The following is a 57671-nucleotide window of genomic DNA, read 5'->3' on the forward strand; positions in this document are numbered from 1 at the left end:
ATCACAGTTGTAAATGGCCTTGAGGTGTCCACTCTTCGCGATTCTTCAAACAGATCGGGCGTTGATTTTCTGATGCGCTCCGGTGAAAGCCATCAAGTGCCAGGCAGGAATTTTAGTATTGCTGACGGTATCGACGCCGCACAACCGGGCGAAAAAGCCGTCCACACAAGGCTTTGCCCTCGGATTGACAATCGAGTGAGGTGAATAGGACTGCTCCCAAGTCGTTCCGGGAGGTCTGGTTTTTCGTGTTTTTCCTTTAAAAAACATGAGGTGATTGTCCGGTGCGGTCTGCTGTGATCCGGGCAATGACGCCGCAATGGCGTACTTCAACTGGATCGAGGACATCTCGGACGACGAATGGTGGGACCGCAATCGTCGCGAAGAGGTTGATCTGGTGTAGGCAGGCAAGTCCGTGCTGCCCGAACATCGTTGTTGTCCGTCGTGTCCCGCGCTGCACAGGGCGCTGATCGCGAACGCCCGGCAAAGGCCCCGATTACTGGCCGGAGGAAACCGATTGCTGCCCGTTCTCCGATTGTTGCGCACCCGACTGCGTTGCAACTGCGTTCACGCCGCCGTAGGCATTGGCGCCTGCATTGGCGCGCTCGGAAGCGACCGTTTGAGCGCTTTGGCCTCGTTGCGAAGCCGGTGCACCGATCTCCGGACGATAATGCGGCGCCGGGCCGTAGCCGCTAGCGAAAGCGGGCGCGCCAAGCGTGGAAGCGGCGGCAATCAACAGAGTGGCAAGAAGCTTGGTATTCAAGAGAACTCCAGGGAACGTGGCGGATTTCGGGTCAAGAAGGCGTCGCGACATGGCTCGGTGCGCGTCGGCCGGTAACATCTGGGCTGGACAGGGCCTGGTTCGGATGGGTCCGAGTTTCCGTACCACGGAGGCAACTATCCATTTTCTTGAGAATCGGGCCTGCCAAACCAGTTCCCCCGGTTAAAAATGTTTGCGATGATCACTCCCGCGCGGTCCTGCGACCGATTTTTCGTGTCGGCAAGGACGATCTCGTATGGAATAGACGCGTTTGCGCGCCAAACCCGTTGGCCAATCGACGGACCTGTCTGAAGCTCGCGCAAGAGCCGCCCCATTTAGATCGACCTATCCCGGGGACCTGACTGTTGATTCCTTTTTTTCAGACGACACGACCAAGCCAATGCATACGCGCCTGCCTTCATGGCAGTCCATCGCATGTGGCCGATGTCCGCGGCGCTCGCGAGCGCCTCTCGCTCAATGATCCGGACGAAGAGGCTGGGCGTCAGAGCTTTAACGGAGGAAGCGTTCCCCTTGAAATCATGCTCATGGTCAGCGCCGTCAAGCAACGAGAGGCACGAGGACCCGAGCGCGGCGAGCCGCTGCCGGTCTGTATCGCTCATTGCGCCGGCGAGGCATTCGAGCGGCGAAGCGACGCCGACCAGCCGCCTGAGATGCCAGGCCAGATCTCGCGCACAGGCGATACGGTGTCCCGACGAAAACATCTCGAGGCGCATGGCAGCCGCCAGCGCGTGAAGCTCGTCGATTGCCACGCACGCGTTGCGCCGCGCCGCCGCGAGAGCACCGGGCGCGATCTCGCCGACGGAGACGAAGTTACATACCGCGTCGAGGTACGCCGAGGCCGAGGCGATCGCCCGGCTCGATACGGACGCCAGCTTGCGCCGTTCCCATTCCGGCCACGCGATCACGCTGACCACGACGGCAACGATCGCGCCTGCGAGACTATTGCCGATGCGCAAGGCAGCGAGTAGCCATGGCGAACCGGCAGGCGCGCCGAGATAGGCGACGAGGATGAAGTGCGGCGTCAAAAAGAGGATGTACGACACGTAGCTCACCGCGCGCGCCGCAAACGTTCCAGTCGCGAGAGGCACGATCGCAAGCGCCAGCAGCACCGGATTATGGAAGACGAGCGCGACGATCGATGCGACGATCGCGCCCAGCACCGTTCCGCAGACACGCAGGCCCGACACTTTCACGGTCTGCGACACCGTGGGTTGCACGACGAACATCGTCGTGAGCACCAGCCAGTAGCCTTGCTGAACGTTCGCGAACCGCGCGAGCGCGGCAGCAATCATCGCCGCCATCGACAGACGCAGCGCGTAACGCGACACGAGGCCGCCCGTGCGTATTTCACCGATGGCCGACTGGATCGAGCGTCCGGCCGTTTCCAGCAGAGTCATCGCCGTCGCCCGCCGGGCCGGCGGGTCGGGATTGCCTGCGGCTATCTGTTCGCCGGCGAGACTGGTGATGGCCATCACGAGCGTCTTGCACGAATGGAGCCACGCCCGCTCTTCCTCGTCCAGCGCCGTGCCGTTCGCCCTGATCAGGGCGTACCGGACGTCGGCAAGCAGCCGGTTGCGCAGTCGCTCCACAGCGGTGTTCGCGGAGGGCCCGCGGAGGGTCGCGTCGGCATAGGCATCGATCAACCCGGCAAGGCCGGACAACGCGGGCGCGAGCAGCCGTCGTGCTGCCGATCCCTGGGGCCGGTAACCGGCAAGGAGACTGTCCAGACCCGCGAGCAATGCCACCGAGCGTTCGCCGTTGACGGGCCACGCGCCTGCCGCCGCCCGTGCATCGGCGGGCGCGCCGTCGACGATGCGCTTCATCGCGTCGAGTCGCGTACGCAAGGCGGCACGGCCAGTACCTTCGGAGCGCGCATCGCCGCGCGACACCTCGGAGAGTGCGCATATAAACGAACTCATCGCGTGCAGATAGGCGAACGTCGCGCGCCGCACGCGATCTGCGTGACTGTACTGCCAGAGCCCCACCATGCATGCCACGGCCCACAGGCTGCCGCCGAGGAAGCCGGCCGCAAATTCCAGGGGCGCAGGCCACCGGTGGACGGGTAACGACGCGGCCACCGCGCAAGCCGTCGCGGCCAGCAAGCCCCGCAGTCCCGCTGCCGCGCCACCCGCGCGGGCCATGCCGCCGGCGTACACGACGAAGCCGGTCAGTGGGATGGCCAGCCACGGCGCAGGAGCGAGCGCGATCGCGCAGCCGGATGCGAGCGCCCCCAGCACGCCGAACAGCACGCCGTTGCACGCGCGCGAAGAAGCCGTGTCGGCTGAGTCGTCCGCAAGGCACGTCCAGAACGCCGCGATTGCCGACCAGCACAGGAGCGGCGCATGCAGCACCGCAGCGAGCATGGCGGGTGCGGCGCAGATCAGGCCCGCCTTGAACGCCTCGGACAGCGGCAGACGATGCCGTCCGTGGCTCAACAACCGCGCCATCCCGTCGCGGCAGACAGCTACACCGTTCATCGACGCCTCCTGCGCTAGCGCGCGGTGCCCGGCCTCGGGACTGGTATGACCGTTAGCGAACGGATGCCCTGCGCTCCGCGAACCAGTACGCCCTCGATGTCGGCGGTCGCCGATGGACCGCTCATCAGCACCGCGTAGTTGGCCTCGAAGAACTCCTTCCGGTGATACGCATGATGCAGATTGCCCACGATATCTGCGGGATCGAGCAACGCGATCAGGTGCTGCGACAGGTATCCGAGTGCATTGACGTCGTATTGCGCCTCGCTCAGCCAGATAGAACCCGTCTCGGCCACCGCGAACGCCGGGCGCACGATGCCGACATCCACGTCGTTGAGCGCACGCGGATCGTCAACCGACGCGATGTCGCGCGTGCCCGCGAACTCGGGCGTGGCTGAACAGAACACCGTGGCACCCGGAAAACGCGAGCGGACGAATTGCTCGATGCTGCTGCCGTCCTCGGGCGCAGGGCACCATACGCCGCCGAGCCGGTCGAGCGATTTGCGGAACGTCTCCACTGCAGGCGGGAGCGTAGTGTCGAACATCGGCACGTCCGGTAAGCGGCGTGGCGGGGGTGAGACCTCGCGCAGACGGGTGAGAATTGCATTGCGGCTGCTCATTTCTTGCTCCTCTTCAAATACCAGTCACGGAACGTTTGCTTGGGCGCATCGGGCACTTCGCGATGCTTGCCCCACGCGTTGAGCGGGTTGTAAAGCACCGCGCGCGGCAAAACAGAAACGGCGGTTCCCGCTGTCTTGACCGCCGCGCGATACAGCGCCGGGTGCGACAGCACCTGGCCGGCCACCTTCATGGCCTCCTGCTTGACGAACGGAAGCTCGTGCTGTTCGGCCACGATTTGCCGCCACTTGTAGATCTGCTCGTGGATGTTGATCCTGACGGGGCAGACGCTCGTGCAGCTGCCGTTCATCGTCGAGGCAAACGGCAATGAGCTGTACTTCTTCAGGTTGAAAGTCGGATTGATGATCGCGCCGATGGGCCCCGAATAGACGCCGCCATAGCTGAGGCCGCTGCTGCGCCGGTAGACGGGGCACGTGTTCATGCACGCGCCGCAGCGGATGCACTTGAGCGAATACCAGAAGTCGTCCATGCCGAGCCGCTCTGAACGGCCGTTGTCGACCAGCACGAAATGCATTTCGCTGCCCTTGCGTGGACCGCGAAAGTGCGAGGTGTACTGTGTGATCGGCGAGCCGATCGCGTTGCGCGAAAGCATGCGGATAAACACGCCAAGATGTTCGAGCTTCGGAATCAGCTTCTCGATGCCGATCGACGCAATATGCAGCGGCGGCACGTTCGCGCTGAGGTCCGCGTTGCCCTCGTTAGTACAGACGGTAATACCGCCTGTCTCCGCAACTGCGAAGTTGCAGCCGGTCATGCCCGCATCGGCGTTCAGGATGAGCGGACGCGTAGCATTGCGCTGCGCTTCGGCAAGCTTCGGGATGCTGCTCTCGTTCGGGTCGGTGCCGATCTTCTCCGAGAAGATTTTCGCTACATCCGTGGCGAGCTTGTGCACGGCCGGGACCACGATGTGCGAGGGCAACTGGTCATCGAGCTGCTGGATCTGTTCGCCCAGATCCGTCTCGACGACAGTGATGCCGCGCTCCTCGAGGTAGGGGCGCATTTCACATTCTTCGGTCAGCATCGACTTGCTCTTGACGAGCAGCTGCGCGTTACGCCGACTCAGAATCTCGTAGACGATGCGGTTGTGTTCCTCGGCATCTTTTGCCCAGTGCACGGTCACGCCGTTGGCCGTCGCATTGCGCTCGAACTGCTCCAGATAGTCCGCGAGGTGCGTGAGCGTATGCTCCTTGATCCCCGAGGCGAGCGAGCGCAACTCTTCCCACTCGGGGATGCCGTGTACTTCGGTGTCACGTCCGGTGCGAAGCTCCCAGAGGCGTTTGTCGTGGAACTGGATGTGCTTTTCGTCAGCGATGAACTTCTCGGAAAAGCCGACGTGGTCAACGCGTTTCATGCTTGTGCTCCATTGAGAATCTGCGCGATGTGGATGAACTTCAGGCCGAGCTCGAGACGGTCCGAGCAGCCTTTCTGGTGCATGAGGCACGACGAATCAGCCGACACGATGTATTCGGCGCCATTGCGCTTGTGATCGCGGACCTTATCGGCGCCCATGCGCGCCGACACCGGCTCCTCCGACACGCAGAACGTGCCGCCGAAACCGCAGCATTCGTCCGGACGATCCGGCTGGATGAACTCGATGCCCTTGACCCCTTTGAGCAAGGTCAACGGCTTCGAGAAAAAGGGCTCATCGATCTCGGACATCTTCGCGGTGCGCAACGAACGCAGCGTGCCGCAACTGTTGTGCAGTCCGACCTTGTGCGGAAATTCGGCCCAGGGAAATTCCCGTACCTGCAGTACGTCGTGCAGGAATTCCACCAGTTCGTAGGTGTTCGACCGGACTGCCAGCGCATCGGGCGTCTGGTCCGCCGCGGTCAGATGGTCGCGCACCTGATGAACGCAACTGCCGCTCGGTGCAACGATGTAGTCGTAGCCGGTGAAGTTGCGCACAAACAGATTCTCGGTTGCGGCGGCTTCTTTCTCGCAGCCGCTGTTGCCCATCGGCTGGCCGCAACAGGTCTGATCGAGTGGATAGTCGACGTCGCAGCCGAGGCGCTCCAGCAACTGCAGTGTGGCAATGCCAACGTCGGGAAAGAATGCATCGATGAAGCAGGGAATGAAGAGGGCGACTTTCATGAACAATCCTTGGTTGGAATGAAGCGGGAAACGGGCACCTCAGTGGTAGGCCTGGTTTTTCGAAACCTTGCCTCGGAACACCGAATACGCGACGCACGTATAGAGCACGATGAGCGGCAGCACGAAGAGCCCTGCGCCCCAGAACATGAATGTCTGGCTCGCCGGCGGCGCGGCTGCCGCGCCAAGCGTGACCTCGAAGGGGACGATGTAGGGCAGGTACGATGCCGCGAGCATCAGCAGCATCGAGACGCAGCCCACGCCGACGAAAACATACGACGACTGTCCGCCTCGCCGGGCCGCGACCGGCGCGTAGAGCAACGCGAGCAGACACGCGATCGGGAGAACGAAGAGAGCCGGATGCGCGAACCACCGCGTCTCGACGGTGTGCTCGGTCAGCAGCGTCGTCGCGAGAATCGATGCGACGAAGAGCGCAGTCAACGGGGCCAGACGGCTCATCGCCAGACGCCCTATGCGTTGCACGGCACCTTGTCCTTTCAACACCAGCCAACCCGCGCCCAGCAACGTGTAGCCGAGCACGAGACCGAGGCCGCACCAGAGGGGAAACGCCGAGCACCACTCGAAACCGTTGCCGGTATAGCGCAGGTTATCGACGGGCAGCCCCTGGGCGTAGGCCCCGATGGAGACGCCCTGCATGAAGGCGGCGAGCAGCGAGCCGACGAACAGCAGTACGTTCCACACCCATTGCGAGCGCACGGCCTTGTGGCGGAATTCGATGGCCACGCCCCGCACGATCAGGCCGGCTAGCATGACCGACAACGGCACGTAGAGCGCCGGCAGCAGAATCGAATACACAGCCGGGAAGGCACCGAACAGAATCGTGCCCGCGATGACGAGCCACGTACCGTTGCCGTCCCATACCGGCGAAATCGACGCGACCATCTCATCGCGTGCACCCCCAGCGAAGGCCGTCAACATGCCGACGCCAAGATCGAATCCGTCGAGCATGAGGTATGCGATGAGCGCGAACGCCAGCTCGGCTACCCAGAACCAGTTCAACATGAAATTTCCCCTATCAAACGTTGGAAACGCGGGACCGCGCGGGTTTGACCAGCTGCGCGCCGGGGTCGTATGTCTGCGGAATCACATGACCGTTCCATATCGTCAGCACCTTGCCGTCGAACACGCCGCGCCGTACGATCCGCAGGATGTAGTAGACGCCGAAGCAGAAGATGAACGCGTAGACCGAGACGTACATCACCAGCGTCGCGGCGGCGAAGTGCGGCGTCAGTCCCGGCGTGAGAGCGTCCGCCGTGCGCAGCACGCCCCACACGGTCCACGGCTGCCGTCCGACTTCTGCCGTAAACCAGCCGGCGAGAATCGCGATGAAGCCCAGCGGGAAGCTGAACGCGAGCGGCCACAGCAGCCAGCGTTGCTTCTTGAGCTTGCCGCGCCGCGCAACGGCTGTGCCAATCCATGCAAGTGCAAGCATCAGCACCCCGCAGCCGGCCATGACGCGGAACGCGAAGAACGGAATCAGCACCGGCGGACGATCCGCGGCAGGAAAGTCGGTGAGGCCCACTTCGCGCGAATCGAGCGTGCCGGACGCGATCAGACTGCCCAACACCGGGACCTTCCATTCCAGACGGTTGCGTTGGCTATCCGCGTCCGGTATTGCAAAGATCACCTCCGCGGCCGGCTGCTCGTCCACCCAGCGGCCCTCGACCGCCGCGAACTTCGCCGGCTGATCGTCGTGGATGTAGTCGCCCGTCAGGTGGCCAAACAGGATCTGCAGGGGGACGAGCACAGTCGCAAGCCCAAGGGACATGCGGACCATGACCATCGCCTCGATCCGATAACGTTCCTTGAGCAGATAGGTGGCACCAACGGCTGCCACGCAGAACGCAGTTGTCAGGTAGGCGCCAAGCAACATGTGGGGGAAACGCACCCACACGACGTGATTGAAGATGATCGCGGCCCAGTCGGTCGGCACGAAAATGCCGTTCTGCACAACGAATCCGACGGGGTGTTGCATCCACGAGTTATTGACGAGAATCCAGAACGCCGACATCGTGGTCCCCGCCGCGACGAGGATGCACGACATCAGGTAGAACCACGGACGAACCCGCTTGCGTCCGAACAGCATCACGCCGAAGAAGGTCGCTTCGAGCGCGAAAGCGGTGAACGATTCATAAGTGAGCAGGGGGCCCTGAATCGGCCCGCTCGCACGCGACAGTTCGCTCCAGTTGGTACCGAACTGGAACGCCATCACGATGCCTGACACCACGCCCATGCCAAACGCGACGCCGAAGATCTTCAGCCAGAACTCATACACCTGGTGATAGACCCGGTTTCCGGTCGCGAGCGACATCGCTTCCAGTACCGCGAGCCAGGCCGCGAGCCCTATGGTGAAGGACGGAAAGATGATGTGAAATGAAATCGTTGCCGCGAATTGAATCCGCGACAACAGCAGGGCCGTTGCTTCCACGCGTACGCTCCATTCGATGTTTGCGTTACGGTGAAGTGTCGGCTTTTGCCGTTTCCCGATCGTTGCGGCGGCGGCGAGTTGTGTTACATCCGTAGTCGAAGTGCGGTCCAGAAGAGGGGCGGCCCGCATCCGCTCCCGTCTGATCGCGCGTCAGTCTAGCGCGCTGACCAGTGCGCTCGCCAGATCAGCGGCTCTCAAGGGCTTGCGCAGTACGATCCTCACGCCGACGGCGCGCGCTTGCTGTTCGAGCTCCGGCGTGCTGAATCCGCTACAGAGAATGACCGGTAGTTCCGGCCGTCTGCCCGCAATGCGTTCGGCCAGTTCCAGGCCTGTCATGTTGGGCATGGTCTGGTCTGTGACGACTGCGTCGAAATGCTCGGGGTTCAAGTTCAGCGCCTCCCATGCAGCATCGCCGGAGGAAAATCCAACCGGCTCGTACCCCAGTTCGGCGAGCACGTCTTCCCCAAGCCTGACGAGCGCGTCCTCATCGTCGACCAGCAGGACCACCTGCCCATGGCCGCGCTGGATGATCGCGGCACCGGCCCGCTCCACTGACGGGCGGGCGTCCGTGACAGGAAGATACACGTCGAAACGCGCACCGTGGCCAGGCACCGAGTGAACGTCGATTGCGCCTCCGTGCTCGCGCACAATGCCGTCAACGAGCGACAGGCCGAGCCCCGTGCCTTCGCCGGCGCGTCGCGTCGTGAAGAATGGATTGAAGATCCGCTCGAGAATATCGGCCGGAATTCCAGCGCCCTGGTCTGCCACACCAAGCCGAATGAAGTCGCCCGCGCGGAGCGCGCCGTGCGAGAGCGCGGGCGGCGCTTCAAACCGCACACGGTCGAGTTCAAGGTCGAGCATGCCGCCGCCAGGCATCGCATGAATTGCGTTGCTGCACAGGTTCATCACGACCTGATGCAGGTGTGTGGCGTCGCCAAGGATGTACGCCTCATCGGCGCTCACGCGGACGTGCACCGTGACATTGTCGGGCAGCGTGACTCTCACGAGGTCGACCGCTTCGTGTACGGCGGCGCGCACGTCGACCGGCGACCGTGCCGTCAACCCGCTGCGGCTGAAGGTGAGGATGCGCTCGACCAGCAGCCTCGCCCGCTCTCCTGCCTTCAGGACCTGCTCCATGTACTTATGTGCTGGCGCGTCCGGCTCGGTCGTCGCAAGCGAGCGTTCACCGAAACCGAGAATCGCCCCAAGAATATTGTTGAAGTCGTGCGCGACACCGCCCGCGAACGTGCCAAGCGCCTCGAGCTTTTGCGACTGCCGCAACTGGCTTTCGAGACTCCGCCGTTCCTGCTCGTCGGCGAGCCTCTGCGTGATGTCTTCGACGGTGGCGATGATCATGTCCTCGGCGTCCCGGTCCGACGCCTGGTGCGACCTGAAGACGCGCGCAACGCTCATGTCGGTCCAGACGACGCGGCCGTCGCGGTGCAGGTAGCGCTTTTGAAACCGGACCCTGTCGCTATCGCCCCGCACCAGCTGATCGATGTGCTTCTGCGTCAGCGCCCTGTCGTCGGGATGCGTGATGTCGAGCGCGCGGCGTTCGGAGAGTTCGCGGTCGCTGTAGCCAACCATCTGCTGAAAAGCCGGATTAGCCATCAGATACCGGTCATGGGCGCGCAGCACGAGAATTCCGACCGGAGCGTTCTCGAACACCGTGCGCCACCGCTGTTCGCTCGCGCGCATTGCCCTGTTGACGTTCTCGAGTCGCCGCATATGGGCAATCAGCACATACACGAGCAGGATCACGAATACGGAAACCAGGCCGGCGCGAACGGGTATGTTTGCCACGAACGTTGCGCAAACCAGCAAAACGGCAAGGCATCCGGCGAGCACCGTGGCCCAGTATTTTCGTGCCGGCACAAGCGGACGGCTATGTAACGCGCTATTTGACATGGGTGCTCGGCTACGACAGCCTCCGCTTGTTGTCGGCCTCGATTTCAACTGTAACGCCCGAAAACGCGACTTGAAACGTCTACGCAACCGGAAACTGCTGGAATCGAAGGCGATGGAGGCGCACCGGAGATGCCTCCCTTGTATTCGGAGCAGCTTGTGGATTCGCCGCAGGATCTAAACGTCTTGATCATCGAAGAGGACCCGTCCATTCGAGAGCTAGTTTCGCTGTTTTTGCGCGATGCTGGGCACCGTGTCATCGAGTCCAGCGCGCGCGAGGCCGTGGAACTCCCACGAACGCTGGACATTTCGGTGATCGTCCTGGATTGCAATTCGCCGAAAGCCGCGTCGGCGCAGACCACGATCCGGCGCCTTCGTTTGCGCTTTCCCTCCGCAGCCGTCATCGTCATTTCCGGGTACTTTCCCGCCCATGCAACTTGTCATGCCGAGTTCGCGTCCACACTCGGCGCCCAGGGCACGCTTGGCAAACCATTCGCGTGTCAGGAACTCATCGCGCTCGTAAAAACGCTGTCCGCGTCGGTCGCGGAGAGAAACGCGACGCAATAGCCCGGCACTTTCCACAACGCTCTCATTGATCGTCGGGCAACCAGGCGCCTGGTGCCGCTCAGGCTCAAGTCGCTGCCTTGTCCTCGGCCCATCCGGCGGCTCCGCTGAGCTTTTCCACCGGCACGTCCAATACATATCCCGCACCCCGCACCGTCCGAATGAACACCGGCTGCGACGGATCGGGCTCGATCTTGCGCCGCAGGCGGAGAATCTGAACGTCGATCGAGCGGTCGTAGACATCGTCGTACAAGCGGCTCGATTCGAGCAGCTGATCCCGGGATAGCACGCATCCCGGTGCCGCTAGAAACGCGCTGAGCAAACAGAACTCGCCATTGGTCAGCTCGACCGGCGTTCCTGCCGGGTCGGTCAATCTGCGCGTTCCAACGTTCAACTCCCACTGTGCAAAACGATAGGCCCGAGCATCCGAGTCACGCCCAATTGCCGGCGCAGACGCGCCAGCGCGCCTCAAGAGCGCGCGGATGCGCGCAAGCAGTTCGCGGGTGCTAAATGGCTTGGTCAGGTAGTCGTCGGCACCAAGTTCCAGTGCCATCACGCGATCGGCTTCGTCGCGCTTGCCCGAGACGATGATGATCGGCAAATTTGAGCGTGCGCGAAGTTGACGGGCGATCTGCACCCCGTCTTCTCCAGGCATGCGCAGATCCAGAATGATCAGATCGATGGCGAAAGCCTGCAAGGCGGCGGTCATCTCCGCACCGCCGGAAGCGACCGTGACCCGCATGTCGTTGTCGCTGAGATACCCGGCTAACAATTCACGGATGGCTGGGTCGTCGTCGACCGCAAGCACGTGAGGAAGATTGACGCCCGTCATCGCTCGGATACTCGTAAAGGTCTGGAAGAATTATAGCCACCTTGACGGTCTTGCCAGTGAATATGAATAGCCACGCGAAGTAGCCCCGCAAAGCTCGATACGATGTCGCAGTACTGGAAGGGGATGCAATCACCTTTGAATGCCGCAGATGCCCGGAAATCGTCAAGTGCGATGCGACAGCCCTTCAAGCACCATCTGAACGGTACCTTCGATCAGCCGGGTAGCCGGAATTTTTGGATCGACCGGAGCGCCTCGGCCAGCTGCGAGCAGGCTCGCCGCGCCATGCATCGCCGCCCATGCCGCCCATGCATCGACGGTAAGCACGGCGTCAGAACGCGTGCCCCCGGTAGCCTCCGCGATCGAGGAGCGGAGAACGTGAAACGATGCAAGCGCCGCTGTCAGGACCTCCTGATCGTCGTTCTGCCCGGCGCTCAGATAGCGGAACATCAGGAAAAAGATTGCCGGATGCTTGAGAGCGAACTCGACATACGCATGCAGAACGATTCGTAGCCGTTCCAGCGGATCGCTCACGGAGCGTGTTCGCTTCTGGCGCGTAGACGTCAACCGCGAAAAACCCTCAACCGCGACCGCCGCAAGCAAGGCGTCCTTATTCCGGAAGTGATGAAAAGATGCTCCTGGCGACACGCCGGCCCGACGCGACACGTCGCGCAAACTGATATCTTTTCCACCTGCCTCGACCACCGCCTCCCACCCGTACTCGAGCAGGGTCCGGCGGAGGTCTCCGTGGTGGTACTTTCGCTCATTGGCGATCGCGTTGGGATTGGTTGCGGTGGACATACCCCAAATCTTACAACACCCGAACGCCACCACGCTCCAGGACGCAGGTCTTCATCAATTCACCTATGCACCGACCACGCCACCCACGCCGGCAAGGCACACATACTTGATTTCCAGATATTCATCGAGACCCTGCCGTGAGCCTTCGCGTCCGAGTCCCGACTGTTTGACTCCCCCAAACGGGGCGACCTCCGATGAAATAAGGCCCGTGTTCACACCGACCATCCCCACTTCGAGCGCCTCCGCCACACTCCATATCCGCGCGAGATCCCGGGAGAAGAGGTACGCGGCCAAGCCGAATTGGGTGTCGTTCGCAAGGCGCACCGCTTCCTGCGTATCGCTCACGCGAATGACGGGGGCGATCGGACCGAACGTTTCTTCTCGAGCGGCTAGCGCATCCTTCGGTACATCAGCCAGGACGGTCGGCTGTTAGAATCGGCCGCCGGCCGGCGATAGTCCCCCACCTGCCAGCACTCGCGCGCCTCGGGAAATGGCGTCCTCAACATGCAGTCGAACTTTGCGGACCGCGGAATCGTCAATGAGCGGACCGATATCGGATGACTCGTCGAAGCCGTCACCGACCTGCATGGACGTGACTCGCGCACTGAAGCGCTCGATGAAGGCGTCATAGAGGTTATCCACTACGTAGATGCGGTTCGCGCCAACGCACGACTGTCCTCCATTACGGAATTTGGCCTGCAGCGCTCCCTCGACAGCAACATCGACGTCAGCATCTTCGAGAACCAGCAGCGGAGCATTGCCACCGAGTTCAAGCGACAGTCGCTTGATTGTCGGCGCAGATTGGGCCGTCAAGAGTGAGCCAATGGCGGACGACCCCGTGAACGTAAGCTTTCGCACACGTTGATCACTCGTCAGTACACGCCCGATCGGCCACCAGACATGTGTCGCACAGAAGCTCAGGGCGTTGAAGAATCAGTCGCTCAATCCGCTTCATGCAATCTCTCCCGATACGAATTGTCCGTGGAAGCCACACGGCATGTGATGAGGCAGAAATGCCTTCGCCATCGGCTCGAGGGTTGCCGGGTCCAGCGCCATCACGTAGGACCGGCCCACCGTCCCGTCCAGGACGACCGAGAGCAAAATGCCGTCATCCTCGCGCTGCCCACCCGGGCGCCTGACAAAAACCGGCTCGCCCGGGAAATGACCGGGTTGCGACCACGTCGTGAATCGCCCAGACTCAGTATCAACCGAGGCCAGCTGATTGTAGAAAATCATCTCAGGATCGTTGCTGATGCCGGTGCTATAGAAACGGCTGTAACGTCGTCCGTTGTGACGCGAATAGTCAATCGTCGGCAGTTCTACGGTCACCGGTGCCAACTCTTCTTCGGTAGCTGCGCCTGTCGCGAGATTCAATCGGAACCGGACGGGACGCGCGTGCGAGCGAAGCTCTGGCACACGCTCATGCGTCAGCCGGCCACCTTCACGCCGCAGTTCAGGATTGAGATACAGCTCCGCAACATGACTGCCGTCGTCGTATGCCGCGACATCCAGCACGATCGAATCCCCCTCGTCGTAAGCATTGATCGTGTGCATGACGTATGACGGGCGTACCTCAAAGCGTCGCACCAAACGGCCCGTCGCTTGCTCAAGAACGTGAAGGATCATCGGAGTCCCTTCTCGCCATGCAAGCGACTCGAGGAATGAACCGCCATCGCGAAGCACGGAGACGTCGGCGCGCAACGGGCTTTCCGGGAACACGAGGTACTTTTCGGTCACGCAAAACGCGTGAACATAGGCCGGCGCATCCGTCTGAACAACGCCGATAGGCTCCCGGCGGAGGGTGCCAGGTCGAATCCGATAAAAGTTGTAGGCGGTCGATCGCTGCGCATCGCCTGGTTGCGTGAAGTAGTTGACGATGTCGCCGTTGGGCGCGAGCTGGCAATGTGCGGTAGTTCCGCGCCGGAACCATTCAACCTCGTTACCGGCGCAATCTTCTCGTTGCAGGACATCGTCCCAGATGATTGGCCCTTTTGTCTCGAGCGTCTCGAGATCGTACGCCATGGCAAGCGTGCTTCCGTCAGTGAGCGCGACGTGTTGGTCAGCAAAGCGTGCGAAAGCGACGCCGGCGTTGACGTCAGGCATCCCACCACGTTTGAGATCTTCTGTCAGCAGCCGGGCGCGATCCGGGTCCAGGCGAGTCCCAAAGACGGGGTAGCCCAATTTGCGGTGCTCGATGACGTATTCGTACGACCGGCTTCGCAAGAAGCGGTTGCGATAGCTCACAGCACCGTTGCGGAACCCAAAACGATGAAGCATTGCGTAGCCATCAAAGTGATGGTTCAGAGGTTCGTCACCGGCCTCGAACATCGCCGGACCGTTACGAAGAAGACTTCCGGATAGCCAGTCCGGAAAGTGCCCTTCTGTCGGAACGCTTTCCAGAAGCAGTTCTGAGGTAAGTGTCTTGAAACCAGCTGCATGAAGCGGTGCTGCGCCAACGGATAATGAATGACCAGTCATGACCAACCCTCCAATCTAAGCAGTGATTAGATTGTACGTCCGAAAATCCTCAAACCTGGGAAATCTGATTACACACGCCGATGGCGGCTATTGAAAATCAACGATACAACACGCTGACAAGCGACGTTCAAGCACTGATGAGCGGTTACAGCGCGGACCGACGTGTCCGTCCATTATTCGGGCCATGTGAGCGGCATTTGGCGACGTCAATCCAGTCAACCCGCCACTTGCTCCCGCATCCATTCATAAAACGCCCGAATTTCCGCTTCACGCGGATGGTGTTCGCGCCAGCTTATGAAGTATTCGAGACTCGCGGGCACGCAGACCGTGCCGATCTGCACCAGGGCACCTTTCTCGATCGCATCGCGCACCAGCAGGCGCCGCGTCGTCACCGCGCCCTGACGGGCAATGGCCGCCTGCAGCAACGAGTCGGGAGTGTCGAAGATAGGGCCGAACGCGTGCAGCTCAACTTCTCCAGCGGTCCAGTCCGCCTGCCGATGCGTTTGCATCGGCAGGCGGCTCGCCGGTTCCTTGGGTCAACCCCGGTGCATTTCCCGTATCAGCCGGATGTCTCGCGTGCCGTCGCTCCACCTTGATCCAGGCACGGGGAACGCTGGAAGGGCGCATTGTGAATAACGTCGCCTTGATAGAACGCAGGGAAGCGGTCGAGCTGGCGCTTCGCTTCAGCCGGGTCAATACCGTCTTTCAAGACAGCACTTGAAAACCCGGTTCGCTCCATCTGGATCAACTGATCGACGAGCACGTCGCCTGTTGCCCGCAGATCGCCTTTAAAGCCCAGCCGGCGGCGCAACAGATACGCCTGACTGTAAGCCCGCCCATCGGTGAAATGAGGGAAGTGGAGCTCGACGCGCTCGGCGCTGGCGACTGCATCCTTGCGCGCGTTCGGGTCTTCGTCGTTGGCGAGTGAAACAACTTGCCGGCTGGGGTCCGACGTGTGTTCAGGTAACGTAAGAAGCCTGATGCGTGTCGTGCCGTTCATGCCAGTTTCTCCATCGGCGTGCGCACGCGATCCGCGGCCATCTTGAACGGTTCGAGGCCCGCCCGCCGTACCGTTTCGACGAAGGACTCGCGCCTTCCCCCAATCTCCGCCCGCAGGTCAAGATAGGCCGAAAGCAGAGCCTCGACGACCTCGGGCACCTCGATTGCAGAAAACGACGGGCCGATGACCTTGCCCGGCTGCGCGGGACCGCTTGCGTTCGAGCCATCTGAACCGCCTAGCGTTACCTGATACCACTCCTTGCCGTCCTTGTCGACACCGAGGATGCCCATATGCCCGCTATGGTGATGGCCGCACGAATTGATGCAGCCGCTGATATGAAGGTCGATTTCGCCGATGTCGTTGAGTTCATCCAGATCCTGGTAGCGCTCGGTGATGGCTTGTGCGACCGGAAGGGAGCGGGCATTGGCGAGTGCGCAGAAATCCCCGCCGGGGCAGGAGATCATATCGGTGAGCAACTTCACGTTCGCGCTAGCGAGTCCTGCATCACGCGCCGCCTGCCAGAGCGGCAGCAGCTCGTTGGCGTGCACCCAGGGCAACACGATATTCTGCGAATGGGTGACGCGCGCTTCTCCCGCGGAGAACCGATCGACCAGATCGGCCACCCGATCGAGCTGGTCGGCCGACGCGTCACCGGGCGCCTGAAGCAGGCGCTTGAATGAGAGCGTGACGATCCGCGTCGACGGGTCCTTATGCCGCGCGACATTGCGCTGGAGCCAGTGTTCGAGTTGCGGCGTCTCGATGGCCGCTGCGTCCAACGCCGTGAGCGCTTCAGGTTCGATCCGGGCAACCGTCGAGGGCCTTTGCGGCGGCACGAAGCATGCGCTGACGCGATCGAGCTCTGCCTGCGGAATAGTGTGTGGGCCGCCGTCGTGCTCGACGATCTGACGGAACTCTTCCTCGACCTCGTCAATGTAACGCTGGCCTTCTGCCTTCACCAGAATCTTGATCCGTGCCTTGTACTTGTTGTCGCGCCGACCATACTGATTGTAGACGCGGACCACCGCCTCGATGTAATTCATGATGTGCTGCCAAGGCAGAAACTCACGCAGCACAGTACCGATGACGGGAGTGCGCCCCATGCCACCGCCGACCGTGATGCGAAACCCCAATTCGCCAGCATCGTTGCGCAGCAGGCGAAGGCCGACGTCATGCCAGTCAGTCGCGGCGCGGACTTCGCTCGCGCCGGTGATCGCGATCTTGAACTTTCGCGGCAGGAACGCGAACTCGGGATGCAGCGTGGTCCATTGGCGCATGATTTCCGCAAAAGGGCGCGGGTCGGCGATTTCGTCTGGCGCTACCCCAGCCCGTTCGTCACAGGAAATGTTGCGAATGCAGTTGCCGCTTGTCTGGATTCCATGCATGTTGACGGTCGCAAGCAGTTCCATCACATCGGCCGCTTTCGATAGTGGAATCCAGTTGAACTGGACATTGGTTCTCGTCGTGAAATGAGCGTGGTGGGTGGGAAGACGCACGGTGCCCAGTTTGCGCTGCGCCTCGAGAGCGCTGCGGTACACGTCCGCCTCCGGCTCGTCGTACTCGCGTGCCACGCGAGCGAGTACCCGAAGTTGCGCGCTCGACAGTTCCCCATAAGGCACCGCGACGCGCAGCATCGGCGCATGTCGCTGAACATACCAGCCGTTCTGCAGGCGCAGCGGTCTGAATTCATCCTCGCTCAGCTTGCCGCTTTGCCAGCGTTCAATCTGGTCGCGAAACTGCGCGGCCCGGCTGAGGATGAAGGCTTTGTCGAATTCGTTGTATTGGTACATGATGGAGGTTGGAAAGCAGAGCCGGCATATCGGGGCACGTCAATTCGGCCTGACGCATATAACCCGCAGACGTCCGGCCGAGGAACAGCTCGAAGCGTGTCTTCCAGACACGGCAGAGCTTCATCTGCCCGGAACTGTCGGCTCGTCCTCTTTTGCGAAAGTACGAAATCAGGCGCATCTGTTGCCTGAATGCTTTTGGCATTCACGGATGAGTGACAATAGTCCACGTCACGTTGCGCTTAAAGAAGCAGATTGCGCCAGAAGTTGCGCAGCAGTTCGGGAGCGTCGCCTTGTTCGGGCGTTGGAACTGTGTGAATTGCCGCACTCAATACGGCAGGGACGAGGGCGTACGGCGGTGCTGAGGCGTTGACACATTTGCGCTGACGTATAAGCGCCGCACTTCAAACGGTCTTTGAGGCTGCACCACGCTATCCGCGTGTATCGCAGCCATCAGGGGTGATTCAGGGTTTTACCCGCACCGATGGGTGAACGAGCAACTTGCCCAATGTGCAGATTGCGTCGTCGATGCGAGCACTCCAGGGATGGCCGTAGTTGAGCCGGATGCAGTTCTGGAACGCGTGAGAGGCGGAGAAGATAGGTCCCGGGGCAAGACTGATGCCCCGCTCGATGGCAAGGCGATGGAATTCCATAGCATCAATCGCTTCCGGAAACTCAAGCCAGATGAAGTAGCCACCAATCGGATGAATTCTTCTCACCCCGTTGGGCAGCCATCGCCGGATTGATGCATCCATCTCCTGGAGTTGCGTGCGAAACGCGCTGCGGAGCTTTCTCAGGTGTCGATCGTAGCCGCCGTGCTGGAGGTAATCGGCGATGCCAGCCTGCACCGGAATGCTGGCCGACAGGGTTGTCATTAGTTTCAGTCTCTGTACCCGGTCGGTAAAACGGCCGGCCGATGCCCATCCGATCCTGTATCCCGGCGCAAGCGTCTTCGAAAACGATCCGCAGTGCATGACCAGTCCCTTCCGGTCAAATGCCAACGCCGGCAGAGGGTAGTCCGCCTGGAAATGCAGGTCGCCGTAGACGTCGTCCTCGATCAGCGGGACATCGTGTCTCGCAAGCAACTCGACAAGCGCCTTCTTCTTTTCCAGAGAAAGCGTGACGCCTGTGGGATTCTGGAAATTCGTCATGAACCAGCAGGCGCGGATCGGGTGCTTGTCCAACGCCTCGGACAGCGCATCGAGATCGAGGCCGGTTACCGGGTCGACCGGTATTTCGACCGCGCGGAGGTCTAGCCGCTCGATAGCCTGAAGGGCAGCGTAAAAGCCTGGCGATTCGACGGCAACGACGTCTCCTGGTCGCGTCACGGCCATCAGGCACAGGTTTAGCGCTTCAAGTGCGCCGTTGGTCACAACGATTTCCTCCATGGGCTGCGAGATGCCAATGCCCACGTAACGCAGCGCAATCTGCCGGCGCAGGTGTTCGTTGCCCGGCGGCAGGTCCGCTACGGTGCTCCATGGGCTGATGAAGCGCGTGGCCTGCGCGAGCGACTTGGCAAGCCGCGGCAGAGGGAAGAGCAACGGCGACGGGAAAGCGGAACCGAGCGGCACGATCCCGGGATGCTTCGCTGCATCCAGCACTGAAAAGACCAGGTCGCTGATGTCGACCTTGCTCGACTCGGCTGGTGCGGATGGGCGACGAGCCGATTTGCCGCTGATGCCCGCGCCGGGCGCGACGTAATAGCCCGAGCGTTCCTGTGCGCGGACGAGGCCCCATTCCTCGAGCAGGTAGTAAGCGCGCGACGCAGTCGACTGACTCACGCCGTGCTGCGCAATCACCTGACGCAGTGAAGGCATGCGGGAGCCGACTGCGATGCTGCCGGAGCGTATTTCCGCGGCCATCGTGCTTGCCAGCGTTTCGTATCGTGTCATCGGCGTCGACTCTCCGCGTTCCTGGGAACTGCTGCGATAAAAGAATTGTGATCTGCTGCCTGGGTAACGGACGTCATTCTCTTATGCTTCATAGCAGATGAAAAGAGCCGTCATCGACCGATACCGCGACTTATTGTCTGCCCTCTGACGGCGCCTGTGTGAGCTTTCCGGAACTGCCTGAAATTGACCGCAAACCCTTCTTGCCATGCTGTTGCAACGCGCCGTGTCAAACCGTCCGCTATCCGTGAACTATTCGCACTGCTGGAAAAGCCGGACGTCATTTCACTCGCCGGTGGCTTTCCAGGTGAAGCCGCGATCGATCTCGACGGCCTGCGGGAGGCGACCATGCGCGCGATGGCTTGCTCTTGCGCCACCGCGTTCCTGTACGGCAGCAGCGAAGGCTATCGGCCACTGCGCGAGCTTATCGCTCAACGGGCTGGAGCACGAGGCATCAGGCTCGATGTACCGGAGCTCGTCGTCACGACCGGCTCCCAGCAGGCTATCGACCTGGTCGCGCGCGTGCTCGTGGATCCGGGCGACCGAGTCGCAGTCGAGGCACCGACGTACCTGGGGGCGCTTCAGGCATTGCGCTATCAGGGTGCGGATGTGGTGCCGGTGCCTGCTGACACGAAAGGTATCAGCGTGGACGAGCTTGAGGCGGTCGTTGCGCAACATCGACCAAAGATGCTGTACCTGATTCCGAATTTCGCCAATCCAACCGGCTGCGTGTTGTCGCTAGGCCGACGCAAGGCGGTGCTTTCATTGGCAACGAAGTACCGCTTCTTCGTGGTCGAGGATGATGCCTACGGGGAGCTCTATTTTCGTGATCCGCCTCCGCCTTCGCTTTTTGCACTGGCGAATGACGAGGAGCGGCAGTGGGTCGTTCACATCTCCAGTTTTTCCAAGAGCCTGGCGCCAGGTCTCAGGCTTGCGTGGATATCGGCACCACCCGAGCTATTGCGCCATCTCGTGGTCGCCAAACAGATAGGAGACACACACAGCGCCACGCTATCCCAACTCGTCGCGTTCCATTACCTGAACGCGGGTTCGCTCGAACCTGCGCTGAGCCGGATGAGGATGTTCTATCAGCGTCAGGCATACGCGCTCCAGCGTGCGATCAAGGTCGAACTGGGCGATACGCCGTTCAGGGCGGAAATGCCCGAAGGGGGGATGTTCTATTGGGCCGACATACCTGGCGTCGATACCAGTGCCATGCTTGAGCACGCCGTGAGTCGGGGCGTCGCTTACGTACCTGGCGCTGCATTCTACGCCGACAATCCGGAGTCGACGCGCATCAGGCTATCGTTTGCCAGCGCATCGGCTGAGCAGATCGCCGAGGGCGTCCGCCGGCTCGGCGACTGCATCAGGGAGGAACAGGAACGCGCAGCACAACGAAACGTACGTATGGAGCAATCGTCATGAGTCGCGCCGAATTTCTGCAAGGGTCAATGGTGGCCCTGCTTACCCCTATGTCCGCGAATGAACAGATCGATTATCCAGCGTTTGAGCGTCTGATGGATCTGCAGGTGAACGCTGGCACAAGTGCGATTGTCGTGGCCTCAACGACAGGAGAGGGGCCGACGCTGTCGCTCGATGAGCATGTGCACCTCTACCGGCGCGCGGTTCAGCACGCAGCGGGAAGGATCCCGGTCATCGCGGGAGTCGGTTCGCCATCGACCCGGGTCGCATGCGAACTGGCGAGAGAGGCGGAGCATGAGCGCGTCGATGCAATTCTTTGCGTGACACCGTACTACAACCGGCCGAACCTCTTCGGGATGGATCATCACTTCACGGCGATTGCCGATGCAGTGGGTATCCCCGTCGTTCTGTATGACGTTCCGCACCGGACTGGCGTGCGCATTTCGGAGGAGCTCATTGTTCAACTCAGCGGCCATCCGAATATCGTGGGCCTGAAGGACGCCACCGGAGATCTGGAGCGGGCGGTACGACTCATTGCGGCAGTTTCGCCCGACTTCCGGATCGTCAGTGGAGATGATTCATCGGCCTTCGGCCTGATGGCTGCGGGTGGCTCTGGTGTTATTTCGGTGGCGGCCAATGTCGCACCGTCGGCAGTTCGCGCGATGTGTGAGGCGGTTAAGCGCGGCGACATGGAGGAGGCGGCGCGGCTCAACGAGATCCTCAAGCCCCTCTACGACGTTCTTTCCGCCGACACGAATCCGGTTCCGGCCAAATGGGTCGCCCATGAGCTTGGACTGATGGATCCAATGCTTCGGGCGCCGCTTGCCATTCCGCCAGCGCTCGCGCGCTTGCTGGCAGCCAGCGTCGAATTCAATGCCTCCCGTCACCTGCTCGGGAAATAGAGCGTGGGTCGGCGCTGTTCTGACAATCCGCCCCATTTGCTTGCAACGCCAGAAGTCCATAGACCAGTGTCGCCACGCCATACGGGATCAGATACGCAGGCACGATTAGCGCGACGGTTTGAACAGACGTGCTGAATGTCTGCGACAGGGCGGGTATGATCGGCGCGACCATATAGGCCTGAAAGAAAATGAGGAAAGTCAGGCGCTATCGCGAACGGATCAGATATGTATCGCAGCAGTTACTGATGGTTTGTTCGAGCAGTATTCAAATGGTCGCGGCTTTGCTCAGTTGTTCTGCTGCCCGGTCGAGCCGCACTACCGCCTCGTCGATTTCGTGATCGGTGACCGTCAACGGCGGCATCAGCCGAAGCACGTTGTTGCCCGCCGGGACGCACAGGAGCTTCTGCTCGTGAAGCGTCGTGATGACCTCCCTGACTGGGGGAATGCACTGGATGCCAAGCAGAAGGCCGGCGCCACGCACTTCGCTGAAGACCGAGGGGTACTTCGATACCAGGCCGTCTGCCCGTCGGGTCAGCCTGAGCGACGCGTCCCGTACGCGTTGAAGAAAGGCGGGGTCATTGACGATATCGAGCACTTCGCTGGCAACCACCATGGCCAGCGGGTTACCGCCGAATGTGGAACCGTGAGTTCCGGGCTGCATCATAGATCCGACTGCTTCCGTCGCAAGACACGCGGCGACAGGAAAGCCGCCACCCAGCCCTTTTGCGGTGGCGAGAATATCAGGGGCAACCTCCTCGTTCTCATAGGCGAAGAAGCGGCCTGTGCGACCGATACCGGTTTGTACCTCGTCGAGCATCAGCAGAATGCCGTAGAAATCACATATATCCCGAAGTGCCCGGAGATAGCCGCGAGGCAATGGCCGTATGCCGCTTTCCCCCTGGATGGGCTCTACGAGAATGCCTGCCGTTTGCCCGGTGATTGCTTCTTCAAGGCGGAGCGGATCGCCGAACGGGACCTGGTCGAAACCAGCGGCGCGCGGCTCGAAGCCCTCCAGGTACTTTTCCTGCCCGGTTGCCGCCAGCGAACCGAGTGTCCTGCCGTGAAAAGCACCTTCGAGAGTGATTATCCGGTTCCGCTGCGGCGCGCCGTTGCAGTAGTGGTAGCGGCGAGCCGCCTTGATCGACAGTTCGAGTGCTTCTGTGCCCGAGTTGCAGAAGAACACCCGGTCAGCAAAGCTGAGTCCGCACAACTGCTCGGCCAGGCGCTCCTGTTCAGGGATCGTGTAGAGGTTCGAGACGTGCCACAGCTTCTCCGCCTGGCGGTGGAGTACCTGCACGAGACGCGGGTGTCCATGCCCCAACGCGTTGACCGCAACGCCACTGCCGAAATCAAGGAAGGCGTTGCCTTCGCGGGTGAACAGCGTGCTGCCGTGGCCGTGTTCAAAGCGCAGTGGCGTGCGGGCATACACCGGAAAGAGGCAGGATGCTGACTGGGTTGTCATTGGTCGGGGATGTCAACGATAACGATATCCAAGCCGACATGAGCTGCGTGTGTGCGAAGCCAGCGCATCCGGTACATGAGGAGCGCTTCGCACCATGGGAGCACACGAAAGCTGGAGAGACTAATGTGGTGAAACATCTACACGCTATTTATCGAGCAAGCCCTTAAGCTGAACGACGCTAGGCGTGACGACGGGTATAAACGCCGCTTCGCGGCGCCGACGCGCCACGTCGGCCTGTCCGCGAACAAAACCACGTCCACCGGTTGCCTGCACCTCGAGGACGGTCGCCTCGTCGACCACGGCAGCAAGCAGGAGACGCAGCCTGAACAGCCACGTCGGGTTGGTGACGAAGTCGCCCGTTGAAATTCCGTCCCGCAGCTCGAAGACGATATCGTGCAGCTCCGCCTCCAGCACTCGAGCGGGCGAGGCAATTACCGCTCGAACAGCCGGCCCGGTGCTGTCCAGCGCGCTGAGGCTACGTCGAGCAAGTCCGATTGAAAGCCCGCACTGCAAAGCAAGGAAGTTCGGTCTGACATGGGCCAGAAAATCGGGGGCGTTTGATGTGAGCCGGAAGCGCTCTTCGAGAACCGCGTCTTTCAGGCAAAGTCCAGCCGTATTGCTCGCCCGCAGGCCGATGAGATCGAGGTCATCGCATCGGGTTACGCCAGGGATATCGTGAGGCACCGCGAAGATTGAAGGCTCTTGACCCTCTGCGTGTTCGGTCGCGATGGCGGCGACAAAGCCTTCCCGACGAAGGTTGGTCAGCCAGGGGAGATTCCCGTTGACCGTCCAGCGTTGACCTTCCTCAGTGGGGGGCAGTGCGGCCGCCGATATCTGCAAGCCTTCCATGTTCGCAAGGAATTTCATCGCGTTGGATAGTCCAACCGCCCCGGCGAGTTCCCCGCTCACTAACGCTGGAAGCAGGCTCGAGCGTAACGCTGCATTGTCGCCTTGAAGCAGGCACTCGATGAACGCCCGTTGTCCCCAGAATACCAACGCCGCTGCGAGGGAATCTTCAGCTACCGTAGCCACAGCGTCGATCGCGTCCAAGATGGTGCCGCCGGAACCGCCGAGATCAGTTGGTACGCCGATACCGAGTACACCGGCCCGCCCGAGTTGCGGAATGATGTCCGAGGCGAGATCACGATCGAGGTCGAGCTGTTCGGCGCGTGTCTGGAGCCAGGCCGAGAGATCGGTAACCCTGAGCCCGTTGGGGCACGGTAGGCTTGCCAGTGAAGGGGCGTCACTGGTGCTGACCGGAATCACGCGGGCGTCCATCGATACTCCTCTAGTTGCACGTTGAGCTCATTCTGCGCAAGATTGTTCGCGAAGTTGCAGAGCGTCGCGAGGCTCACGCCCAGCACCACCTCTAGTGCATTGGCATCGCTGAACCCCGCGGCGCGATATGCTGCAAGTGACAGGTGCTCGACGGCTCCGCGCGTGGCAATGACTGAGCGTGTGAAGGTCGCAACGGCGTTCAGGCGCGCGTCGGCGAGCGGCTTCTGCTCCCTGAGAGCGGCGACGAGTTCTGGAGCAAGGCCAGCCTTTTTCAGGGCAACCGCTGTGTGTCCTGCCACGCAGAAGGCGCAGCCATGTACCGCCGCCGCCGTGATCTGAATGACTTCACGCTCGGCGAGTGTAAGTCCGCTGCGGCCGTTGATCTGGCCGAGTGTGAGGTACGCCTCCAGCGCGGCGGGTGAACTTGCCAACGATGCGACGAGGTTAGGCAGGAAGCCGTTGTTCGCAAGCGCAGTTTTCAGGTAAGGGCGGCTCTCTTCCGCTGCGGTCTCGACGGTATGTAGCGGCAGACGACTCATTGGGTGTTCCTTGACGCTCTACGTGACTGACGTGCCGGAAGTGTAGGGCTCTACCGGCGGGGCCTATGAAGTTCGATGACTGGAATGTTAGGCGCTCTGACGAACGAATTGCAGCATCAGTTGACAAGGAAAACATGGATGCAGAGCCAACGTTTAGTTCCTTGCAGACGAGAGATCGATCGTCGTCATTGCGCGATAAATCGCCCATATTTCGAGTATCAGCGCATCGGGCGGGCTGACAGTCTTGAGGCCGGGCATGTCCTCGCACAGGAGCACGAGGTAATCGCAGAACGTTTGCGCCAAGCCCCCAACTGAGCGCGCTGTCCGGGCATCACCGCCGCGGTGATCGATTGGATCCTGGGCGCGATGGCGTCGTACCTGGGACGTTAGGTCGCATGGATTCGGGCGCTGCTGCGCACGTTTTGGCGTCAGGTGCTGCTGTGCGTCGACGCGCATGAGGTCGAGAATGAGTCGTGGTTTACCCCTGGGTCTTTGGTCGCCAAACGGGGTCGCCGCGCACCTTCATTCACGCTTCGTGCGGTCAAACGGACTGCAGAGGCACTTCGGGCATCCAGTCATGTTCAGCGTTGATGCACTTACACTCGCGCGCATTCAGTTCGCGTTTACCGTCTGTTTTCACATTGTTTTTCCTGCTCTGAGCATCGGCCTCGCCAATTTCATTGCGGCGCTCGAGTGGCGCTGGCTAAGAACTGGCAAAAGCTACTACAAAGACCTGTGCATGTACTGGTCGAAGTTCTTTGCCGTCGCTTTCGGCATGGGCGTTGTCTCCGGCATCGTGATGGCCTATGAGTTCGGCACCGCGTGGGCCGGCTTTTCCAGGTTTGCCGGTCCGATCACCGGCGCACTGCTCATGTACGAGGTGATGACAGCGTTTTTTCTCGAAGCAGGCTTTCTCGGCATCATGCTGTTCGGCTGGAAGCGGGTGAGCCCGCGTGCGCACTTCGCGGCGACGGTGCTGGTCGCGATCGGCACCCTCATCTCGGCGACCTGGATCCTCGCATCGAACAGCTGGATGCAAACGCCGCAAGGCTATGCGATCGCCGACGGCCATGTGGTGCCCGTCGACTGGTTCAAGATCGTCTTCAACCCATCCTTCCCGTACCGCCTCGTGCACATGACGCTCGCCGCGTTCATTGTCGCGGCGCTCGTCGTCGGCGCGACCGGTGCGTGGCATCTGCTCAAGGGGCGCCGCGACCCGGCGGTGAAGAAGACGTTTTCAATGGCTATGGGACTTCTGCTCGTGCTCGCGCCAATACAGGCAATCGTCGGCGACCAGCATGGCTTGAACACGCGTGAATACCAGCCGGCGAAGATCGCCGCGATCGAGGGTCTGTGGGATACCGAGCAGGGCGGAACCGCGCTCAATCTCTTCGGCATTCCCGACATGAAGGCCGAAACCACGCGCTATGCGGTGAAGATTCCCCATCTCGGCAGTCTCATCCTCACGCATCACTGGGATGGCGAGATTCGCGGGTTGAAGGACTTCCCGCCCGGGGACCGGCCGAACTCGACCATCGTGTTCTTTAGCTTCCGCGTGATGGCCGGGCTCGGCATGCTGATGATCCTGCTGGGCGTGCTCGGCTGGGTGCTGAAGCGACGCGGTCGCCTGTATGAAGCGAAGTGGTTTCACCGCTTTGCCCTCGTGATGGGCCCGGCCGGCTTCATCTCGCTACTGGCAGGCTGGATCACGACCGAAGTCGGCCGCCAACCGTGGGTGGTGTACGGCGTCATGCGCACGTCGCAAGCCGTATCACCGCTCACCACGCAGCAGGTCAGCCTTTCGCTGATGACCTTCGTCGTCGTGTACGTCGCCGTGTTCGGCACAGGCGTCTATTACCTGCTGAAGATGATTGGGACCGGCCCCAGCATCGCGCACGACGACTCGCCCGAGGCAGGCGAGCAAGCACCGCGGCATACCGCGCCACAGCCGTTCGCCGCCGCAAGCCGATGAATGGACGCTTGAGCCAGCAAGCACCGCACACTTCTGTTACTTGAGGATCATCATGGACCTAACCCTCATCTGGGCCGCGATCATCGCGCTCGGAATCCTTCTATATGTCGTGCTCGACGGCTTCGATCTCGGCACCGGCATCATCTATCCGTTCTTTCCCGACGCGCACGAACGTGACCTCATAATGGGCACACTTGCGCCGATTTGGGACGGCAATGAAACCTGGCTCGTACTTGGCGGTGCCGCGCTGTTCGGCGTGTTTCCGGTCGTTTACTCGGCGGTGCTGTCGGCGCTGTATCTGCCGCTCGTCTTCATGCTTGCGTGCCTGATTCTGCGCGGTGTCTCGCTCGAACTCCGCTCCAAATCGAGGCGTACGAAGAATCTGTGGGACCTTGCTTTTATCGGCGGCTCGGCGGGCGCGACGTTCTTTCAGGGCATCTCGCTTGGCGCATACCTGCAAGGCATTCCGGCGCAAAACGGTGTGTTCGTGGGCGACGCGTTCGGCTGGCTCACGCCTTTCTCGATGCTGACGGGACTCGGGCTCGTTGCGACCTACGCGCTGCTTGGCTGCTGCTGGCTTATCGCGAAGACCGAAGGCGATTTGCAACGCCGTCTGCATCGCATGGTCTGGCCGCTCACGCTCGTGCTGCTTGCCTTCATCGCACTGGTCAGCATCTGGACGCCGCTCCAGCAGCACAACGTCGCTGCACGGTGGTTCGAATCTGACTGGTTCGACCGAATGCTGCCGGCGCCGTTCCTCGTGGTGATCTGCGCAGTGCTGATGCGACGCGCTGCGCGAGTGCGACGTGATACGCAGCCTTTCGTACTTGCGCTTGCGCTCGTCGTACTCGGCTACGCGGGCTTGCTTGCGACAATCTGGCCGTACGCGATTCCCTCGAGCGTCACGCTCTGGCAGGCCGCGGCGCCGCATTCAACGCAGGTGTTCACACTGGTGGGCGCCGTGGTGATTCTACCGATCATCTTCGCGTACTCGGCGTTTGGTTATTGGGTCTTCCGTGGCAAGGTGCGTCATGACGAACTTCACTATCACTGAGCGGCGCGGGCGCGCTGCGCTGCCGGGTTGGGCGTGGTTCGTCATGCTCTGGTGTGTCGGCTGCGGTGGCGCGTTCGTGGTCGCCGAGGTCTTCAAGGTGTTTATGAACGTGACGCTGTTCGCCGTCATGAGGTGACGCACACGCAGCGGCCCGTGCCGTCAGGGCCTCGCCATGAGCTGCGCTTTACCTTCCGGGGCGTTGTCGCGCTCCGGTCTGTTACGCTCGCGTTTTGACTAGCGCGATACCGCAATGAGCAAGCTGAAGGAAATGGACGGACTGTTCAACGGGCGCCACTTCGATCGCGAAGTCATTGTCCTGTGTGTGCGCTGGTACCTGCGTTACAAGCTCAGCCTTCGAGACCTTGTTCAAATGATGGCCGAGCGCGACCTGTCGCTGGCCCACACCACGATCATGCGCTGGGTTAAACGCTTCACGCCGGTCGCGGACGATACAAGCGGGATCCTCGAAAGCCGGCGACAGTCAACCGCACGATCGCTTTTCGCGCGTTTCACACAACGTCACGACCAGCCATAAAGGGAATAAAGTGCCCAATGCTGGTTACGAACTGCAGCACAGCGTCAACGCTGCGCCCGGCGTTGGCCTGGACGTCAATCGGTGCGTAGGTCTGCTGGAATCCGCAGGTCTTGCGCAGAAGCAGGGCGGCCCAAAGTGAGTGAAAACCGAACCCCTATGCTTGCTCTGTTTCATGCCAATCATCGATCGCGGCCCGGGCCTTGTGCTCAAGTGCACTGACCGCCATTAGAGGATCAATCTTGGCCCTGGGAATAGATAGTTCGATGCCTGGGGGCGCGCCTTTCTTCGCGTCACCGTCGATACGTTCGATACGGGCATGGCATACCCACTGAACCCCATGCTCATCCGCCACAGCATCGGCAGTCACCTGAAATCCACGATGTTCGAAAGCCACAAATCCTCCGGAAACGTTACGAAGTACTGGTCCATCGACGGTCTCAAACACGCGTCCCGGTGACTGGGTTAGCCGTCGAGCGCTTCGCGGTAGTCGATCCGTGTGCGACTTTACTTGCGCAAGTCACAAGCTCGTTCCGCCCCGCCGTTACCGCGAATGGAGTAGTAGTACGACGGGAAGACCGAATGAGGAGACCCGTGTCGCGCCAGCCAGCGCCATGGCCCGTCGTGAGACGTATTATCTGGGATGCTGCGCGTGCCGTCACGCTCCATTCAAGCAAATAGTGATCTCAGGAATGGGAACAATCTTCTGCTGTCTGCGCGACATGAGAGCGGCCGGCAGCTGTTCAACTGGTTGCGGGTCTCGATCGTGGTCGGCGGCGGCACGGCTGAACGAGCCTATGGGACTGGATGAATGGCGGTGACCAGGTGTTTGATGCGAAGATGCATGTCGTTTCGCGAAGGTTTCTGCATGGTAAGGACGAACGCAATCGCGGTGCGATGCGCCTGATGGAAAACATGGGTGGTCGGGCGCGTGTTCAGTTCCGGCGGTAGTGCCGCAGGTTGATCATCGTATAGGCGAGCGTTTTCAACGCATAGTGCAACTGACCGATCCGCTCGAAGCGAAGCAGCAGTCGCCGAAACTTATCCTCCCCGGCGAAGACGCGCTCAATGGTCCGAAAACGCTGTGCAACGCCAGTGTCGGTGCTGGTCCGCGCCGACCCCTGCTCAGATGCGGCAAGACAAACTGCTCGGACTGCTCAAGACTCAATTTCGTTGGTATCGCTCGCCTGCATTGACTGGCCGCCATCCGTAACATCCACAAATCCGGACTATGACCGATCCGGATGCGCCGATTGCCAGATCCAGTCGTGATGCGGCTTGCAGACAAATTTAGCCGCATCAGAAAACCCGCAACTAGTTGAACAGTATCAAGGGCAAGTGGTCACTGCGGAGCCGATCCAACAGTTGCGGTATCGGCGGCTTTCAGTGGCACGGATTCAGCGTGCTCCACAGCGGATGGAACCGCTGGGAAGGCCGTCTCCCAACCACCGCCGAGGGCCTTATAGAGGGTGACGAGATTGACTGCAGCGCTTGCTTGACTCTGCGCCAGATCGCTTTCGGCGTTCAGCAGGTCTTTCTGCACCGCGAGCACGTTGAGGAAATCAATGGCACCCTCGCGATACCGTTGCTGCGCGACCGCGAGCGCGAGCTGGTCCTGCTGCACCACCTCCTTCAAGTGGTCACGGCGGCGCTGCTCGGCATCGTAGGCGGACAGTGCGTCATCCACTTCATGCCAGGCCTGCAACACCGTACGCTGGAAGACGATCGCCGCTTCCTGTTGCTGAGCCTTGCGCAAGTGGAGCGTGCCCTTGAGTCTTCCGCCCTGGAAAATGGGCAGCGAGATGGAAGGACCGAGGACGAACTGATGTGACGCCCAGTCGCCCAGGCTGGAAAGCTCGAGCGACTGAAAGCCAAGGCTGCCCGTAAGCGAGATCTGAGGATAGAAATCAGCCTGCGCGACGCCAATCTCAGCAGTCGCGGCGTGCAGTTGTGCTTCCGCCCGCCGGATATCGGGGCGCCGTCGCACCAGTTCCGACGGAAAGCCGATCGGCGCGCGGGCCGGCAGCGACGGAATATCGCGCGCGTCCGCCAACGTCTGTCCGAGCGCACCGGGTTCTTCGCCGAGCAGGAAGCTCAGTGCATTGATTAGCGCATCGCGGCGCGTCTGCAGCGGCGGCAGCCGCGCTTCGATCGATGCAACCTGCGCCGACGCGTTGGCGACATCGAGATTGGTCGTAACGCCCTCGGTCAGCCGCAGTCGCGTCAGCTTGACAGTGTCGCGGGCGAGCGCGAGATTCTTGTTCGTGATGTCAAGCAGGGTCTGCGTGGCGCGCAGCGCGATATAGTCGCGGGCAAGCTCGGCTTGCGCGGAGAGCAAGACAGCGCGGCGGTCCTCAACCGATGCCTGCATGGCCGCGTTCGCTGCTTCCACGCCGCGCCGTGCATGTCCCCACAGGTCCAACTCCCAAGACGCATCGAAGCCGTACTGCCACAGGTCGTAGGGCGGCGATCCGCTCGTGCCGGGCAAGCTCGAGACACCGAATGCGGTGTCGCCACTCGCGGATTCGGGCTGTGCCCCGACAGGATTGACGCCCAGCAGCGAAACAATGCCATTCGGGCTCGCCTGCTCGCGGTTGTAGGACGCAGCACCGCCTATCGTCGGATATTGCTCCGCAGCCGCGATGCGCAACCCCGCACGGCTCTCCAGGAGCCGCGCAGAGGCGGCCTGAACGTCAAGATTGTCGGTCGCGAGCCGCGATTCCAACGCGACCAGTTCAGAGTCGCCCAGCAGGGCCCACCACTCTGGCGCGAGCGTTGCCTCTACGGGTTGGCTCGGCGCCTGGGCGTGGTTGGCGCGGGTGAAATCATTTGGTGCTGCAACATTGGGCCGCTGGAAGTTCGGTCCGACCGTGCAGCCGGCAAGCATGGCAGCCGACAGCAGGACGAGCAGAACGGGCCGAATGGAAAGTGCGCGCGCCGTCAATTTGTCCCCGTCCCTTCTACCGATGTGTCACTTGCGGCGACATTGACCGTCGGCTCGACCGAAAGACCCACACGCAATCGGGCTGCCTCGGGTTGTCCACGATCGAGGGTAATCTTGACCGGCAGGCGTTGGACGATCTTGGTGAAGTTGCCAGTCGCGTTGTCCGGCGCAATCGGCGCGAACGCGACGCCTGTCGCCGGCGCAAGGCTATCGACATGGCCCTTCAGGACAAGGCCCGGAAAGCTGTCCACGGTGATCCGCGCCGGCTGATGCGGGCGCATACGGGCAAGCTGATTCTCCTGAAAGTTGGCGATGACATAGGCTTGCGACAGCGGCACCACTGCCAGCAACGGCGAGCCCGCGCCAACGATTGCGCCAACGCGAATCGAACGCTGACCGACCATACCGTCTATCGGCGCGCGGATTTCCGTATAGGAGAGGTTGAGCTTCGCCTGATCGAGCGCGGCCTGGGCGCGCGCCAACGCACCGAGCGCCTTGTCGCGCCCCGCACGCAGAATATCAAGCTCCTGCCGGGCAGCGAGCAGCGCAGCACGGTCGCGATCCTGGCCAGCCTGCTGCTCATCGAGCGCGGTCACGGCGTGCTGCTGCTCCTCCATCGTCCCGGCACCGCCCGCGGAGAGATCTCGGTAGCGCGTGGCGTTGGCACGCGCGAAGCCGATGGCGGCCTCGTCGGAGTGCAAGGTCGCTTGCGCCTGTGCGACGAGCGCAGGATGCTGCGCAATCTTCGCATCAAAATCACTCACCGCGGCCATCGCTACCGTCAGGTCGCCCTGCGCGCTGGCAAGGGCGGCGCGATAGTCCCGGTCATCGATACGGGCTAGAAGCTGGCCCGCTTTCACCAGCTGGTTGTCGTCGACCAGTACTTCGGCAATCTGGCCGGGCACACGCGGCGCAACGAGCGTGTAATCGGCGCTGACATAGGCGTCGTTTGTCGTCTCGGCGCCGGGTTTGGAGAGCAGCTTTGTGCCACCCCAGCCGCAGCCGGCTAGTAGCAGGGCTAAGGCCCCTAGCAGGACCGGCTTGCGGGATGCTTGAACAGGTAATGACATTTTCGATGCGTTCAGCGGGAAGTTGTCTGGGTGGGCGCGCGCGGCGGACGAACGCGCACAGGCACAATGGGAACGAGCAGCACAAGGGCGGCGACAATGGCCGCCATGACGAGATAGAGGTCCGCCGACATGAGCACGACCGCCTGCTCGTGAATCCGCCCGGCCAGGTCGGCAAACGTCCCCGTGCGATCGGCGGCTTGTCCGATGATCAAGGGTTCACCGCCCAGCCGGTCGACAAGCATCGCGGAGTGGTAGTGTTCGCGCGCGGTGCCAAGCCCTTCCACCAGGCCGGTGCCGATCGCCGCGGCAAAGCCCTTCACCATGTTGAACATGGCCGACGCGAATGGGCCCTCAGTTGGCGGCAAGCCGGTAGTCGTTTGCATGAGCAGCGGAATCACGGCCATCGGTTCGCCGACCGTCAGAAGCGTCTGGAGCAGGTAGAAGTTCTCGCGCACCCAGTCTGAGGTCATGAAGCTGCCGAGGACGCAAGAAGCCGCCATGAGGGTCAGGCCAAGCCCCAGCACCCAGCGGCAATCGACGCGTTCGATGTTGAGGATCGCAGCTGTAACCGGCAACGCGATGAGCTGCGGCAGGGCAACGACGAGCGCCAGCGGCGCGATCTGCAGCGGTCGATAGCCGCGCACCTCGGCGAGATAGTCGCTGGGGATGACTGCCACGCCCAACAGAACCACTAGCACTCCGGCAAGCGTGACCAGCGAATGCGTGAAATTGCGTTTTGCCAACATCCGCAGCTTGAAAAAAGGCAGCGGATGCGACCACTCGTTCAACAGGAACAGGCAGAACAGCAGGCCTCCTCCACCGAGCAACACGCAGATCAGCGGCGAGTTCAGCCAATCCAGCCGGTCGCCCTGGTACAGCCCGATCACCAGCATCGAGATGGCAGGAAAACCGGTCAGCAAGCCAACCCAGTTGAACGAGCGAATCCGTTCCAGCCTCAGCGGATCTTGCGGCAGGCCATAGGCGATGGCCGCACTGCTCACGAGGCAAAGCGGCACCACCTGCCAGAACACCATGCGCCAATTGACGTATTCGGTCCACAAAGCGGCTAACGGCGTGCCCAGGTTGGGTCCGAACGTAGCGGTGAGCGCATAGCCGGCGAGTCCATAAAGTTTGATGTTGGGCGGCAGGTAGCGCAGCGCCGCCGTCATCAGCATGGGCGGCAGGCACCCCCCGGCGAGACCCTGCAGCGCCCTCAGGACAGCAAGCGTCTCGACATTGGCGGCGAACGGGCAAAGGAGGCCCAATAGTGCGAACATGAGCGTCGCGCCGATGGTGAAACGTCTCAGCGAGAAGGTGACCGAGCACCAGGGCGCGAACGCCATGGCGGAGACGTTGGTGGCCTCAAAGAGAGCCGTCAGCCAGGTTCCCTCGTCGTGGCCGATTGAGAGTGCGCCGCGCACGTCGGTCATTGCCACATCGGTGACGTGTTCGTTCAGCCCGGCCGTTAGCGAAGTGAGCAGCATGCCCAGCAGTCCGATCGCAATCCGTAGCCCGAAAGCGGGTGGCGTAGGCGGAGCAGGCGGCGGGGGAGGAGCAGGCGCCACGGGGATCCGCTGGCTCGGCGCGGGTGCCAGAACTTCGGCAGTCGTCATGCTGATGGAGCAGTAAACGCGCACGAAACCGGGGAGGCCACGCTTCGGCAAACGCCCATAGGGCCGCCGGTGGGGCTGACCGCTGCTATGGGCCCGGCGCCGACGCAGACTGGCTTGGACAGGGACCAGCGGGTGGCGAACAAATATCGACGCGGACTCGGCACGGCTTACGCTCAGCGTGTGTAGTGGATTACCCTTAATCTAGCAATTCCAGCTTTGGCCATGTCGCTAAAAATTGCCAATGTTCGTCGCAATACGGACAACCCTCCAACGATTTATTACCCCGGTAATCTGACTTCGGAATAGCTACATTCGTCGCACTATGGAAAGTTTTCGTACCACCGAGGATTGCCACCGCTCGCCCCGCGCGGTTGCGGCTCTGGCAAGCGATTATCCGCATGACTATTACATCGCGCCGCACCGCCACCTACGTGCGCAACTGATTCATGCACTGACCGGTGTGATGACGGTCATGAGCGAACACGGGAGTTGGGTCGTGCCGACGGGACGCGCCGTGTGGATGCCGGCCGGGTCGGACCATGCAGTGCGGTTTTTCGGCGACGTCAGCATGCGTACGGTCTTTGTGGCCATTGACGCCCGCCCCAGCCTCCCGGGCGGCTGCGAGGTCATCGAAGTGTCGCCGTTTCTGCGCGAGGCAATCGTCGCCGCGACACGCGTACCGCTCGACTACGAGCTTGGCGGTAGGGATCACCGTGTCATGGAGCTGATTCTCGACGAGCTCGAGGCAGCGCCACGGCTGCAGTTGCATGTGCCTATGCCTCGAGACCCGCGGCTCATTCGCCTGTGCGAGCAACTGATCGCAAGCCCTTCCGGACCGGTGACACTCGCAGATCTTGCCGCTGGGATCAACGTCAGCGAGCGAACGCTCGCCCGCCTGTTCCATCGCGAACTCGGGATGAGCTTCGGGCAGTGGCTGCGCCGCATGCGCCTGTTGCTAAGCCTGCCGCGACTCGCGGCGGGCGTGTCGGTGTTGCAGGTCGCGCTGGAGCATGGCTATGACAGTCCCAGCGCCTACTCCGCGATGTTCCGGCGCACGCTCGGGATCGCGCCGACCGATTATCTGAACGGGTCGAAATGAATGAATCGGGGATGCCCGGGCGTACTGGAAGTATCGCCAGGGCGGCCGGATGCTGATTTGCGATGGTTAGGGCTCTGTCAAGTTGATGTGCGTAGACTACTTGTTTGGCTCAAGAGTAGTTATCCTTATCAGTAGATTTTCTCGACTGCGGCGGTGACAGTCCAACGGGAGCGATGTCCGCGAAATCCACCACTGTCACGAAGCTGGATCCGACGAACGACGCCTCTCCGGCGCGCCCGGTCAAACTGGGGCGCGCCGCGATGATAGGGCCACGCGAAAATATCTTCGATTGGTGTATCAACTGGGCCAACAACCGCCATCCGGGTTACTACGGGATGGGGTACACCGCCACCGCATAGGCGTGCTGGCTGACATACCTTGTGTCACGCAGCCCGCTGGGGGTTCGTCGCTGGCTTGTATTCATAGACGCTATCGACAGCTGCCGCAAGGATCATGTCTCCGAGATCAGGAAATCTTGATGTGTTGCGCATCGGTTTGAATACGCAATCTCCCCGCTTGATTGGCTTGCCGCTAATTGCGCATACACCACTGGCCGATGCTGTACCGAGTCGCCAGCGCTGATCCCCTAATCGACCGCGCGTCGGATCTTCCCACGAGATTACGACATCTCGCTCGTCGGTTCGCTCAACTACTTTAAGCCCGCGCCGTAGCTGGCAATCGCTCCCTCCAATCCTTGCTTCTGGACGGGCTGATGTATGCCAGCGGTAGTCTGGCCTGGTCGCCTCGCACAAAAACTGGGTGAGTCGCGACCCTGTCCACTTGCTCGCCTCTCGATCCAATGAGGTGGCCTCCTGGAGGTGTTCGAGGACGCTGGCCCAAGGATCAGACGCAAAGACGGTAGCTTTCATCGAATTGCCGGGTTATGACTGAATCCATTCATTGCGCACGCGGCGTCGGTGTCCAGGTCCTTCAATAAAGCTGACGAATGACGATGTTCCCGCGTCGCTGGGCTGGACGACCGGCCGGCTGCGACCGGTGAGCCTTTTGCTACAATTCAGTCCTGCTGATTTCAGATGTCAAGGAACTGCCTGGACGACTCGAGTTTGCCCACGCGCGAAGGTGTCGGCAATCAAAAGGGTGCGTCGAAATCAGCCAGGCGAACGGTGTCTTCTGCCACGCAACGGCAACACGCGTTATCTTCCAGACTGTCAGGGGGGCCTATGCGAAGCGTCGCAATCGGGATCTTTCCGGGTGTCCAGGCGCTCGACGTCGCCGGCCCCGTTGATGTGTTCGCCGAGACCAACAACTTCGTCCCGTCAAAGGACGCATACAAAATTACCCTTGTGAGCAGCGAGGCAGGTGCCGTGCGCGCTTCAAACGGCACACGGCTTTTCGCTGACCTCTCTTGCGAGGATGCCCGTGAACGTTACGACACCGCACTCGTCGCGGGCGGCCCGGGGCTCCCCGTCGAAGCGCCTGACGCGAGTCTTCTCGGCTGGTTGATCCATGTGGCCGCGAAGTGCGAACGCTATGGATCGATCTGCACGGGCTCGTTTGCGTTAGGTCACGCGGGTTTGCTCGATGAGCGCCATGTGACGACACACTGGCAGAACGCGCCGCAACTCGCGCAGCAGTTTCCGCGCGCAAAGGTGGAACTCGATCGCATCTATATCCGCGACGAACGGCTCGTTACGTCGGCCGGCGTGACGGCAGGCATTGACGTCGCACTTGCGCTAGTTGCCGAGGACCATGGTCCACAGGTGTCGCTTGCTGTGGCAAAACGGCTTGTCGTGTTTGCGCAGCGCCGAGGTGGACAGTCGCAGTTTAGTCCATATCTCAGCGCGCCGGTGGACGAAACATCGCCGGTCTCGAGAGTACAGGCCTACGTGATGGAGCATGTCGGCGCGCCGCTGTCTGTCGGAAAGCTTGCGGAGGTGGCGAGCATGAGCGAACGAAACTTTGCGCGTACGTTTGTGGGACTTGCCGGCATGACGCCCCATGAGTTCGTCGAACGAGCCCGGGTCGATGCGGCGCGTAACGCCCTCGAAAGCAGCGATAAGCCACTCAAGGCAGTTGCCTACGACTGCGGCTTCGGAACAGCCGACCGTATGCGGCTGGTCTTCACGCGGCGGCTCGGCGTCTCGCCAAACAGCTATCGAACCAGTTTCCGCAAAATCTCCTAAACACGGCGTCTTGATTGATGCGACATAATTGTCGCAGGACTTCGTTTGGAGGTGGCCGCGGGATTGCCCTTCGTTTTGATGGCCGTGGCGCACGAGTCGTAATACGCGTGTCGCCCGATGCACCTACTTCAGTGGACGCGCAAATATCTCACTGGTATGACTGCACCACAAACGCGCCAAGTCAGGCCGTATCGCTTGCATTCCAACTCCAAAGTGGCACAACATGCAAGCCTACTTGCGTGGCGTTGCGTGAACACATCAATTTGTGATTCGCATGCAGTCATCCCTGCAGGAATTGGAGTAGCGTTACCTGGACGCATCCAGATTTTGACCGGTGTTTGACGGTAGCTTGCGTTTGGATTTTTGCCTGACCCAACGCATTATTCGCAATATCGTTCTATATGAATCACTGGGAAAGATTTTGGTGGGGTAGTGCTGCGTCCCCTACTTGGGACCTTTGACAACTGTGATAACAGGAGAAAATGCATGAAGGCAATGCACGCAATCAAACTGGCAGGTACTGCACTTCTCATTTTGGGTTCGATCAATGCCTACGCTCAGGCAAGCGACGCTGCCCCTGCTGCCCCTGCCGCACCCGCAAGCACAACGGCCGGCGCGCGGCAGCATTACAAGTCGCTCAAAGCAGCGAACCGCGCTCTACAGCGTCAGGTTCGCTCGGCGTTGGTAAAGGATAGAGGCATCGCCATGTCCAATGTCACCATCCGTGCTCGCGATGGCGCCGTCACGTTGCAAGGCAGTGTCCCGCTTCAGGCACAAAGCGACCGGGCAACTGAGGTGGCGAAGGGCGTACCGGGAGTAGTCTCCGTCAAGAACGCGCTGTCGGTCCGTCCGGTCGGGACCTGAGGCCACCTGGGCCAGGTGCCGCACTTTGCAGCAAGATCGATGTTCTATTTCTGCACCCCCAGTGACGGCATCAAGCTTGCTGACATTATTATTAAAGCGTTGCTACGCTAGCGCGTTCCGAACGCGGCTTGGGGCCGCGTTCGCCTCTGCTTGCCCTTGAAACTCCCTTACTTGACATCGGCAAGCACATCTCTGGATCTGCGTCGTTTCTTCGCTGATGCAAATACCAGTCCACGTACACGGCGCGCATAAGTGCATTGACAGGGTGGCCGTCACCGTGCCCATCGCGACACGCGACCAGCGCAAGATAAAGGGCCAGTGACTGTTCGCTTGCGGCCCTCCGATCCATAGGTACAAGCAGAGCTTTTGTCAGCGGTGTCCGGGTTCGGACTTGCGCGGCTTGTTTCGTTTGAGGGGCATCTGCCTGGAATATGTGGCGCAGAGAGACGTAAGACGATTACAACTCTGCCATCAGAAGGCGAAGGCGTTCGCTGCAACAGATGCAGCCCAATCCGGACGTTTGCAGAAGTGACCTTTGCCCAGCGTCGCACCTTAGATTTCTGTTGCGACATGGACACATTTGAGGCAGAATCTTGGCTCGTTGTATTTTCCGTTGTATCTGCTGGATCGAATTATGTGGGGGCCTTATCCCAAAAGGCTTGGCGGGCTGTCTTGCAACCCCTCAGCACCCACCGGTTTCAGATTCGGCACAGTGTTTCAGTGCAGTAGCGCAGTATAAGGAGTGGTAGTTCAGTCGGTTAGAATACCGGCCTGTCACGCCGGGGGTCGCGGGTTCGAGTCCCGTCCACTCCGCCAGTATCCACGAAAGGCGAACTCCGGTTCGCCTTTTTTGTTGCCCGCTGTTGTAAGATCGGGCGTTCTGTTTTTGGCACTCCTCACGCATGCTCGATTTTTTCCGCAATCACAAACGCCTGATGATGTTCATGCTCATCCTCGTCATTGTGCCGGGGTTGGGTTTTGTGGGTATTCAAGGCTTCCGCGGCTTCTTTGACGAAAGTGCAAACGTCGCGAGCGTCAACGGTCACAAGATCACTCGCGCAGAGTATGACGACGCAATACGTCAGCAACTCGACCGCGCCCGTCAGATGCTTGGCGCGCAGTTCGACATGAAGGCGTTCGATACGCCGGAGCGCCGTCGCGCAATGCTCGACGGTCTGATCGAGCAGCGCGTGCTGGCCGATGAAACGCAGCGCCTGCATCTGACCGCATCCGACGACGCGGTGCGCCGTGTGCTGCTCAACGATCCGGTGATCTCGTCGCTGAAGAATCCCGACGGCTCGATCGACGTCGACCGTTACAAGCAGCTGCTCGCGATGCAGGGCATGACGCCCGACCAGTACGACGAACGTGTGCGCTACGGCCTCGCCATGCAGCAGTTGCCGGCGAGCATTCAAGGCAGCACCTTCACGTCGAAGACGCTCGCGCAGCATCTGACCGAGCTTGCCGAGCAGCAGCGTGAGGTGCAGGGCATTGCGTTCCATCCGCGCGACTACGCGGCGAAGGTGCAGCCGACCGACGCGCAACTGCAGACGTATTACGATGCGCATCGCAACGAATTCGCGACGCCGGCCACCGCGACGATCCAGTACCTCGTGATGTCGCCGGCAACCTTGGGCGCGTCCGTCCAGCCGAGCGACGCGGACCTGAAAAAGTACTACGACGACAACATCGCGCACTACCGCACCGAAGGTGAAGTGCGTGCGAGCCACATTCTGATCTCGGCGCCGAAAGACGCGAGCGCGGCCGACAAGGCCAAGGCGAAACAGAAGGCTGAAGCGTTGCTCGCTCAGATCAACGCGCATCCGGACCAGTTCGCGCAGCTCGCGCAGGCGAATTCGCAGGACCCGGGTTCGGCGTCGAAGGGTGGCGATCTGGGTTACTTCGGCCGCGGCATGATCGCGGGCGGCCAGGCGTTCGACGACGCCGTGTTCGCGCTGAAGAAGGGCGAAGTCAGCGGCATCGTGCAGACCGACTTCGGCTTTCACATCGTCAAGGTAACGGACGTGAAGCCGGCGGTCACCAAGCCGTTCGACGAAGTGAAAGATCAGATCGCGAAAGACCTGAAGATGCAGTTGGCGAGCAAGGCATTCAGCGACGGTTCGGAAGGTTTCACGTCGATCGTCTACGAAAAGGCGAAGAGCCTGCAGCCGGCCGCCGACAAGTACAAGCTGCAATTGCAGACCGCTACGGTGACGCCACAGCCGAATCCGCAGCTGCCGCCTGACAGCCCGCTGAACAATGCGAAGTTCCTGGCCGCCGTGTTCGCGAACGACGCTGCGGTGGCGCGCAACAACACGCAGGCCATCGACGTCGGCGGCAACACGCTGATCGCGGCGCACGTTACCGACTACAAGGCCGCGGCCGTGCCGGCGTTCGACGCAATCAAGGACGCGGTGCGTCAGAAGGTGATCGCGGCTCAGTCGAACGAAGCCGCGCACAAGGACGGTGTGGCGAAGCTGGCCGAGCTCGAAAAGTCGAAGGCCACGACCGGTTTCTCGTCGCCGTTGAAGGTGTCGCGCAACGACGCGCAGGGCGTGCCGCCGGCTGCATTGAGCGTAATCTACAAAGCGGATGCGCAAAAATTGCCGGCCTACGTCGGTGTGGACCTCGGCGATGACGGTTACGCGATCTATCGCGTGAATGCGGTGGTGGCGGGTGCGGCGATCGATCCGCAGCGTCTGGCTGCCGCTCAGCAGCAGATTGCGCAAGTCGATGCGCAGTCCGAAGCAGAGGCGTATGTCGAAGCGCTGCGTGAGCGCTCGAAGGTGAAGTTCTACGGCTCGCTCGACAGCGGCAACGCGCAGGCGAACGGCGAATAAGCCTCAAGCAGAACCAGCACGTTGCGCGCAGACCCATGCGCGCAAACACAAAAAGCCCCGCACTTGCGGGGCTTTTTGTGTGACGCTCACCACCTGTCAGAGAGTGTGCCGCGGCGCGTTACAGGCAGCCACTGATCGCACGGGTGGCGTCGCTGCCCGCAGCGCCATTCGTTCGGAAGCCGACCCACGTACCCTTGCCGGTGTACGACGGGCGCACCACAGCGGCTGCGCCATTAGGCGGCTGCTGACCCGGGACATAGACATCCATGGCTTGATCGTTAGCCAGCGTGTTTTGCGACACGACCTGTTGCTGCGAGCCGTCTGCCCATTTCTGCGCAATGCAGCTTGCAACGGCCTTCGGCGGTTGCTGGCTTTGACCGACGGATTGAACGCCAGCAGGCGGTTGAGCGGCGCCGGCAGAGATTGCCACGGCGAAAGCGATTAACGGTAAGTATTTCACGTTATCTCCTCAGAAGCGCTCAGAATCGAGCCGGGTTACACGGGATGCGAAAATGTCTGAGCGACCCTTGCCGATCCGTGTTCCCAAAGTTCTAGAAACAAGTTGTTAGCAAGCTTTTCAGTGCGGCGAACTTGTGCGAAGGAGTGGCTTAACAGCGGGCCACACATTGTTGAGTAGCACTGGCTGTGCCTGCTGTGTCGGATGAATCTGATCCGCCTGGAACATCTCCGGCTTATCCGCGATGCCCGCGAGCAGGAACGGCACTAACGGCACGTGCAATTGCTTCGACAGTTCGCCGTACAGGCCGTGGAACTTTTGCGTGTAGTCCAGGCCGTAATTGGGTGGGACATACATGCCCACCAGTACGACCTTCGCATGACCCTGCTGGGCCTGCTCGATGATCGTACGCAGGTTGTCTTCGGTGGTGGCGAGCGGCACGCCGCGCAACGCGTCGTTGGCGCCGAGCTCGACGATCACGATGCTCGGCTTCAGACGCTGCATCAGCGCCGGCAAGCGAGCCCGCCCGCCGCTCGTGGTGTCGCCACTGATGCTCGCATTAGCGACGCTATAATCGATTCGCTCGTCGGACAGACGCTGGCGCATCAATGCAACCCAGCCCGTGTCGCGGGGCAGACCATACTCGGCGGAGATGCTGTCGCCGAGCACGACGATCACCGGTCGCGTGGGTTCCGGCGCGTTGGCGGCGTGAGCCGGCAAGGGTATCGAAAACAGGGCGGCGGCGGCCACGGCCGAGCCGAATGCTGTAGTCAGCGCGGTGGCGCGAGGGGCTATGGCGAGCACGTTCAACCTACGCTTCACCATGCTAAACAAAACTGATCCAGTCATTGAAGTGCGGGGTTTGTGCAAGAAGGTTAAGGATGCGGCGGGCGAACTGACGATTCTCGACGACATCGATCTTGCTATCGCTGCCGGCAGCAGTGTGGCGATCGTCGGCGCATCCGGGTCGGGCAAGTCTACGCTGCTCGGCTTGCTCGCAGGGTTGGACAGCGCCAGCTCGGGCTCGGTTCGGCTGCTTGGCCGCGAGCTTACCGAACTGAACGAAGACGAACGGGCCGCATTGCGCAGCGGCTCGGTCGGCTTCGTGTTCCAGTCGTTTCAATTGATGCCGCATTTGACGGCGCTCGAAAACGTCACGTTGCCGCTCGAACTGCAGGGCGGCATCGGCACACGCGAGGCCGCGGCGCGTGCGCGCCGTCTGCTGGAGCAGGTCGGACTCGGGCAGCGCATCGGTCATTATCCCAAGCTGCTGTCGGGTGGCGAGCAGCAGCGCGTCGCGTTGGCGCGGGCGTTCGTCACGCATCCGGCCATTCTGTTCGCCGACGAGCCGACCGGCAGTCTCGATGCGGCCACCGGCCATGCGGTGATCGATCTGATGTTCGAGATGAACCGCGCGAACGGCGCCACGCTGATTCTCGTCACGCATGACATCGAGCTGGCGCGTCGCTGCGACACGACCGTGACGATCGACGCGGGACGGCTCGCGTGAACAGGCCGCTCGCGCGCGGTGATCCGTGAGCGTCGATACAAAAGCAAAGCGGGCCGCGACGGCCCGCTTTTTTCATTGCGCCTCATGGTGAGCAGTTGAGCGCCATACAGCAGTACGCGGTAACACGCATCGCGGGGAGCCATGCGCTCAAGCGCGCGCTCAACGACTCACCCAACGAGCCACCCAACTAAGCGCCGCCCCAACTCACCGCTTCAACGCAGCGCGCGCCCGCGCGATCAACGCCGACGTCGACGAGTCATGTTTCTTCTCATCGACGCTCGCCGCGGTCAAATCGGCCTCGACCACCTTGCCGAGAATCTTGCCCAGCTCGACGCCCCATTGATCGAACGGATTGATGTTCCACACCGACGCCTGCACCAGCACCTTGTGCTCGTACAACGCGATCAACGCACCGAGCGAGCGCGCGGTGAGCGCGTCGACGAGCAGCGTGGCGGTCGGACGGTTGCCCGGAAACACCAGATGCGGCGCGAGCTCCGGCTTGTCCGGGCCGGCTACTTTCTTCGCTTCTTCGAGCGTGCGGCCCAGCATCAGCGCCTCGCTTTGCGCAAAGCAGTTGGCGAGCAGCTTCGGATGATGACTGACGAGCGGATGTTCCGGCGTCAACACGGCGATGAAGTCGATCGGGACGATCGTCGGACCTTGATGAAGCATCTGGAAGAACGCATGCTGGCCGTTCGTGCCCGGTTCGCCCCACGTCACGGCGGAAGTCGGATAGTCGACCATCGCGCCGTCGAGCCGCGCGGACTTGCCGTTGCTCTCCATCTCGAGCTGTTGCAGATACGACGGCAGGAAATGCAGCGCTTCCGAATACGGCGCGACCAGATAGCTTTGCGAGCTGAAGAAGTTGCGATACCAGATGCCGATCATGCCGAGCAGCACCGGCAGGTTCTTTTCGAGCGGCGCGTCGCGGAAATGCTGGTCCATTTCGTTGGCGCCGGCGAGCAATTCGCCGAACTGCTGCGGGCCGATCGCGATCATGATCGACAGACCCACCGCCGACCACAGCGAATAGCGGCCGCCGACCCAGTCCCACATCTCGAACACGTTCTCTTTCGCGATGCCGAACCTGACCACTTCCGTGGAATTCGCCGACACGCCGACGAAGTGCTTCGCGAGCGCGCTTTCCGGGCAGCCTTTGTCGATGAACCAGTCGCGCAGCGAGCGCGCGTTGGTCATGGTTTCGAGCGTGGTGAAGGTCTTCGAGACGATGATCGCGAGCGTCTCTTCGGGATCGATCTGCTGCATCACGTTGTACAGGTCGGCGCCGTCGACGTTCGACACGAAGTGCGTGGTGATCTCCGGCGCGGCCAGATGATGCAGCGCGTGCACGACCATCTTCGGCCCGAGGTCCGAGCCGCCGATGCCGATGTTCACGACATAGCGGATCCGCTTGCCGGTGTAGCCGGTCCAGGCGCCGCTGCGCACCTGGTCGGCGAACGCGGCCATCTTCGCGCGCTCGGCCTGGACCTCGGCGAAGAACGGCGCTTTCGGATCGGTGGCGCGCAATGCGGTGTGCAACGCGGCGCGGCCTTCGGTCGGGTTGACCACGTCGCCCGCGAACATCGCGTCGCGGCGCTTCTCGACGCCGGCTTCGCGCGCGAGCTTTACGAGCAGTTGCAGGGTTTCGTCGGTGATACGGTGCTTCGAGAAATCGGCCGCGAGACCGCCGCCCGCGAACGCGAAGCGCTCGGCGCGGGTAGGGGCGGGATCGTTCTCGGGCGCGAACCAGTCGCGCATATGCGCATCGCGAATCTTCTCGTAATGCGTTTGCAGCGAGGACCAGGAGGGGAGCGAGTTCTGGGTCATAGCGTCCGTCTAACCAAGGGGCACGAAGAAAGGCGCGCGCGTGAAGCGCTGCCGAGGATGATGCAACGATGCTGTTAGAGCGATACCGCGCGGCCGGGTTCGACGGGCGCCGCAGTTACTCAGTATAGCGGCGTTGCGTGACAGGCTGAATGGGTTTGGCTTGCGCGCGCAAAAGTTGGGATGGCGTGCTTCATGCGTCCGCTGCCGGATAGAACAGGCGGTTGAGCAAGGTTCGCACCATCGGTGCGAGTTCGCCCGCGGTCAGGCCGGCCGGGCCGTGGCCTTGCGCGCTCAGCGTGTCGGCGGCGAGGCCGTGCAGGTAGACGCCCGCCAAGGCCGCCTCGTAGCGCGGCAAATGTTGTGCGAGCAGCGCGCCGATGATGCCGCCGAGCACGTCGCCGGTACCGCCCGTTGCCAGTGCGGCGTTGCCGGTCGGATTGATCGCGAGGCGGCCGTCCGGGGCGGCGATGATCGTGCCGGAGCCTTTGAGCACCACCACGCTGGCGAAGCGCGCGGCCAGCGCGCGGGCTGCGCCGAGCCGGTCGCGTTGCACGCCCGGCGCGTCGCTGCCGACGAGGCGCGCGGCTTCGAGCGGATGGGGCGTGAGGATGCACGGGTCGCCTTGCACGCCGCGCGCGGTGAGTTCGGCGGCGAGCGCGGGGTCTTTCGCGATCAGGTTCAGCGCGTCCGCATCGAACAGCTTCGGCACGTCGAGTTGCAGCACATCGTGCAGTACACGCGTGGCGCGTTCGCTATGTCCCATCCCGCAGCCGACCGCGAGCGCGTCCATCTTGTCGAGCGGTAGATCGTCGAGCGCATGCAGCATCAGTTCGGGATGCGGCGGATCGTAGGGCGGGGCGCCCGCGCCCAGCAGCGCGGCGTGCACCTTGCCCGCGCCGCAGTAGAGCGCTGCGCGCGCCGCGAGGATCGGTGCGCCGCACATGCCGGTGTCGCCGCCGACCACCGCGAGACTGCCGAAGCTGCCCTTGTTGGTCGCAAAGTCGCGCGGCGGCAGGAACGCGCCGAACAGCTCGGGCGCGTTCAGTTGCACGGTCGTGCGCTGGCTGCAGTCGACACCGATCGGCGCGAGCGTCACGGCGCCGGCCAGGTCGCGGCCTTGCGCGGTGAACAGGCCCGGCTTCGCGCCGATGAAGGTGATCGTGTGGGTCGCGTGGACGGCGGCGGCGCCTTCGCTATCGCCGACGATCGTGCCGGTATCGCTGTCGAGGCCGCTGGGGACGTCGAGCGCGAGCACGCCGCCCTTCCTGGGCCGTGCTTTCGCGCGTTGCGACAACTGCCGGGCGACGGTGGCGAAAACGCCGTCGAGCGGACGTGTCAGGCCGATGCCGAACATGCCGTCCACCAGCCAGCGATAGCCGTCCAGCGAGGCCGGCGGCGCCGTGGTGATCGGCACGCCCGCGGCGCGGGCCGTGTCGAGCGCCCAGCGGGCGTCGTCCGGTTTCACTTCGACCGGCATGCACAGTTCCACGGCAATGCCGGTTTTGTGCAGCTCGGTCGCGAGGATCAACGCGTCGCCGCCGTTGTTGCCGGGGCCGGCAATCAGCCACACGCGCTGCTTTGATTTCGCGATCGACGTGTCGCGGGTGATCTGCTCGTGCAGGAAGCTCGCGGCCGACTGGCCGGCGCGCGCCATCAGCGTGTGCCGTGGCAACGCCGCCGCGGCCTGCGACTCCGCGATCCGCAGATCGGTCAGCGTCAGCAAGGGCAGCGCGCGCTGGTGCGGGTTGATGAGCGTCGGTGGCAGCGTGTTTTCGGCGTCTGTCATGGCGAGGCCTGGCGGTTAGTCTGCCGTGAGGCGAGAAAAAACTTGGGAATCGCTATGTTAGTGCCGATATGTGCGCCGCGCGCGGCTCTTTCGGTCCGGCTTTCGACCCGCTCGCGAGCGGGCCCGTCATTGCAGGGAATTTACTGGAAACGGTCCGCGCGCAACGCGGCCAGCGTGTCGTCGGGCAGACCCGGCGGCTGGCCCGACAGCAGGTCGGCGACCAGTTTGCCCGCTCCGCAGGCGAGGCCCCAGCCCGCCGGGCCATGGCCGGCGTTGACGAACAGACGCGGGTGCAGCGCGTTGCCGATCACCGGCAAGCCGTCCGGTGACAGCAGCTTGACGCCTTCCCACGGCAGCGCGGCGGAGATTCGCGCGGCGCCCGGAATCCAGTCGTGCGTCGCCTGGCCGAGCAGTGCCAGCGCCTCCTTCGTCACGGCTTCGCCCAACGGCTTGTCGATCTGGCCGGCGCTTTGCAGCACCGCGCCGCCGGCGATTCGCAGCCGATGGTTCATCCGGCTGATGCCGATCCGCTTGACCGCGTCGACGATCGCCACGTGCGGCGCGCATTCCTCATGCGCGATCGGCGCGACCAGCGTGTGCAGCCGCAGCGGATGCAGCGGCAGCCGCAAGCCGAGGCGTTCGAGCAGCGCCAGGCTGCCGTGACCGGCGGCCACCACCACCGCGTCGGCGTGGATCACGTCGACTTCACGCGAACGGGGGGCCGTGCCGGGGCGCGGCGCCAGTTCGACGGAGGCGCGCTGGCCTTCGAGGCGGATCGCCGAGACTTCGCAACCCAGCATGAACCGCACGCCGCCTTGCGTATCGAGGGTCTGCTTGATGAGTTTGGTGAACAGCGGACAGTTGGCCGTGCGTTCCTGGTCGAACAGCACGCCGCCGGCGAATTCCGGCTCGGTGCGCACCGAATGCTCGTACGCGGCGCATTCGTCCGGCGTCAGCACGTGATGCGGGACTTCATACTGACGCAGCAGTTCGAGCGCGGCCTGGGTCTGTTCCCATTCGTGCCCGGCGCGCGCCAGGTAAAGCAGTCCGCTCGCCTGTTCGAATTCGAGCCCGAAACGCGTTTCCATGTCGGCCAGCGTGTCGCGCGACGCCTCGATCAGCGGACGCAACCGGCCATACTGGCGATTGAATGCCTCCGGCTCTTGCAACGTGGCGAGTTGCTTGACGAACTGACGCGCCAGCCCGTTGAAGCCGGTTTTGCTGATCACGCCGTTTTTGGCGTTTTGACGGCTCGCCATGAAGGTCGGGCCGAACCAGACATCGAGCGGGGTCGGCAGCACGGTGCCGCCGTGCCCGTAGGTCGCGCCCTGCGCGACGGTCGCGTGGCGCTCGACGACACATACCCGGTGGCCGGCCGCGCGCAGATGATAAGCGGTGGCGACGCCCGCGATCCCGCCGCCAATGACGATGACATCCATGTTTTGATTCGAATTGCCGACGGGACGCCGAAGCGGCGCATTCCCGTTGAGCGTGGCATGCGGCGCGCGACCCGGCATGGCTCGGGCGGCTCGCGCCGATCTGATGAAAGGCCGAATGATAGCAGTCAAACCGCCGACGCGGCCACGCGGTCGGCATCCCGCAGCGGCGCCCGCGCGCGGACCGAAAGCGCACCGCCAGGCCCGCTGGAAGCCTGTTCCCGGGGTATAATCCCGGACTTCCTTTCCGCCTCACGTCGCCTGCATGCGCGACTTTTCGGCATCACTGAGCGACGCAACGTCAAGTCCATGGCCCACTTCTCGTGTTTCCCCGGCGCTTCGGCCCTCTCCGATTTCCGTCAAACCCGCCTGCTCGAAACGCTTACGCACATCGACCCGAATATCACCGGCGTGCGCGGGCAATATCTGCACTTCGTCAACGCCCACACCCCGCTCTCCGCTGAAGACACCGCAAAGGTCGAGGCGCTGATGCACTACGGCGATCCGCTCGAAGACAGCAAGGAGCGCGGCGCGGCCGAGACCTTCCTCGTGGTGCCGCGGTTCGGCACGGTGTCGCCGTGGGCCAGCAAGGCAACCGACATCGCCCATCTGTGCGGCCTCACCCAGGTGCGCCGCATCGAGCGCGGCGTCGAGTACACGGTCGCGCTGAAAAGCGGCCTGCTGGGCGGCAAGAAAGTGCTCTCCGACGAAGCCCGCGCGGCCGTTGCCGTGGCGCTGCACGACCGCATGACCGAAAGCGTTGCGCCGTCGCGCGACCATGCGCTGCATCTGTTCGACGAACTGCCGGCCAAGCCGCTGCAAACCGTCGACGTGCTCGGCCACGGCCGTGGCGCGCTGGAAGCGGCGAACACGGAGCTGGGCCTCGCGCTCGCCGACGACGAAATCGACTACCTGGTCGACGCGTTCACGAAGCTCGGCCGCAACCCCACCGACGTCGAACTGATGATGTTCGCGCAGGCCAACAGCGAGCACTGCCGCCACAAGATTTTCAACGCGGACTGGACCATCGACGGCGAGAAGCAGGACATCTCGCTGTTCAACATGATCCGCAACACCGAGAAGCTGAACCCGCAAGGCACGATCGTCGCGTATTCGGACAACTCGGCGATCATGGCGGGCGGCGTGGCCGAGCGCTGGTTCCCGCGCACGCCGGCTGACCTTGGCGCAAGCGAACTGCCGGAACACTATCGCCGCAGCGTCGAACTCACGCACACGCTGATGAAGGTGGAGACGCACAATCACCCGACCGCGATTTCGCCGTTCCCGGGCGCCGCGACCGGCGCGGGCGGTGAGATCCGCGACGAAGGCGCGACCGGCCGTGGCGCGCGTCCGAAGGCGGGGCTGGCGGGCTTCACGGTGTCGAACCTGGAATTGCCGGACGGCGTCGAAGCATGGGAAAACGCGCGCGACGCCGCGCAGCCGCTCGCGCACCGCAATCCGGCCGACCAGCACGAAGCGTACGGCCGTCCCGACCGCATCGCGTCGCCACTGCAGATCATGATCGACGGCCCGCTCGGCGGCGCCGCGTTCAACAACGAATTCGGCCGGCCGAATCTGGGCGGTTACTTCCGCGCTTATGAGCAGAACGTCGCGGGCCTGGTGCGCGGCTATCACAAGCCGATCATGATCGCCGGCGGCATCGGCAATATCTCGGACCAGCACACGCACAAGCACGATCTGCCGGAAGGCTCGCTGCTGATCCAGATCGGCGGCCCGGGCATGCGCATCGGCATGGGCGGCGGCGCCGCGAGCTCGATGGCGACCGGCACCAACACCGCCGAGCTCGATTTCGACTCGGTGCAGCGCGGTAACCCGGAAATCGAACGCCGTGCGCAGGAAGTCATCAACGCGTGCTGGCAACTCGGCGACAAGAACCCGATTCTGAGCATTCACGACGTCGGCGCGGGCGGTCTGTCGAACGCGTTCCCCGAAGTGGTGGACGGCGCGGGCAAGGGCGCGCTGTTCGAACTGCGCAAGATCCAGCTCGAAGAAAGCGGTTTGTCGCCGCGTGAAATCTGGTCGAACGAAGCGCAAGAGCGCTATGTGCTGGCGATCGCGCCGGCCGATCTGCCAGCCTTCGAAGCGATGTGCGAGCGCGAGCGCTGCCCGTTCGCGGTGATCGGCACGGCTACCGCCGAGCGTCAACTGAAGCTGATCGACGCCGAACTGAAAGACGACGCCGCGCATCAGCCGGTCGACATGCCGATGGAAGTGCTGCTCGGCAAGGCGCCGCGCATGCATCGCGACGTCAGGCGCGTCGAGCAGAAGCTCGAGCCGGTGGATGTCACCGGCATCGCGTTGGCGGACGTCGCAGCCAGCGTGCTGCGTCATCCGACGGTTGCGAGCAAGTCGTTCCTGATTACGATCGGCGACCGCTCGGTGGGCGGCACGACCGCGCGCGACCAGATGGTCGGTCCGTGGCAAGTGCCGGTGGCCGACGTCGCGATCACGACGATGGACTACGCGGGCTTCCGCGGCGAAGCAATGACGATGGCCGAGCGCACGCCGCTCGCCGTCATCAACGCGCCGGCATCGGGCCGCATGGCGGTCGGCGAGGCGGTCACGAACATCGCGGCGGCCCCCATTGCTTCGCTCGACAAGCTCAAGCTTTCGGCGAACTGGATGGCCGCGTGCGGCGCGGCAGGTGAAGACGCAGCGCTCTACGACACGGTCAAGGCGATCGGCATGGAGCTGTGCCCGGCGCTCGGCATCAGCATTCCGGTCGGCAAGGATTCGCTGTCGATGCGCACCAAGTGGCAAGACCGTGGCGTCGCGAAGGAAGTGGTCGCGCCGGTTTCGCTGATCATCTCGGCGTTCGCGCCGGTCGAAGACGTGCGCAAGCACCTCACGCCGCAACTGCGCCGCGTGAACGGAACGGATGGCGTGGGCGACTCCGTGCTGATCGCGATCGACCTCGGCCGCGGCAAGCATCGTCTGGGCGGCAGTATCCTCGCGCAAGTCACGCAGCAAGTCGGCGACACGGTGCCCGACATCGACGATCCGGAAGACCTGAAGCGCTTCTTCAACGCAATCCAGGCGCTGAACAACGACGGCAAGCTGCTCGCTTATCACGACCGTTCGGACGGCGGCCTGTGGGCGACGGTCTGCGAAATGGCGTTTGCGGGTCACGTCGGCGTGTCGCTGAATGTCGACATGCTGGTGCTCGATCCGCATCACGAATCCGATTACGGCGACGCGAAAGACTGGGCGAAGCAGACCAGCGGACGTCGCGAAGACCGCACGATTCGCGCGCTCTTCAACGAAGAGCTCGGCGCGGTGATCCAGGTGCGCGCGGCCGACCGCGACGCGGTGCTGGTCGCGTTGCGCGAGCATGGGCTGTCGGCGTGCTCGCATGTGATCGGCAAGCTCAACGAGCGCGACACGATCGAAATCTATCGCGACGCGAAGAAGATCTACGACGCGCCGCGTACCGAACTGCATCGCACGTGGAGTGAAGTGAGCTGGCGTATCGCGCGTTTGCGCGACAACCCGGCTTGCGCCGACGCCGAATACGACGCACTGCTGGACGCCGCCGATCCGGGCATCACGCCGGTGCTGAGCTTCGATCCGGCTGAAGACGTCGCGGCGCCGTTCATCGGCAAGAGCGCGCGTCCGCGTGTCGCGATCCTGCGCGAGCAGGGCGTGAATTCGCACCTCGAAACCGCCTACGCGTTCGACCGCGCCGGTTTCGACGCGCACGACGTGCACATGAGCGATCTGCTCGCAGGCCGCGCGAACCTGGCGGAATTCGCCGGCGCGGTGGCGTGCGGCGGCTTCTCGTACGGCGATACGCTCGGCGCCGGTGAAGGCTGGGCGAAGGCGATCCGCTTCAACGCGCAACTGGCCGACATGTTCGCCGCGTTCTTCGGCCGCGCAGACACGTTCGCGCTCGGCATCTGTAACGGCTGCCAGATGATGAGCAGCCTCGCGTCGATGATCCCGGGCGCCGAAGCCTGGCCGAAGTTCACGCGCAACAAGTCGGAGAAATTCGAAGCGCGCTTCTCGCTGGTCGAAGTGCAGGCGTCACCGTCGATCTTCTTCGCCGGCATGGAAGGCTCGCGTATTCCGGTGGCGGTCGCGCACGGCGAAGGCTACGCGGACTTCTCGCAGCAAGGCGATGCGTCGAAGGTGGCGGTGGCGATGCGTTATGTCGATCACCGTGGCGAGGCGACCGAGCAGTATCCGTTCAACCCGAACGGTTCGCCGGAAGGCATCACGTCGGTCACGACGGCCGATGGCCGCTTCACGGTGCTGATGCCGCACACCGAGCGCGTGCATCGCGCGGTGCAGATGAGCTGGCACCCGCAAGGCTGGGGCGAGGGCAGCACGGACGCAAGCCCGTGGATGCGCGCGTTCCAGAACGCACGCCGCTCGTTGGGTTGATCAAGGGCGAAGCTGCCGCGTCGGGCGGCGGTTTTGCCTTTTGCGCGGCTTACGCTTCACGCCGCGCTTCGCAGTGTGTGAAGCCTGTCGCGCTTCGCACCGCGCCTCACGCGCTTCGCGCAACGCGAAAATCCCGCAGTCACAAAAACCCGCAGCAATAAAAAAGCCGCCCACGGGCGGCTTTTCTGCTTTCAAGCGAAGCGGTAACTCAACAACCCGCTTACTGAATCTTCGCGTTCTTGCGCAGACCTTCTTCGAACGCCTGCAGCTTTTCCTGCTGGATCTGCTGCACGATCTGCGGGCGCACCTGCTCCAGCGGCGGCGGCGTCGTGTTGCGCACGTCGTCGACACGGATGATGTGCCAGCCGAATTGCGTGTGCACCGGCGTGTCGGTCATCTGGCCTTTCTGCAGTTGCGTGGCCGCAGTCGCGAATTCAGGCACGTAGGCCTTCGGGTCCGACCAGTCCAGGTCGCCGCCGTTCTTGCCCGATCCCGGGTCCTTCGAGTATTGCCTGGCGAGGTCTTCGAAGCTCGCGCCGGCCTTGATCTTCGCGATCAGGTCCTTCGCCTGCTGTTCGTTGTCGACCAGGATGTGGTGCAGGTGATATTCCTTGCCGCCCGCGTCCTTGATCAGCGCGTTGTAGCGCGCGGTGACTTCGGCGTCGCTCGGCGCGTTGTTCTTCACGAAGTCTTCGATCAGCGCGCGCAGCACGACGGTTTGTTGGGCAACGGCGACTTGCGCCTTGATATCCGGACGATTCGGCAGGCCGCGGCGCAGCGCTTCCTGCATCAGGATTTCGCGATTCACCAGCTCTTCGCGCACGGCCATTTGCAGTTGCGGCGTATTTTGCTGGCCCTGGTGAACCAGTTGTTCGATCAGCGCATCGGCGCGCGCTTTCGGAATCGGCGTGCCGTTCACGACAGCGATGTTCTGTGCAAATGCAGGTGCGGCCGCAAACGCAGCCAGCAATACCCAAAGGCGGGTTTTCTTCAAGGTCATCGGAAGTTCCTAGCGGGGCAACAAAGCGAATTCTTCGGGCGTATACGCCGTGATTGCAAGGGCATGAATGCCGCGCTGCATGGCATCGGCCAGCGCATCATACACCATGCGATGCCGCGCCACGCGGGCCTGGCCGGCAAATGCGGCCGCCACGATCGTGACACTGAAATGACCGCCGGCTAGGGCGCCGGCGTGGCCCGCGTGCTGCGCGCTGTCGTCGGTGATGCTGATCGACGCGACCGGCGCGAGCGCGGCGGTCAGGCGCGCTTCGATCAGCGCGGCGCGCTCGGCGGTGGTGGCGTGCATGAAAACATCGCTCATGTCATTCTTCCTTCATGTATTTCGACAGCCACAAACTCTGTCCGACGATGAAGACCAGCAGGCAGCCGGTCGCGCCGAATAGCTTGAAATTGACCCATTGGTCGGTCGTGTAGTGGTACGCGACGAACAGGTTGACGAGCCCGAGCAGCACAAAGAACACTGCCCAGAGGAGGTTCAGCTTGCCCCAGATCGCGTGCGGCAGCGTGATCTGCTTGCCCATCATCGCTTCGATCAGGTTCTTGTTGAAGGCCAGTTGTGAGACGATCAGCGCGACGGAAAACGCCCAGTACAGCACGGTCGGCTTCCACTTGATGAACGTGTCGTTGTGCAGCACGAGCGTTGCGCCGCCGAACACGGTGACGACGCCGAGGCTCACCCACAGCATAGGGTCGACCTTGCGGTGGCGGAAGGCCACCCACGCGATCTGCACCAGCGTGGCGACGATCGCCACTGCCGTCGCCGTGAAAATGCCCCAGATCTTGAAGGCGACGAAGAACAGGATGATCGGGAACAGATCGAACAGGAATTTCATTATCTGGTCGGGTATTCGGAGAGTGAGTCGAAGGGTGAGGGGCGCGGTGCGAAGCGCCCGGTGGTGTGCAAGCCGCGCGAACCCGCCGCGGCGGTTGACAGACGGCGTGCCGGGCCGTGCGCAGCGGGCTTGCCGCGCCAGGACGGCAAGCCCGCGAACCGGGTGACGAGCGTCGCGGCCGGCGGACCCCGATCTCGGACGCCGGCCGGCTACGCGCCGGACTCCGCGCTGCGTTACCTGGGCTCGAATTGTAACGCAGCCGAATTGATGCAGTAGCGCAGACCGGTCGGCGCGGGGCCGTCTTCGAACACGTGGCCCAGATGCGCGCCGCAGTTCTTGCATTGCACTTCGATGCGCAGCATGCCGTGCGAGCGGTCGGTTTTCTCCGCGATCACTTCGCCGTTGATCGGCTTGAAGTAGCTCGGCCAGCCGCAACCGGCGTCGAACTTGGTGTCCGATTCGAATAGCGGCGTGCCGCAGCACACGCAGTCGTAGATGCCGCGCTCCCAGTGATCGTGATAGCGACCCGTGAACGGGCGCTCGGTCGCCGCGTGGCGCGTCACCTGGTATTCGATGTCGGAGAGCTGCTTGCGCCACTCGGCGTCGTCTTTCTGCACGGCGGGCGCGTCGGTGTTGAGGTCGTCGGGCTGGTTCATGGTCGGGTTCCTGTCTCGGGCTTGTTTTGAGGGCTGCTCAGTGGGTGGGCTTGAGCCGGCCTTCGGTCGGCCGTTGGTCGGCCTTCAGTCGGCTTTCCTGCGGCCTTCGTTCAGGCTGCATCGTGGCTTCGGGCGGAGTCAGGCGGCTTCGGCTCATCACACGGAATCAGGCGTAGTCAGGCGGATTCTGGCGCCTGGCGGCGCGTCACGACGAGCAGCTCACTTCCAGCGAGCTCGCCCAGTCCGGCGGCAGCCCCGCATAGGCCTCGTGCTCGGGCTGTTCGTCGAACGGGCGGCGCAGCACTGCCGCCAGACGCTGCACTTCGGAGAAATCCTTCTCTTTCGCGCGGCGGATCGCCGTTTCCGCCAGGTGATTGCGAAGTACGAATTTGGGGTTCACACGGTTCATTGCAATGGCGCGCGCGGCGTCGTCGCGTGTTTCTTCGGACAGGCGCGCGCGATAGTCGTTCGCCCACGCATCGAACGCGGCGCGATCGAGAAACAGGTCGCGCACCGGCGCGTCACCGCTCGCGTCGTGTTTCGACAGGCGCGCCAGATTGCGGAAGGTCAGCGTGAAATCGGCGCGGTTCGCGTGCATCACTTCGAGCAGGCGATTGACCAGCGCGTCGTCGCCGTCGCGCTCGCTGTCGAGGCCGAGCTTCGCGCGCATGCGCCGCTCCAGCGCCGGCGCGAAACGCTCCTTGAAGCCGCCGAGCACGCGCTGCGCGTCTTCGATCGCCTTGTCGCCGCGCACGCTTTCGTCATGCTGTGCGCCGAGCAAGGGCAACAACCCTTGGGCGAGACAGAACAGATTCCAGTAGGCGATCTGCGGCTGCATCCGGTACGCGTATCGGCCTTGCGAATCGGAGTGGTTGCAGATGTAGCCGGCATCGAAGCCGTCCATGAAACCGAATGGGCCGTAGTCGATCGTCAGACCCAGGATCGACATGTTGTCGGTATTCATCACGCCGTGACAGAAGCCGACCGCCTGCCACTCGACCATCAGGTCGGCGGTGGACAGCACCGCTTCGTTGAGCAGCGCGAGATACGGGTCGTCGGCGTCGCGGCAATGCGGATAGAAACGCTCGATCACGTGATCGGCGAGCGCGCGCAGCGCGTCGGTGCGATCGTTCGAATAGAAGTGCTCGAAGTGGCCGAAGCGCACGAAGCTCGGCGCCACGCGCGTGACCACCGCGGCGGTTTCGACCGTCTCGCGCCGCACCGGCTGATCGGAGCCGATCACGCACAGCGCGCGGGTGGTCGGGATGCCGAGGTGATACATCGCTTCCGAACACAGATACTCGCGAATCGACGAGCGCAACACCGCGCGGCCATCGCCCATGCGCGAATAGGGTGTACGTCCCGCGCCCTTGAGCTGCAGCTCGAAGCGTTGCCCGTCATGTTCGATTTCGCCGAGAACCAGCGCGCGGCCGTCGCCGAGCTGGCCCGCCCACACGCCGAACTGATGGCCCGAGTACACCGACGCATAAGGCAGCGCGTCGGCCGGCCACTCACGTGTGGCGTTGCCGGTGAACAGTTCGGCGAAGCCAGGATCGTTCTGAAGACCCGGCTCCATGCCGAGCAGCGCGGCGGTCTCCGCGGAGAACCCGACCATGTACGGCGCGCCGAGCGGCGCGGCGGGCAGGCGCGTCAGAAATGCGCTGCCGAGCCGCGCAAATGCGCCTGGCGGCGAGGTGACAAGAGCGTTGGAAAACTCCGCTAGAGCTTCGGATAACCCTGCAATGCTTGGGGAAAACGACATATTGAGCGCCTCTGGATTAGCCGATATTGTAAGTCCGCGCCCGCGGAGCTGCTGGCCGGGGTTTGAGCAATGCCGCACTCATCATTCGCCGGCCTGCCGGATTTCGCTGTTGGCGCATCCCGATGCGCCCGATCGGTTCCGGCCACAACCCGATTCAAACAGAACAAGCCGAGGAGACCACGCTTTATGACGACGCCGCTGCTGGGCCAGATGATGGATGTGCCGCTCACTGTGTCCTCGTTGCTCGCGCATGCCGCACGGCATTTCGGCAGCACCGAAATCGTGTCGCGGCGCATTGAAGGCGATCTGCACCGCTACACCTACCGCGATTGCGAAAAGCGCGCAAAGCAGCTCGCGCAGGCGCTGATCGCGCTGGGCGTCGAACCCGGCGAGCGGGTCGCGACCCTCGCGTGGAACGGCTACCGGCATCTGGAAGCGTATTACGGTACGACTGGCTTCGGCGCCGTGTGCCACACGATCAACCCGCGTCTCTTTCCCGAGCAGATCGCCTACATCGTCAATCATGCCGACGATGCCTACGTGCTGTTCGACACCACGTTCGCGCCG

48 protein-coding genes, 1 tRNA gene and 2 pseudogenes (1 of these 51 cut by a window edge) are annotated in these 57671 nt (G+C 62.5%); 16 read left to right on the forward strand and 35 right to left on the reverse strand.

What is annotated here, in order from left to right; all coding sequences use genetic code 11:
* Positions 1-45: 45 nt before the first annotated feature.
* The 9 genes from HV744_RS04275 to HV744_RS04315 all read right to left on the reverse strand — a co-directional run bounded on the left by HV744_RS04275 (position 46) and on the right by HV744_RS04315 (position 10231).
* Positions 46-345, reverse strand: coding sequence for a hypothetical protein (locus HV744_RS04275; RefSeq protein WP_175148301.1), 300 nt, complete (start codon positions 343-345; stop codon positions 46-48).
* 148 nt (positions 346-493) lie between these two features.
* The gene (locus HV744_RS04280; RefSeq protein WP_175148484.1) at positions 494-760 is read right to left on the reverse strand and encodes a hypothetical protein; all 267 of its coding nucleotides are present in this window, start codon (positions 758-760) and stop codon (positions 494-496) included.
* A gap of 332 nt (positions 761-1092) precedes the next feature.
* The gene (locus tag HV744_RS04285) at positions 1093-3027 is read right to left on the reverse strand and encodes an FUSC family protein (RefSeq protein ID WP_175148302.1); all 1935 of its coding nucleotides are present in this window, start codon (positions 3025-3027) and stop codon (positions 1093-1095) included.
* A gap of 242 nt (positions 3028-3269) precedes the next feature.
* Positions 3270-3872 (reverse strand): LutC/YkgG family protein, encoded by a 603-nt coding sequence (locus HV744_RS04290; protein ID WP_175148303.1) that lies wholly within the window; start codon positions 3870-3872, stop codon positions 3270-3272.
* Positions 3869-5242, reverse strand: a complete 1374-nt coding sequence (locus HV744_RS04295) for a lactate utilization protein B (RefSeq protein WP_175148304.1) — start codon at positions 5240-5242, stop codon at positions 3869-3871. The genes HV744_RS04290 and HV744_RS04295 overlap by 4 nt, the downstream gene beginning before the upstream one ends.
* Positions 5239-5982: a (Fe-S)-binding protein gene (locus HV744_RS04300; RefSeq protein WP_175148305.1), complete on the reverse strand. Its 744-nt coding sequence runs from the start codon at positions 5980-5982 to the stop codon at positions 5239-5241. The genes HV744_RS04295 and HV744_RS04300 overlap by 4 nt, the downstream gene beginning before the upstream one ends.
* 39 nt (positions 5983-6021) lie before the next feature.
* A complete protein-coding gene (cydB, locus tag HV744_RS04305) occupies positions 6022-7002 on the reverse strand; it encodes a cytochrome d ubiquinol oxidase subunit II (RefSeq protein WP_175148306.1) in 981 nt (326 codons plus the stop codon).
* Positions 7003-7015: 13 nt separating this feature from the next.
* Positions 7016-8428 (reverse strand): cytochrome ubiquinol oxidase subunit I, encoded by a 1413-nt coding sequence (locus HV744_RS04310; protein WP_175148307.1) that lies wholly within the window; start codon positions 8426-8428, stop codon positions 7016-7018.
* Between the two features lie 150 nt (positions 8429-8578).
* Positions 8579-10231, reverse strand: coding sequence for a PAS domain-containing sensor histidine kinase (locus HV744_RS04315; RefSeq protein WP_175148308.1), 1653 nt, complete (start codon positions 10229-10231; stop codon positions 8579-8581).
* A 288-nt stretch (positions 10232-10519) separates the two neighbouring features.
* Between HV744_RS04315 and HV744_RS04320 the strand changes: the two genes are divergently transcribed.
* Positions 10520-10900 carry a response regulator gene (locus tag HV744_RS04320; protein ID WP_175148309.1) on the forward strand — a complete coding sequence of 127 codons (381 nt, stop codon included), beginning with the start codon at positions 10520-10522 and terminating at the stop codon, positions 10898-10900.
* A gap of 64 nt (positions 10901-10964) precedes the next feature.
* Here HV744_RS04320 and HV744_RS04325 read toward each other — a convergent pair whose 3' ends face one another.
* The 8 genes and pseudogenes from HV744_RS04325 to HV744_RS04360 all read right to left on the reverse strand — a co-directional run bounded on the left by HV744_RS04325 (position 10965) and on the right by HV744_RS04360 (position 19681).
* Positions 10965-11729: a response regulator gene (locus tag HV744_RS04325; protein WP_175148310.1), complete on the reverse strand. Its 765-nt coding sequence runs from the start codon at positions 11727-11729 to the stop codon at positions 10965-10967.
* A gap of 162 nt (positions 11730-11891) precedes the next feature.
* Positions 11892-12527: a TetR/AcrR family transcriptional regulator gene (locus tag HV744_RS04330; protein ID WP_175148311.1), complete on the reverse strand. Its 636-nt coding sequence runs from the start codon at positions 12525-12527 to the stop codon at positions 11892-11894.
* 63 nt (positions 12528-12590) lie between these two features.
* A pseudogene (locus HV744_RS04335) lies at positions 12591-13415 on the reverse strand (aldehyde dehydrogenase family protein); the annotation flags it as partial.
* A gap of 63 nt (positions 13416-13478) precedes the next feature.
* Positions 13479-15005: a carotenoid oxygenase family protein gene (locus HV744_RS04340; protein ID WP_175148312.1), complete on the reverse strand. Its 1527-nt coding sequence runs from the start codon at positions 15003-15005 to the stop codon at positions 13479-13481.
* A gap of 215 nt (positions 15006-15220) precedes the next feature.
* Positions 15221-15514 (reverse strand): LysR substrate-binding domain-containing protein, encoded by a 294-nt coding sequence (locus tag HV744_RS04345; protein WP_175148313.1) that lies wholly within the window; start codon positions 15512-15514, stop codon positions 15221-15223.
* A 50-nt stretch (positions 15515-15564) separates the two neighbouring features.
* Positions 15565-16005, reverse strand: a complete 441-nt coding sequence (locus HV744_RS04350) for a DUF934 domain-containing protein (RefSeq protein WP_175148314.1) — start codon at positions 16003-16005, stop codon at positions 15565-15567.
* Positions 16002-17792 (reverse strand): nitrite/sulfite reductase, encoded by a 1791-nt coding sequence (locus HV744_RS04355; protein ID WP_175148315.1) that lies wholly within the window; start codon positions 17790-17792, stop codon positions 16002-16004. Before HV744_RS04355 ends, HV744_RS04350 begins: the two co-directional genes overlap by 4 nt.
* A 461-nt stretch (positions 17793-18253) precedes the next feature.
* Entirely contained in the window at positions 18254-19681 is a 1428-nt protein-coding gene (locus tag HV744_RS04360; protein WP_175148316.1) for an aminotransferase-like domain-containing protein, read from the reverse strand.
* A 183-nt stretch (positions 19682-19864) separates the two neighbouring features.
* Here HV744_RS04360 and HV744_RS04365 point away from each other — a divergent pair, with 183 nt between their 5' ends.
* Positions 19865-21103 (forward strand): aminotransferase-like domain-containing protein, encoded by a 1239-nt coding sequence (locus HV744_RS04365; protein ID WP_175148317.1) that lies wholly within the window; start codon positions 19865-19867, stop codon positions 21101-21103.
* Entirely contained in the window at positions 21100-22002 is a 903-nt protein-coding gene (dapA, locus tag HV744_RS04370; protein ID WP_175148318.1) for a 4-hydroxy-tetrahydrodipicolinate synthase, read from the forward strand. Before HV744_RS04365 ends, dapA begins: the two co-directional genes overlap by 4 nt.
* A gap of 265 nt (positions 22003-22267) precedes the next feature.
* Here the strand turns inward: dapA and HV744_RS04375 are convergent, their stop codons facing one another.
* The 3 genes from HV744_RS04375 to HV744_RS04385 all read right to left on the reverse strand — a co-directional run bounded on the left by HV744_RS04375 (position 22268) and on the right by HV744_RS04385 (position 25281).
* Positions 22268-23464 (reverse strand): aspartate aminotransferase family protein, encoded by a 1197-nt coding sequence (locus HV744_RS04375; protein WP_175148319.1) that lies wholly within the window; start codon positions 23462-23464, stop codon positions 22268-22270.
* 144 nt (positions 23465-23608) lie between these two features.
* Positions 23609-24742 carry an acyl-CoA dehydrogenase family protein gene (locus HV744_RS04380; protein ID WP_175148320.1) on the reverse strand — a complete coding sequence of 378 codons (1134 nt, stop codon included), beginning with the start codon at positions 24740-24742 and terminating at the stop codon, positions 23609-23611.
* Positions 24727-25281: a carboxymuconolactone decarboxylase family protein gene (locus tag HV744_RS04385; RefSeq protein ID WP_175148321.1), complete on the reverse strand. Its 555-nt coding sequence runs from the start codon at positions 25279-25281 to the stop codon at positions 24727-24729. Before HV744_RS04385 ends, HV744_RS04380 begins: the two co-directional genes overlap by 16 nt.
* A 577-nt stretch (positions 25282-25858) precedes the next feature.
* On the opposite strand from HV744_RS04385, the gene HV744_RS04390 reads away from it, so the two are divergent.
* From HV744_RS04390 to HV744_RS04405, 4 genes and pseudogenes are all read left to right on the forward strand, one after another.
* A complete protein-coding gene (locus HV744_RS04390) occupies positions 25859-27253 on the forward strand; it encodes a cytochrome ubiquinol oxidase subunit I (protein WP_175148322.1) in 1395 nt (464 codons plus the stop codon).
* A 52-nt stretch (positions 27254-27305) separates the two neighbouring features.
* Positions 27306-28307: a cytochrome d ubiquinol oxidase subunit II gene (gene cydB, locus HV744_RS04395; protein ID WP_175148323.1), complete on the forward strand. Its 1002-nt coding sequence runs from the start codon at positions 27306-27308 to the stop codon at positions 28305-28307.
* Entirely contained in the window at positions 28285-28443 is a 159-nt protein-coding gene (locus HV744_RS04400) for a hypothetical protein (protein ID WP_175148324.1), read from the forward strand. Before cydB (HV744_RS04395) ends, HV744_RS04400 begins: the two co-directional genes overlap by 23 nt.
* 114 nt (positions 28444-28557) lie before the next feature.
* Positions 28558-28749, forward strand: a pseudogene (locus HV744_RS04405) (IS6 family transposase); the annotation flags it as partial.
* A gap of 247 nt (positions 28750-28996) precedes the next feature.
* Here HV744_RS04405 and HV744_RS04410 read toward each other — a convergent pair.
* The 4 genes from HV744_RS04410 to HV744_RS04425 form a co-directional block, all read right to left on the reverse strand.
* Positions 28997-29236 (reverse strand): hypothetical protein, encoded by a 240-nt coding sequence (locus tag HV744_RS04410; protein ID WP_175148325.1) that lies wholly within the window; start codon positions 29234-29236, stop codon positions 28997-28999.
* Positions 29237-30181: 945 nt separating this feature from the next.
* On the reverse strand, positions 30182-31783 hold the full coding sequence (locus HV744_RS04415; protein ID WP_425497673.1) for an efflux transporter outer membrane subunit: 1602 nt from the start codon (positions 31781-31783) through the stop codon (positions 30182-30184).
* Positions 31780-32853, reverse strand: a complete 1074-nt coding sequence (locus HV744_RS04420) for an HlyD family secretion protein (protein ID WP_175148326.1) — start codon at positions 32851-32853, stop codon at positions 31780-31782. Before HV744_RS04420 ends, HV744_RS04415 begins: the two co-directional genes overlap by 4 nt.
* A gap of 11 nt (positions 32854-32864) precedes the next feature.
* Positions 32865-34337: an MFS transporter gene (locus HV744_RS04425; protein WP_246278939.1), complete on the reverse strand. Its 1473-nt coding sequence runs from the start codon at positions 34335-34337 to the stop codon at positions 32865-32867.
* A 451-nt stretch (positions 34338-34788) separates the two neighbouring features.
* Between HV744_RS04425 and HV744_RS04430 the strand changes: the two genes are divergently transcribed.
* Both HV744_RS04430 and HV744_RS04435 read left to right on the forward strand, forming a co-directional pair.
* Positions 34789-35565 carry an AraC family transcriptional regulator gene (locus HV744_RS04430; RefSeq protein WP_175148328.1) on the forward strand — a complete coding sequence of 259 codons (777 nt, stop codon included), beginning with the start codon at positions 34789-34791 and terminating at the stop codon, positions 35563-35565.
* A gap of 173 nt (positions 35566-35738) precedes the next feature.
* Positions 35739-35924, forward strand: a complete 186-nt coding sequence (locus HV744_RS04435) for a hypothetical protein (RefSeq protein ID WP_175148329.1) — start codon at positions 35739-35741, stop codon at positions 35922-35924.
* Positions 35925-35948: 24 nt separating this feature from the next.
* Here the strand turns inward: HV744_RS04435 and HV744_RS38400 are convergent, their stop codons facing one another.
* On the reverse strand, positions 35949-36434 hold the full coding sequence (locus HV744_RS38400) for a DUF3331 domain-containing protein (protein WP_175148330.1): 486 nt from the start codon (positions 36432-36434) through the stop codon (positions 35949-35951).
* A gap of 312 nt (positions 36435-36746) precedes the next feature.
* On the opposite strand from HV744_RS38400, the gene HV744_RS04445 reads away from it, so the two are divergent.
* The 4 genes from HV744_RS04445 to HV744_RS04460 all read left to right on the forward strand — a co-directional run bounded on the left by HV744_RS04445 (position 36747) and on the right by HV744_RS04460 (position 41413).
* Complete coding sequence (locus HV744_RS04445; protein ID WP_175148331.1) at positions 36747-37709, forward strand: GlxA family transcriptional regulator; 963 nt, start codon at positions 36747-36749, stop codon at positions 37707-37709.
* A gap of 486 nt (positions 37710-38195) precedes the next feature.
* The gene (locus HV744_RS04450) at positions 38196-38573 is read left to right on the forward strand and encodes a BON domain-containing protein (protein ID WP_175148332.1); all 378 of its coding nucleotides are present in this window, start codon (positions 38196-38198) and stop codon (positions 38571-38573) included.
* 739 nt (positions 38574-39312) lie between these two features.
* A tRNA-Asp gene (locus HV744_RS04455) sits at positions 39313-39389 on the forward strand.
* An 86-nt stretch (positions 39390-39475) separates the two neighbouring features.
* Positions 39476-41413: a SurA N-terminal domain-containing protein gene (locus HV744_RS04460; RefSeq protein ID WP_175148333.1), complete on the forward strand. Its 1938-nt coding sequence runs from the start codon at positions 39476-39478 to the stop codon at positions 41411-41413.
* 118 nt (positions 41414-41531) lie between these two features.
* Here the strand turns inward: HV744_RS04460 and HV744_RS04465 are convergent, their stop codons facing one another.
* A complete protein-coding gene (locus tag HV744_RS04465; protein ID WP_175148334.1) occupies positions 41532-41873 on the reverse strand; it encodes a hypothetical protein in 342 nt (113 codons plus the stop codon).
* Positions 41874-41990: 117 nt separating this feature from the next.
* Entirely contained in the window at positions 41991-42695 is a 705-nt protein-coding gene (locus HV744_RS04470) for an arylesterase (RefSeq protein WP_175148335.1), read from the reverse strand.
* On the opposite strand from HV744_RS04470, the gene HV744_RS04475 reads away from it, so the two are divergent.
* Positions 42694-43380, forward strand: coding sequence for an ABC transporter ATP-binding protein (locus tag HV744_RS04475; RefSeq protein WP_175148336.1), 687 nt, complete (start codon positions 42694-42696; stop codon positions 43378-43380). The genes HV744_RS04470 and HV744_RS04475 overlap by 2 nt on opposite strands.
* Positions 43381-43584: 204 nt before the next feature.
* Here HV744_RS04475 and pgi read toward each other — a convergent pair whose 3' ends face one another.
* The 3 genes from pgi to HV744_RS04490 form a co-directional block, all read right to left on the reverse strand.
* Positions 43585-45207 carry a glucose-6-phosphate isomerase gene (pgi, locus tag HV744_RS04480; RefSeq protein ID WP_175148337.1) on the reverse strand — a complete coding sequence of 541 codons (1623 nt, stop codon included), beginning with the start codon at positions 45205-45207 and terminating at the stop codon, positions 43585-43587.
* A 190-nt stretch (positions 45208-45397) separates the two neighbouring features.
* Positions 45398-46993, reverse strand: a complete 1596-nt coding sequence (locus HV744_RS04485; protein ID WP_175148338.1) for an NAD(P)H-hydrate dehydratase — start codon at positions 46991-46993, stop codon at positions 45398-45400.
* A gap of 140 nt (positions 46994-47133) precedes the next feature.
* Positions 47134-48432 (reverse strand): NAD(P)/FAD-dependent oxidoreductase, encoded by a 1299-nt coding sequence (locus HV744_RS04490; RefSeq protein ID WP_175148339.1) that lies wholly within the window; start codon positions 48430-48432, stop codon positions 47134-47136.
* A 306-nt stretch (positions 48433-48738) separates the two neighbouring features.
* Between HV744_RS04490 and purL the strand changes: the two genes are divergently transcribed.
* Positions 48739-52833: a phosphoribosylformylglycinamidine synthase gene (gene purL, locus HV744_RS04495; RefSeq protein WP_175148340.1), complete on the forward strand. Its 4095-nt coding sequence runs from the start codon at positions 48739-48741 to the stop codon at positions 52831-52833.
* A 220-nt stretch (positions 52834-53053) separates the two neighbouring features.
* Here purL and HV744_RS04500 read toward each other — a convergent pair whose 3' ends face one another.
* From HV744_RS04500 to HV744_RS04520, 5 genes are all read right to left on the reverse strand, one after another.
* Positions 53054-53833, reverse strand: a complete 780-nt coding sequence (locus HV744_RS04500) for a peptidylprolyl isomerase (RefSeq protein WP_175148341.1) — start codon at positions 53831-53833, stop codon at positions 53054-53056.
* 9 nt (positions 53834-53842) lie between these two features.
* Complete coding sequence (locus tag HV744_RS04505; protein ID WP_175148342.1) at positions 53843-54154, reverse strand: BolA family protein; 312 nt, start codon at positions 54152-54154, stop codon at positions 53843-53845.
* 1 nt (position 54155) lies between these two features.
* Positions 54156-54686, reverse strand: coding sequence for a septation protein A (locus tag HV744_RS04510; protein WP_175148343.1), 531 nt, complete (start codon positions 54684-54686; stop codon positions 54156-54158).
* Between the two features lie 233 nt (positions 54687-54919).
* Positions 54920-55342 carry a peptide-methionine (R)-S-oxide reductase MsrB gene (gene msrB / locus HV744_RS04515; RefSeq protein ID WP_175148344.1) on the reverse strand — a complete coding sequence of 141 codons (423 nt, stop codon included), beginning with the start codon at positions 55340-55342 and terminating at the stop codon, positions 54920-54922.
* A gap of 205 nt (positions 55343-55547) precedes the next feature.
* Positions 55548-57104 carry a protein adenylyltransferase SelO gene (locus HV744_RS04520; RefSeq protein WP_175148345.1) on the reverse strand — a complete coding sequence of 519 codons (1557 nt, stop codon included), beginning with the start codon at positions 57102-57104 and terminating at the stop codon, positions 55548-55550.
* A gap of 186 nt (positions 57105-57290) precedes the next feature.
* Here HV744_RS04520 and HV744_RS04525 point away from each other — a divergent pair, with 186 nt between their 5' ends.
* Positions 57291-57671 carry the 5' end (the start) of a 3-(methylthio)propionyl-CoA ligase gene (locus HV744_RS04525; RefSeq protein WP_175148346.1) on the forward strand. It continues 1305 nt past the right edge of the window, so the window shows 381 of its 1686 coding nt (coding positions 1-381); its start codon is at positions 57291-57293; its stop codon lies off the right edge, out of view.

The sequence above is a fragment of the Paraburkholderia ultramafica genome, from assembly GCF_902859915.1.
Classification (GTDB): Bacteria; Pseudomonadota; Gammaproteobacteria; order Burkholderiales; family Burkholderiaceae; genus Paraburkholderia; species Paraburkholderia ultramafica.

Excerpts from the sequence above, each read along its gene's own strand:
- HV744_RS04275 (WP_175148301.1), bottom strand. The coding sequence starts at position 345 with ATGTCCTCGATCCAGTTGAAGTACGCCATTGCGGCGTCATTGCCCGGA.
- HV744_RS04290 (WP_175148303.1), bottom strand. The coding sequence starts at position 3,872 with ATGAGCAGCCGCAATGCAATTCTCACCCGTCTGCGCGAGGTCTCACCC.
- HV744_RS04295 (WP_175148304.1), bottom strand. The coding sequence starts at position 5,242 with ATGAAACGCGTTGACCACGTCGGCTTTTCCGAGAAGTTCATCGCTGAC.
- HV744_RS04300 (WP_175148305.1), bottom strand. The coding sequence starts at position 5,982 with ATGAAAGTCGCCCTCTTCATTCCCTGCTTCATCGATGCATTCTTTCCC.
- cydB (WP_175148306.1), bottom strand. The coding sequence starts at position 7,002 with ATGTTGAACTGGTTCTGGGTAGCCGAGCTGGCGTTCGCGCTCATCGCA.
- HV744_RS04325 (WP_175148310.1), bottom strand. The coding sequence starts at position 11,729 with ATGACGGGCGTCAATCTTCCTCACGTGCTTGCGGTCGACGACGACCCA.
- HV744_RS04330 (WP_175148311.1), bottom strand. The coding sequence starts at position 12,527 with ATGTCCACCGCAACCAATCCCAACGCGATCGCCAATGAGCGAAAGTAC.
- HV744_RS04340 (WP_175148312.1), bottom strand. The coding sequence starts at position 15,005 with ATGACTGGTCATTCATTATCCGTTGGCGCAGCACCGCTTCATGCAGCT.
- HV744_RS04345 (WP_175148313.1), bottom strand. The coding sequence starts at position 15,514 with ATGCAAACGCATCGGCAGGCGGACTGGACCGCTGGAGAAGTTGAGCTG.
- HV744_RS04350 (WP_175148314.1), bottom strand. The coding sequence starts at position 16,005 with ATGAACGGCACGACACGCATCAGGCTTCTTACGTTACCTGAACACACG.
- HV744_RS04355 (WP_175148315.1), bottom strand. The coding sequence starts at position 17,792 with ATGTACCAATACAACGAATTCGACAAAGCCTTCATCCTCAGCCGGGCC.
- HV744_RS04360 (WP_175148316.1), bottom strand. The coding sequence starts at position 19,681 with ATGACACGATACGAAACGCTGGCAAGCACGATGGCCGCGGAAATACGC.
- dapA (WP_175148318.1), top strand. The coding sequence starts at position 21,100 with ATGAGTCGCGCCGAATTTCTGCAAGGGTCAATGGTGGCCCTGCTTACC.
- HV744_RS04375 (WP_175148319.1), bottom strand. The coding sequence starts at position 23,464 with ATGACAACCCAGTCAGCATCCTGCCTCTTTCCGGTGTATGCCCGCACG.
- HV744_RS04380 (WP_175148320.1), bottom strand. The coding sequence starts at position 24,742 with ATGGACGCCCGCGTGATTCCGGTCAGCACCAGTGACGCCCCTTCACTG.
- HV744_RS04385 (WP_175148321.1), bottom strand. The coding sequence starts at position 25,281 with ATGAGTCGTCTGCCGCTACATACCGTCGAGACCGCAGCGGAAGAGAGC.
- HV744_RS04390 (WP_175148322.1), top strand. The coding sequence starts at position 25,859 with ATGTTCAGCGTTGATGCACTTACACTCGCGCGCATTCAGTTCGCGTTT.
- cydB (WP_175148323.1), top strand. The coding sequence starts at position 27,306 with ATGGACCTAACCCTCATCTGGGCCGCGATCATCGCGCTCGGAATCCTT.
- HV744_RS04400 (WP_175148324.1), top strand. The coding sequence starts at position 28,285 with ATGACGAACTTCACTATCACTGAGCGGCGCGGGCGCGCTGCGCTGCCG.
- HV744_RS04420 (WP_175148326.1), bottom strand. The coding sequence starts at position 32,853 with ATGTCATTACCTGTTCAAGCATCCCGCAAGCCGGTCCTGCTAGGGGCC.
- HV744_RS04425 (WP_246278939.1), bottom strand. The coding sequence starts at position 34,337 with ATGCTGCTCACTTCGCTAACGGCCGGGCTGAACGAACACGTCACCGAT.
- HV744_RS04430 (WP_175148328.1), top strand. The coding sequence starts at position 34,789 with ATGGAAAGTTTTCGTACCACCGAGGATTGCCACCGCTCGCCCCGCGCG.
- HV744_RS04435 (WP_175148329.1), top strand. The coding sequence starts at position 35,739 with ATGTCCGCGAAATCCACCACTGTCACGAAGCTGGATCCGACGAACGAC.
- HV744_RS38400 (WP_175148330.1), bottom strand. The coding sequence starts at position 36,434 with ATGAAAGCTACCGTCTTTGCGTCTGATCCTTGGGCCAGCGTCCTCGAA.
- HV744_RS04445 (WP_175148331.1), top strand. The coding sequence starts at position 36,747 with ATGCGAAGCGTCGCAATCGGGATCTTTCCGGGTGTCCAGGCGCTCGAC.
- HV744_RS04450 (WP_175148332.1), top strand. The coding sequence starts at position 38,196 with ATGAAGGCAATGCACGCAATCAAACTGGCAGGTACTGCACTTCTCATT.
- HV744_RS04460 (WP_175148333.1), top strand. The coding sequence starts at position 39,476 with ATGCTCGATTTTTTCCGCAATCACAAACGCCTGATGATGTTCATGCTC.
- HV744_RS04475 (WP_175148336.1), top strand. The coding sequence starts at position 42,694 with ATGCTAAACAAAACTGATCCAGTCATTGAAGTGCGGGGTTTGTGCAAG.
- HV744_RS04470 (WP_175148335.1), bottom strand. The coding sequence starts at position 42,695 with ATGGTGAAGCGTAGGTTGAACGTGCTCGCCATAGCCCCTCGCGCCACC.
- pgi (WP_175148337.1), bottom strand. The coding sequence starts at position 45,207 with ATGACCCAGAACTCGCTCCCCTCCTGGTCCTCGCTGCAAACGCATTAC.
- HV744_RS04485 (WP_175148338.1), bottom strand. The coding sequence starts at position 46,993 with ATGACAGACGCCGAAAACACGCTGCCACCGACGCTCATCAACCCGCAC.
- HV744_RS04490 (WP_175148339.1), bottom strand. The coding sequence starts at position 48,432 with ATGGATGTCATCGTCATTGGCGGCGGGATCGCGGGCGTCGCCACCGCT.
- purL (WP_175148340.1), top strand. The coding sequence starts at position 48,739 with ATGGCCCACTTCTCGTGTTTCCCCGGCGCTTCGGCCCTCTCCGATTTC.
- HV744_RS04500 (WP_175148341.1), bottom strand. The coding sequence starts at position 53,833 with ATGACCTTGAAGAAAACCCGCCTTTGGGTATTGCTGGCTGCGTTTGCG.
- HV744_RS04505 (WP_175148342.1), bottom strand. The coding sequence starts at position 54,154 with ATGAGCGATGTTTTCATGCACGCCACCACCGCCGAGCGCGCCGCGCTG.
- HV744_RS04510 (WP_175148343.1), bottom strand. The coding sequence starts at position 54,686 with ATGAAATTCCTGTTCGATCTGTTCCCGATCATCCTGTTCTTCGTCGCC.
- msrB (WP_175148344.1), bottom strand. The coding sequence starts at position 55,342 with ATGAACCAGCCCGACGACCTCAACACCGACGCGCCCGCCGTGCAGAAA.
- HV744_RS04520 (WP_175148345.1), bottom strand. The coding sequence starts at position 57,104 with ATGTCGTTTTCCCCAAGCATTGCAGGGTTATCCGAAGCTCTAGCGGAG.